This is a genomic window from Rhizobium sp. 01L410, from assembly GCF_056400165.1.
The window spans coordinates 63,311-118,781 of the sequence record NZ_JBFTST010000014.1; the positions used below are offsets into that span (position 1 = coordinate 63,311).

Sequence of the window (55,471 nt, forward strand, 5' to 3'; positions counted from 1 at the left end):
AGATCGGCGAGTTCCTCCAACTCCTTGAGCGAAGCGGGGCTGACTTCGAAGCCGCGCTGGCCTTCGGCGAGCACCAGGTTTTCGGTGGTCAGGCGGCTCAGGATCTCGCGCAGCGACGACACACTGATCGAATAGTGCTCCTTGGCCTGCTCCAGCTTGATCTTCGCACCCGGCGCCAATGTCCCGGAGATGATATCCTGACGAATTTGCCGGGAGACGACGTCGCTGACAGTCTCGGAATGTTCACCGGTCACTTTGAGCATTGATTCCTCTACGTCCCGCACCATCGTGCGTGGAATACATTATCCTGCCGATAGGCGAATGGTCGCCAGTGAACCCTTGCTCAGCGCATGCTCGACGCCCTGCTGAATATGCCGCTGCAATATTCTCTTCGCCGTCGTGATGTCGCGCTGAAGAGCGGCCTCCAGCAGTTGCTTGTGCTCTTCTTCCGCAACGCCGCCGCGATAGGACAATGCCACCATCTGATATCGCAGATATTTGTCGAACACCGCCGAATGTGTTTCCATCAGCAGGCGCGATCCGCAGGCCGAGATCAGAGCCTGGTGAAACTCCCAGTCGTAGCGCTTCCAGTCTTCCGCCCTACTGGTATCGCCCGAGGCCATCACCTCTTCCATGCGCGCCAGCTTGTAATGGGCCGAGACCAGCCGCGCTTCCCATTCGACATCGCCCTGTTCGAAGGCCTGCTCCAGCGCGTGCTCCTCGAGAAGCAGACGCAGCGCTGCGGTCTCTCTCAGGTCGGCGACCGAAACACGCGCGACTTCGAAGCCGCGCTGCCCCTCGGCAACGACGAGGCCTTCCGATGTCAGGCGGTTGAGAATCTCTCTCAGTGTGCTGACGCTGGTTTGGTAGGCGATTCTCAGATTTTCAAGCTTGAGCTTCTGCCCCGGAGAAAGCCGCCCGAAAATGATATCCGCCCTTATTTGCCGATAGCCGCTCTCTGCGACGGTCTCGTTTGAGATTTCGTTCAACGGCCATTACCTCTGATATTCCCATTTTCTTCATATATAACGGAATAAGTATGCCGTATTCAACAAGCGAAAACGCGATTGGCGGCCGTTCTGCGGGTACTGAACCCTGATTGCCGAACCAGGGTGGCGCGCTGCGCGTCTTGACGGCCGGGATATTAGCGTCGTAACTGCATCCGACGGTTCCCGGAGGAAGTCTCCGACGGGATTAATAGGGAACACGGTGCGGACGACCCAAAAGGGACCAAGACCGTGGCTGCCCCCGCAACTGTAAGCGGATTGCCGATCATCACGGGAGACCAGCCTGCTGGATGTCTCCCTTGGGCCGCAAGGCCATGCCACTGCGATGTTATCGCGGGAAGGCAGATGAGAGGCGAATATTCGCGAGCCAGGAGACCTGCCGTCAAACACGATCCAATCAGCCGGGCGGGGATGCCTGGAAAGGAACAGACATGTTTGACCTGACCCTTCGCCGATACATGGCCTCCATCCGCCTCGATTGGGCTTTCCGCGTCCGCGCTGCGTGAGCAGTCACGCCGTGTTCCGCGGCGTCGTGCTGCCCGCTTCTCCTAAATCGAGGTCCCATGCGCCAGATTATCGCCACGCTCACATTTGCCCTCGGCCTGACCGGCTTCGCCGGTACAAGCCTTGCCGCCACGCAGTATCCTCTGACCCTCAACAACTGCGGGCAGCAGGTCACGTTCAAGAAGGCGCCTGAGAAGATCGTCTCGATCGGCCAGGGGATGACCGAAGTCCTGTTCTCGCTTGGTCTTGCCGGCAAGGTCGCCGGTACCGCCGTCTGGGTCGGGCCGGTCCTGCCGCAATATGCCGATGCAAATAGCAAGATCAAAAGGCTCGCCGACAACGATCCAAGCTTCGAGGCCGTCGTCGGTCAGGAACCCGATCTGGTCGCCGCCGAATTCGAATGGCATGTCGGTGCGCAAGGCTCTGTCGGCAAGCGCGAGCAATTCGCCGATCTCGGCATCAATACCTACATCGCGCCTGCCGACTGCGTCGCCAAGATCAATGCCGATGGCGGTGATGGCGTTCGCAAGGAGCTGTTCACGATGGACCTGATCTATCAGGAGATCGCGGAGCTCTCCGAAATTTTCGACGTCAAGGATCGCGGCGATGCCCTGATCGCCGATCTGAAGAAGCGTGAGGCTGCAGCCGTTGCCTCGATCTCGGGTGCCTCGGGCAAGAACCTGCCCGTTGTCTTCTGGTTCTCCAGCAAAGAGGTCAAGGGCGACGCCTTCATCGCCGGCAAGAACAGCGCTCCGGCCTATATTCTCAAGACGGTCGGCGCGAAGAATGTCGTCACGACCGAAGAGGAATGGCCGTTGGTCGGCTGGGAAACGATTGCCCAGGCAAATCCTGCCGTCATCGTCCTCGCGACCATGGACCGCCGCCGCTATGCCGCCGATGATCCGAAGGTAAAGATCGATTTCCTGGAGAGTGATCCGGTTACCAAGGAACTCGAGGCCGTCAAGAACAAGCATTTCGTGATGATGGACGCCCAGTCGATGAACCCGACGATCCGCACGATCGACGGCATCGAAACGCTGGCAAACGGCATCAAGACCTTCGGCCTTACGCAGTGAAAGTTGCCGCTTCCTGGCAACGCCGGTGGTGGGCGCTCGTTGCGCTCACCGCCGCCGCCGTTCTCCTCCTTGGCGTCATGATCAGCCTTGCCGTCTCGATCGGCGAGATTGCGATCCCAGTTGCGACAACCGCCAAGGCGGTTTCGAACCGGCTGTTTGGAACGGCGTTCGAACTCAGCCGCATCCACGAAGGCGTCATCTGGGACTACCGGCTCAGCCGCGCTTTGGCGGCGGCCAGTGCGGGCGCTTCTCTCGCCCTCTGCGGTGCCATCCTCCAGGCGCTTCTTCGCAACCCGCTCGCCGAACCTTACGTGCTCGGCATTTCCGCCGGCGCCTCGACCGGGGCCGTCTGTGTCATGATCCTCGGACTCGGCTATGGCGTTCTTTCGTTGTCGGGTGGTGCCTTTATCGGTGCGGTGGTGGCCTTCCTGCTTGTCGGCATTCTTGCGACAGGCACCGGGGGCTCCAGCGAACGGATCATTCTCTGCGGGGTTGCCGGCTCGCAGCTCTTCAATGCGCTCACCTCCTATATCGTCACGACATCCGCAAATGCGGAACAGGCGCGCGGCGTGCTGTTCTGGCTCCTGGGGTCGATGAGCGGCGTCCGCTGGCCCGATGTCTATCTGTCGGTGCCGATCGCGATCGCCGGCTTCGCCGCCTGCCAGTTCCACGCCCGCGCGCTCGATGCATTTGCCTTCGGTTCGGATGCCGCCGCATCGCTCGGCGTTGCCGTGCGGCGGGTGCAGATCGTTCTTTTCGGCATCACCGCGATCATGACTGCGGCCGTCGTCAGCATGGTCGGTTCTATCGGGTTTGTCGGCCTCGTCATCCCGCATGCCGCCCGCTTCATCGTTGGCCCGTCCCACAGCCGTCTCCTACCGGCCACGGCGCTCGGCGGTGCGATCTTCATGGTCGGGGCCGATATCGTTTCCCGGATCATCATCACGCAACAGATCTTGCCGATCGGTGTGGTCACCGCGCTTTTCGGCGCCCCAGCTTTCGCGATCATCCTCTATCGCGTCGGGAGAAGTGCATGAGCATCTCCATCGATACCGTGTCCTATTCGGCCGGCGACACCTTAATCATCGATGGCATCACGCTATCGGTGACCCCAGGTAAGGTGCTTGGTCTGCTGGGCCCGAACGGCTCGGGAAAGTCCAGCCTGCTGCGGCTAATCTGCCGCCTGCGCCGCGTCGATAGCGGCGTTATCCGTCTCGGCGAGGACGACGTCGCCATCCTCTCTAGAGCCAGTCTCGCCCGGCGCGTTGCTCTCGTCGAGCAGCAATCGGCAACCGATACGCCGCTGACCGTGCGTGACGTCGTCCAGCTCGGGCGCACGCCGCATCGCGGCCTGCTTTCTGCCTGGGATGCGGGAGATGATGCGGCCGTCGACATGGCCCTGGAGCGGGTCGACATGAAACACCGCGCCGGACAGATATGGCAGACACTTTCCGGCGGGGAGCGTCAGCGCGTCCATATCGCGAGAGCTCTGGCTCAGACGCCGACCGAGCTCCTGCTCGACGAACCGACAAACCACCTCGATATCCAGCACCAGCTCGAAATTCTATCCCTCGTGTCGAAACTCGGGACGACCTGCATCATTGCCATGCATGATCTCAATCTCGCAGCGATGTTCTGCGACAGCCTCGCCGTGCTGCAGAAGGGTAAAGTGGTTGCATTAGGAACCACATGGGAGGTTTTGAACGAAGATCTGATTGCCCGCGTCTTTGGCGTCCGGGCGTATGTCGAGCAATCGGCGGTGCACGGCCGCTACAACATTCAATATGCGATAGACTGAAGATGGCCTTGAGCCGCTGCCTGAGGTTCATGGAGAATTGCCGGCGCGCGCAATTGGGAGTGTTGCGCCAGTTTGCCGGGATGGCATTTCACTGGAAGTTCGCTACAGTAGATCCCGATGAACTGGAGCATGGTCATGACCGAACGTCGTCAGCTTCCTCTGCATCCCGTCTCAACGGGTGCCGCGGCAGCCTGGATTGCCATGACAGCGGGCTCCAGCGTCGTCCTTAGTCTCTATTTCGCATGCGTCACGCCCTTCGTTGCGCTGTCGGCGGTTTCCGCCATGGCGCTTCCGCGGCAAATGGCGATCTATGCGGTTCTGCTCGCATGGCTGGGCAACCAGGTGGTGGGTTATCTCATTCTCGGCTACCCGCAGGCCTGGGACAGCTATGCCTGGGGTCTCGCCATCGGCGTGGCTGCTGCTACCTCTCTCCTGGCGGCATTTGTTGTTATCAGGCTTCAGACCGGCATCTTTGCTATGGCTGCCGGCACGTTTCTGGCTGCCTTCGTGGTGTATGAAGGCGTCCTCTTCGCAGCGACGTCCGTCCTGCCATCGGGCCAAGGCGCGTTTTCTATTGCCGTCATTTCGCAGGTGCTGGTGATCAACGCTGCCGCTGCTGCCGCTCTTGCGCTCGCCCATTTTCTCGCCGCGGCCTTGCGGCTGCTGTTTGTCACGGCAGACGCACCGATGCTGCGATAGAGCGCTTTCACCGGCAACGGGCATATGTGGTGTCGGCGTGTCTCTTCCGGTGATTTGTTCTTCCGTCCGGCCGTGGCGGGCAACGGTTTTTCAATCTGAACCGCGACCTTGAACGGATCTGTGTTTCAGTCCGTTCGATCGTCTCTATGCTGGGCTCTTCGACGCGCCCCAGAATACGAGGACTTTCATGACGGCCCTGAACGACGCCAACCCATCCGGCAGTGCGCTGCCTGTGCTTGATATCTCGCGGTTTCACGGCCGGGAACGCGAGGCTTTCGTCGCAGAGCTTCGCCATGTGCTTCATGATCACGGCTTCTTCTATCTCACCGGGCACGGGGTCGAGCAGGCTTTCATCGACGATGTCATTGCCGCGTCCAAAAGGTTCTTTGCGCTTCCGATGGACGAGAAGCTGAAGATCGAGATGATCAAGTCACCGCATTTTAGAGGATACAATCGCGCCGGGCAGGAACGCACGCGCGGCGAACAGGATTGGCGCGAGCAGCTCGACATCAACACCGAAGGTACGGCTGCGAAGATCGGTCCCGCCACGCCGCCATGGAAATGGCTTCAGGGCCCGAACCAGTGGCCGGAAGCCCTTCCTGAACTGAAACCGCTTCTTCTCGCCTATCAAGCGGAAGTGACAAGGATCGGCATCGATATTTTGAAGGCCATCGCTGTTGCGCTCGACCAGCCGGAAGATGTCTTCGCCGGTATCTACGATCCGCAGCCGTCGCAGCTTCTGAAGATCATCCGGTATCCGGGCCGGGATGTCGCCGAGACCGATCAGGGCGTCGGGGCACACAAGGATGGCGGCTTCGTCACCGTTCTTCTCCAGGACAAGACGCCCGGCCTGCGCGTCCGCACAGAGGCCGGTGATTGGATCAGCGCCCCGCCGGTTCCCGGCACCTTCGTCATCAACACGGGCGAACTCCTTGAACTGGCGACAAACGGTTTCGTCCGTGCAGACGTTCACGACGTCGTCGCACCACCCCGTGGCGTCGAGCGGTTCTCCGTGGCGTTCTTCCTGGGCTCGCGTCCCGATGCGACGATACCGGTGATCGAGCTTCCCGAAGCGCTTCGCAGCAATGAGCGTGGCGTGACCGCGGATCCGCTGAACCCGATCTTTCGCGAAGTCGGGATCAATCAGCTGAAGAGCCGCCTGCGATCTCATCCTGATGTCGCTCAGACCCACCATGCCGATCTGGCGAAATCAATTCTCGGATCGTAGCCCGCCCGAATCCGGGCTGGCAACACTTCCAGTTTCCTAGATGCCGGAACCATCGAGGTTCTGATGGTCGTCGCCCGCCCAGGGCGCCGGCATCGAGCTGCGTCCGAGATTTGCGGAAGGCATCGGCATCCAGCACTTCAATTCCGGTTCGGCATATTCGATGATCTGCCCGGGCGAGGAATCCGACGCGCGCCAGCCTTCGCCGCCAAACTGATCGCCATTCGACCAATAGGCGAGATCGACTTCCGCCGATCCCTGTTCGGACGGACGGATCGTCACCAGAATCCGGCTGCCGTCTCTCGGCGCACTTGCCATCTGGCGCCAGCGGTCCAACTCTTCCACCGTTTTCTCCTCCTGCCTTGATACGCTTGTAAATGTCGTCCTGACATCGGGAACGGTCAACTTAAACTTTCAGCAAAACCGGCGAACCGATGCCAACTTCCAGGGATAGGCCGCGCGCCCCAGAAGATGCTGGCCTTTTCGTATTTCAGGCGCTAGCGCTGTGGCTCAGACGAGATCGAGCATGAAAGGGCATTTGAATGGTCGAGAGAATTGGCTTGGCGGCGCGCTGGAGCGACGCAGTGGTCGTCGGAAACCTGATCTTCCTCGCCGGCCATACGGCTGAAACCACCCGTGGCCAGCCGGTGCGGCTGCAGACCGAAGATGTTCTGGCCAGCCTCGACGATACGCTGGCGCAGGCGGGCGTCAGCAAGAAAAATCTCGTCAGCGTCACCATCTACCTCTCCGACATTTCGGGGTTTGACGAGATGAATGCGGCTTGGGATGCGTGGGTGCCGGTGGGACATGCGCCGGCTCGTGCAACGGTCGAGGCCAGGCTGGCTTCGCCTGACCTCTTCGTTGAAATGACGGCGATCGCGGCGAAGTAATCGCCCCGTCAGTCTTGCAAATCAGATGCGCGATCAGCGGGCACTGAAGGCGACCTTGGCGATCTCATTGGCCAGCTGGTCCTGTGTGTAGGGCTTTCCAAGCCTTGCGACGTCCAGATCGACCCCTGGGGGAAGTTCCGCGTAGCCGGACGCGATGAGGATCGGCAGGGCCGGCGCGATGGCGCGCACAGCTCTCGCCAGATCGCCGCCGGTCATGCCGGGCATGGAATAGTCGGTGATGACAAGATCGAAGGCCGATCCGTCACCGAAAAATTCCAGCGCCTCCGTTCCGGAATGGGCTTCGACGACGTCATGTCCGAGATCCATCAGCATGTCGGCAGAGCTCATCGCGATGAGAAGGTCGTCATCGACAAGCAATATCCGCTTCGGCCCTGACGCATTGCTGGCGGCCTGTGGCGGGATGACGATCAATTCGGGCTGTGCAGCGCTGGAGATCGATACAGGTATCCACAACTCGGCCGTCGTGCCCTTGCGAACTTCGCTGGTCAGTTTGAGGTCGCCCTTCAGCTGGGATGCAAGGCCATGGATCATCGACAGGCCGAGACCGGTTCCCTTGCCGAGCTCCTTGGTAGAGAAGAACGGCTCGATTGCCTTTTTCAGGGTCTCCTCGTCCATTCCGTGGCCCTGGTCGGCGACGGAAAGGATGACATAGCTGCCAGCCGCGAGCTCTGCCGTCCCGGATATCTGCTCGGATTGTCTAAGTTCGATACGAATGGTGCCGCCGTCCGGCATAGCGTCACGGGCATTGACGGCGAGATTGAGCAGCGCCAGTTCGACCTGGTTTGCGTCTGCGGAGACGAGGGGAAGATCATCCGGCACCACGGTTTCGACAACGATAGTCGAGCCGACGGAGCGCTTGAGAAGGTCTTCCATGCCAAACACCAGCGCCCGCATATCGACCGGGTCGATGCGAAGATCCTGCCGCCTGGAAAAGGCCAGCAGACGCTGAGTCAGCGACGCGCCTCTCCTGGCGCCCTGCTGGGCGCCGTCGATCAGGCGCAGCGCCCTGGCGTCGTCTCCCGCATGTTTGCGCAGAAGTTCAAGATTGCCGAGAACTGCCATGAGAAGATTGTTGAAATCATGCGCGACCCCGCCGGTCAGCTGGCCGATCGCCTCCATCTTTTGAGCCTGCCGCAACTGTTCTTCGGCGCGCTCGCGCTGGCTCACCTCTGCCATGACGACCGCGTGCGCCTGTTCCAGCTCGCGGGTGCGCTCGGCGACACGCTCTTCTAGCAGCTCGTTCAGCTGCCGCTGGTGTTCCTCCGCCTTGAGGCGGTCGGTAATGTCAGCCGAAACGCCGACAAGTTTGATCGCCTTGCCCCACCGGTCCTTGTAGAGCTGCGCCCGGATTTCGGCCCAATGCACCGAGCCGTCTTTCCAGATTGTCCGGTACTCGATCGAATAATCCGCTCCGCTTTCGATCGTCGCCCGGACGGCGGTCTGCATCCGGCCGACATCCTCTGGGTGAATGATAGCGAGCAGATCGGTATACGAAAACGCATCGTCCGGGCTGCGTCCGAAAATCGCTTTGCAGGTCGCCGATGTGGTCAGCTCGTTGGTGGTGAGATCGAGCTCCCAGGCGCCGAGCCGGCCGGCGCCAAGAGCGGTCTGCAGTCGGCGTTCACCCTCATCAAGAGCCTCGATCCGCGATCGTGCCTCATATTGCCGCCGGCGCCCGCGCATGGCGGAACGCGCCACGCTGATGAAAGTGGTCGCATGGAACGGGCGCTCAACGAAGCTGACATTTCCGAGCACTTCCGAGAGCCGGGCGGCAGCCGGATTGCGTTCGGGGCCGCCACCGCGATTGGTGAGGATGATGAAGGGAAGGTCGGACCAGCTCGGCTGCACTTCGATCCAGGCGGAAACGGCGCGCAGATCGGCGGAACGAAATGCTTCCTCGGTGATAACGGCAAAGGCGACAGCGTCGCCAAGGTTGGCGGCAAAGGACGGCAGATCGGACACGATCCTTGCCTTGATGCCTGCCTCCTGCAGGAGCGACGCTGCAATTTTCGAATCCCGGCCGACTGGAGCGTAGATCAGGCCGATGGTATCGCTGTTAGGAATCGGTGCCGTCCTCATCTGACAATGGAAGGAGCGGCTGTCTTTCTCCAACAAAATTCGGGACGCCGCGTAGTACGCCCTGGAACCCCGAAAGTGGTTCGCCAAGCGACAGTCCGGCATTGGAAATTCGAAATTCGCGGATGGTATCCTCGTGCGGTCCGGTTCGCTTCTTGATCACGGAGACCGCGCGGCGCACCTTGCCCAAGGCCTCGAAATACCGGAGCAGGATGACGCTGTCGGCGAGATAGGTGACATCGACGGGCGACTTCATGTCGCCGACAAGACCATGCTGGGCGACGGTCAGGAACGTATTGGCGCCTTGCCGGTTCAGATATTGAAGCAGCTCATGCATGTGCAGAATGAGGGCGTTTTCCTCCGGCATCGCGGCCTGATAGCCGTTGATGCTGTCGATAATGACCGTTTTTGCGTCATAGCTCGCAACCCTGTCTCTGACACGCTGCGTAAACTCTCCCGGTGAAAGTTCGGCCGCATCCAGCTGCTCGATATGGATAGACCCATCGTCGCGCATCTTTTCAAGATCGATGCCCATCGACTTTGTACGTGCGAAGAGGAGTCCCAGCTCTTCATCGAAAATGAAGATCGCGGCCCTCTCGCCCCGCTGCACCGCCGCATTGACGAATTGCAGGGTAAACAGGCTTTTGCCGGTACCAGCCGGGCCGATCAGCAAGGTGCTGGATCCTCGCTCGATGCCGCCGCCCAGAAGACGATCGAATTCGCGCAGCCCGCTGGAGAGAGTGGTCCGCTCGAACCCGGTCTTGTGCTCGACAGCGCGCAGGCGCGGGAAGACTGCGACCCCACCGGTTTTGATGACGAAGTCGTGGTAGCCGCCGCGGAACGACTGGCCGCGGTACTTGATGACCCTGAGGCGGCGGCGCTCCGACCCATAGTTGGGCGCCAGCTGCTCAAGATGGATGACGCCGTGGACGACGCTGTGCACGGTCTTGTCGAGGCTATCGGACGTCATGTCGTCGAGCAGCAGGACGGTCGCATCCGATCGCGAGAAAAAGTGCTTCAGCGCCAGAATCTGCCGGCGGTAGCGGAGCGAACTCTGCGCCAGCAGGCGGATTTCCGACAGGCTGTCGATGACGACACGCTGAGGCTTGATCCGCTCGAAGGCCTCGAAGATCAGCTTGGTCGTTTCTCCAAGTTCCAGGTCCGACGAATAGAGCAGGCTTTGCTGCTGGTCGGCGTCGAGCAGACTTTCCGGCGGCACGAGTTCGAAAATCTCGACCCGCGAGTCGATCTCCATACCGTGCGACCTGGCGCAATCACGAAGCTCCTCATCGGTTTCGGAGAGGCTGATGTAGAGACAACGCTCGCCGAGTGCGGCACCCTCGAGAAGGAACTGCAGCGCGATCGTCGTTTTCCCCGTGCCGGGAGATCCTTCGAGCAGAAATACATGTTTGCGGGTAAACCCGCCGGCAAGCACATCGTCGAGGCCCTGGACGCCAGTCTCTGCCTTGCTCATCAATACCTTATCCATGCTTCCTCCGAATTCGCTAAAATAGTTAGGGCGGATAGCACATGGAAACAAGGCGGTAGCCGCGCACGAAACCGGGTGTCATCGAGGCGCAGGCGCTACTGATTTCGGGCAGCACTAGCGGGTGCCGCGAGCGTCGAGACGTTTGGCCGGCCGCCGCATGCCCGTTTCAGGGCTGCGGCGGCTAGCGTCCGTTTACTTGGCGATCTTGTCCTGGGTCTTGGTCTCGAAGTCCGAGGCATCGTGCCGCTCGTGCAGCTGTTCGGACGGGTCGCCATGGACGCGGTTGACCATCCGGCCGCGCTTGACGGCGGGGCGTTCGGCGATCTCCTGCGTCCAGCGCTGCAGATGCTTGTAGCTTGCGACGTCGAGGAACTCGCCGGCCTCGCCATAGGCCTTGCCCTGCGCAAGATTGCCGTACCACGGCCAGATCGCGATGTCGGCGATCGAATATTCGTCGCCAGCCATGTATTTGTTTTCGGCGAGCTGGCGGTCGAGCACATCAAGCTGGCGTTTGACCTCCATCGAGAAGCGGTCGATGGCATATTTGATGTGGATCGGTGCATAGGCATAGAAGTGACCGAAGCCGCCGCCGAGATAGGGCGCGGAGGCCATCTGCCAGAAGAGCCAGTTCATGGTCTCCGTCTGGGCCTTGTGATCTGCCGGAAGGAAGGCGCCGAACTTCTTCGCCAGATAGAGCAGGATCGATCCGCTTTCGAATACCCGGGTCGGCTCGGGGGTCGAATGGTCGAAAAGAGCAGGGATTTTCGAGTTCGGATTGACGTCGACAAAGCCGGAGCCGAACTGGTCGCCGTCACCGATCCTGATCAGCCAGGCATCGTATTCCGCGCCTTGGTGGCCGAGCGCCAGCAATTCCTCAAGCATGATGGTGACTTTGACGCCGTTCGGCGTGGCGAGCGAATAGAGCTGCAGCGGATGCTTGCCGACCGGTAGAACCTTGTCATGGGTTGGCCCGGCAATCGGCCGGTTGATATTGGCGAACTGGCCTCCATTGCCCTTGTCCCAGGTCCACACCTTGGGGACTTCGTATCCTGCCGGAAAATTGTCGGCGGGGTTCTTCTCTGCCATTTTATCGGTCCTTTTCAATCGGCGCATTCTGGTTCGGCTTGAGAACCTAACGACAAATGTCACGCTTTCAACTGCTTAACGACGGATATTGCTGCAAAGCGGCAAATGGGCGCTGGCGAAGAGAACAGGAGAGGGAAGGGCGTCCGTGCAGCCCTGCCTGGGAGACCATGCAGCGGCACCATTCGCGCGACGGAAGATGTGCCCGCAGGGCGGGCACATCGGTTTTCATCTGAAACTCAGGCCTTGAAGAAAGCCAGGAGGTCGGCGTTGATAACGTCGGCATGGGTGGTTGCCATGCCGTGCGGCAATCCCTTGTAGACCTTCAGCTCGCCCTTCTTCAGAAGCTTCGCCGAAAGCAAGGCGGAATCGGCGATCGGTACGATCTGATCGTCGTCGCCATGCATGACAAGGACGGGTACGTCGATCGTCTTGAGGTCGTCGGTGAAGTCGGTCTCGGAGAATGCCTTAATGCAATCGTAATGGGCCTTGGCGCCGCCCATCATGCCCTGGCGCCACCAATTGTCGATGACCCCTTCGGAAACCTTCGCGCCCGGCCGGTTGAAGCCATAGAAGGGACCGGCAGGAATATCGTGGAAGAACTGCGCGCGGTTGGCGACCAGCGCGGCGCGGAAGCCGTCGAACACCTCGATCGGCAGGCCGCCCGGGTTCTTGTCCGATTTCAGCATGATCGGAGGAACGGCGCCGAGCAGCGCCGCCTTGGCAACGCGGCCGCCACCGCCATGCTTGGCGACATAGCGCGCAACCTCACCGCCACCCGTCGAATGGCCGACATGGATGGCATCCTTCAGATCGAGATGCTTGGCGAGTTCGGCGACGTCGGATGCATAGGTGTCCATATCGTTGCCGGTTGCCGTCTGGCTGGAGCGGCCGTGACCCCGGCGGTCATGGGCGATGACACGGTAGCCCTTGTCGAGGAAGAACAGCATCTGGGCATCCCAGTCGTCTGCACTCAGCGGCCATCCATGGTGGAAGACGACCGGCTGGCCCTTGCCCCAGTCCTTGTAGAAGATCTGCGTGCCGTCCTTGGTGATGAAGGTATTGCTGCTCATCGTACTGTTCTCCTTTGGCGATTGCTTGGTCTTGGCTTCTGCGTTTTGGGCAAGCGGAATGGCGGCCGCGGCGGCGAGGCCCAGTCCGGCGGCCATCACGCCGCGGCGGGTTGCTTGAATGTCAAACTGGCTCATCTCGGATCTCCGTATTATATGTTTCGCAATATTTATTATCGCGATAAACAAAAGCTAACGCCTCACTCCGCGCTTGTCCAGAGAAATAATTATCGCGATAATATTTTTTGCGGTATATGGAGCGAGGACGACTGGAGATTGCCTATGCCACTGCCTCTCGATAACCAGCTTTGCTTTTCGCTCTATGCCACCAGCATCGCCATCAACCGCACCTACAAGCCGATGCTCGACGCGATGGGCATCACCTATCCCCAGTACCTGGTGCTGAATGCACTGGGCGAGGATGACGGCATGACGATCGGCGCCATCGCCGAGCGGCTGTCGCTGGAATCGAGCACCGTCACGCCACCGGTCAAGCGGATGGAGCAGGCTGGCCTTGTCGCGCGGCGGCGCAGCAAGGAAGACGAACGGCAAGTCCATGTCTGGTTGACGGATGCCGGAAAGGCTCTGCTGCAGCAGAGCAATTGTCTCGGCGAGACGCTGCTGGCCCGTTCAGGCCTATCGATGGAAGGCATTGGAGCGCTGAACGAGGACGTCAAGCGGCTTCGCGCCGCGCTGACGAGCGAAGAATAGCGGCATCGAGAACAGCTGGGGCTTGAGCCGCCTACGCAATGCGAGGCAGCCCAAGCGAGTCTCGACAATTGTTTGTCGTCACGGTAGCCGGCGCTACTCCGCCGCCAGCCGCGCGCCGGTCCCCCGGTAGGTTGCGCCCGGATGCGGGGCCACGAGCGTCGGCCCCTGGCCCCCCAGCTTTTCGCGAAGCGTGCCCTTGCGGTAATCGGTCTTGTAGACGCCGCGCCGCTGAAGCTCGGGGACGAGAAGATCGACGGCATCCTCGAAGCTCTCGGGGGTCACCGCGTAGGCGAGGTTGAAACCGTCGACGTCGGTATCCTCGACCCATTCCTGCATCAGGTCGGCGACCGTCGATGGCGAGCCGACGAAGACCGGACCGAACCCGCCGATGCCGACCCAGTCGGCCATCTCGCGCACTGTCCACTCCTTGTTCGGATCGATGGTGGTGAAGGTCTCGACTGCTGACTGCACCGCGTTCGTATGGCGATGGCGCAGAACTTCGTCCGGGCCGAACTGGCCGAAATCGATGCCGGTCCATCCCGAGATCAGGGTAAGGGCGCCTTCGAGCGAGGCATACTTCCGGTATTCGTTGAACTTGCGTTGTGCCTCCGCGTCTGTCTCGCCGAGGATCACGGTCTGCAGGTTGAAGGCGAGAATCTCGCGCGGATTGCGTCCGGCGCGTTCGGCCGCCTCGCGGACATTCGCGACATAACGCTTCAGGACAGGCTTGGAGGGGGCAGCAACGAAGATGCATTCCGCGTGTGCACCGGCAAAGTCCTTGCCGCGGCTGGAGGCACCCGCCTGGTAGAGAACCGGCGTGCGCTGCGGCGATGGTTCGCTAAGATGGATTCCGGGCACCGTGAAATGCTTGCCGGCATGATTGATCGGATGGACCTTTTCAGGATGGGTGAAAATGCCGGCATCCCGGTCGCGCACCACGGCGTCATCTTCCCAGCTCCCCTCCCAAAGCTTGTAGCAGACGTCGAGATATTCATCGGCGAGATCATAACGGTCGTCGTGGTTCGTCTGCGCCGGCTGGCCGATATTCAGCGCGCCGCTGTTAAGATAGGAGGTGACGATGTTCCATCCGACCCGGCCCTTCGTCAGGTGGTCCAGTGTCGAGATCCGGCGGGCGAACGTATAGGGGTGCTCGAACGACAGCGAGGCCGTCAGGCCGAAACCCAGATGCTCGGTGGCGTAGGCCATGGTTGGAATGATCTGCAGCGGATCGTTGACCGGAACCTGTGCGGAATGGCGAAGGGCTGCATCGACATTGCCGTTCAGCACGTCGTAGACGCCGAGCACATCAGCAATGAACAACCCGTCGAATTTGCCGCGCTCCAGGGTCTTTGCCAGATGCACCCAGTAATCGAGATCCTTGTAGTTGGCGGATTTGTCGCGTGGATGCCGCCAGAGACCTGGCGACTGATGTCCGACGCAATTCATATCGAAGGCGTTCAGCCTGATTTCACGTGTCATACGATTGTTCCTGAAGCGGCGGCCGATCGATGTCAGGCCGCGGCGGTTTTCCGGTTGATGAAGCTGAAGGCCAGCACCGCAAAGATCAGCGTTCCTGTCGCGACCTGCTGCCAGTAGAAATTGAGGCCGGTCAGGAGCAGGCCGTTGGCGACGACGCTGAGAAGCAAGACGCCAAGGACGGTGCCGGGAATGTTGGGGCGGCCGAGCGGCGAAAGTGTCGTGCCGATGAAGGTTGCGCCGATGGCATTCAGAAGAAAGGCATTGCCCGAGGAGGGGATGTAGACGGTGACCGTCGCCGTCAGCACAAGGCCGGCGATCGCGGCGATCACGCCTGCCAGGATGAAGGTCGCACCGACGGGTATGCCAAGGTTGATCCCGGAATAGCGAACCACGCTTGGCTGGATGCCGATCGACAGCACTACGCGTCCGAAACGCGTCCAGGCCAGGATCGCGGCCGATGCGGCGATGACAGCTGCGGCGATCACCAGCGGCACCGGTACGCTGGCGATCGTCCCGTGCCCGAGAAACCGGAACGCATCAGGGATCCCTGATGGCGGAAGATAGACCGGATTGCCGCCGTTGGTCAGCAGCTGCTGGATGCTGCGGCCGATGAACAGAGTGCCGAGTGTGGCGAGGAAAGGTGCCACGCCGATGACGGAAACCAGTACCGCATTCACAGCGCCGACGAGTGCGCCCGCGGCGAGCCCGGCAAGGGCGGCCAGCGACACAGGCTCGCCAGCGAGCACGAGGGAGACGAAGGCGAAGCTTGCGAAATCGACCGCCGTGCCGACCGAAAGATCTATACCTCCGGCCGTGACGGCGAATGTCATGGCGATCGAGACGATCGCCAGCAGCGTGAAGTTATTGACCAGGATGCTCTGCAAGTTGCCGACGGTCAGAAATGCCGGCGCGAGGATCGAGAACAGCGCGAAGACCCCAACCAGAGCCGCGATCAGTCCATAGCGGGCAAGGTTAGCGATCGACCCTTCGGCGAGTTTCAAGCCGGACATATCAAGCCTCCCGTTTGCGCAGCAGGGTTGTGGCCGAGACCACGATGAGGATGAGAAGACCCTGGACGCCGCTGACCAGTGTGCTCGGGAGGTTGAGAAGCTGGAAGCCGTTAGTCAGGAAGCCAACGAACAGCGCCGAGATCAATGTGCCCGGAATTGTTGGAACCAGACGGCGCGAGAACACCGAGCCGAGAAGTGCGATGACGACGACGGGGAGCAGCGCTTCGCCGGAACCGGTAGTGCTGCCGCTGAGATAGGAGACCGAGAGAATGCCTGCCACCCCGCCGCACAACCCGCTGGCAATGAAAGCGCCTGCGAGCAGGCGCTTGACCGGCAAGCCGGCGGCCCGCGCAGCATCCGGAAACTCGCCGACTGCATAGAGCCGCAGGCCAGCCGGCGTGTATTGGATGATCGCCCCGGCAAGGGCGGCAAACCCGAGCAAGATATAGGCAAGGAACGGGATGCCGAAGCTGTCTGACGAGGAGATCGCCGTCAGGAAATCGGTCGATGCCGGAACGACGGTATTTTGCGTCAGCACGAGCTCCAGACCGGCGGCTATATTCATCACGGCGAGTGTCGCGAGCAGCGGCACGATGCCTGCGAGCACCACCGCGGCTGCGTTGACCGCACCAATCGAAAGGCCGGTCAACAGTGCTGCGCCGGCAGCAGCCGGGTCGCTGAAACCCAGCTGGATCAATGTCGCGTAGACTGCGGCGCTGAGGCCCATATTGGCGGCAAGAGAAAGGTCGATGCCGCCGGTGACGACATTGGAGCCGCCGGCGATCAGCACCACCGTCAGGCCGATTGCCAATATCCCCGAAATTGCCGATTGGCCGAGCACATTGCCAATATTGCCGACAGAGAGGAAATAAGGTGCGGTGAGTGCAAATGCGGCCAGTATGACTGCGAAGACGAGCAGCGAGCCGAAACGGAGGATCGCCGCCGCCGAGGTGCCGCCGGTGCGCGGTACATCGGCGAGATAATCCGGGGAGGGAGCGAGCTGGATATCAGCCGACATGATGCAATCCTTCCGAAGCGCCCGTCGAGATCGCGAGCACTTCATCGGTTGTGGTTTCTGCTGAGGCGAGTTCACGGATCAGCCGTCCGCGGAAGAACACCAGAATGCGATCGGTGATGCCGACGAGCTCGGGCAGGTCGGAAGACAGCACGATGACGCCCGCGCCGCGCGCCGCAAGCTCGCCGATCAGCGTGTAGATCTCGACCTTCGAGCCGATGTCCACACCGACTGTCGGCTCGTCGAGCAGATAGACTTCGGAATGGCGGCTCAGCCATTTTGCGATCGCTACCTTCTGTTGGTTTCCGCCCGACAGGGTGCGTACCAGCGCATTCCCGCCGACCGTCTTGATCTGCAGGCGCCGGATCAGGTCATCCGTGTCGCGCCGCTCGCCGGCCAGCTTGAGGAAACCGAAGCGGCTGTAGCGCGACAGGCTCGGAAGCGTGATGTTTTCTGTGACGCTGAGGTCGAGGCTGACGCCGTTTCCGCGCCGGTCCTCGGGAACGAGCGCGATATGGCTCTCGACCGCTGCCGAAGGGCTCTTCGGGTCGATGGTCCGTCTGCCCGTCTTGATCGTGCCGTCTGCGGCGCGCTGGAGGCCGAAGAGCGACCGGATGAGATCCTTGGCGCCGGAGCCGAGAAGCCCGGTGATGCCGAGCACCTCGCCGCGGCGCAGGGTGAAGCTGACATTGTCGAAGCGGCCGGGCGCCGACAGGCCTCGAACGTCCAGAATTGCGTCTCCGACTTCGACCTTGCGCTTGGGGAACATCTCGCCGATATCGCGTTCGATCATCAAGCCTGCGATCGTCGTGGCAGGTGCCTCACTAATCGGTAGGGAGGCGACGCTGAGCCCGTTGCGCAGCACCGTCACATGATCGCAGAGGTCTTCGATCTCGTTCAGATAGTGGGAGATGTAGATGACGGTCACACCTTCGTCGCGAAGGCGGCGGATCAGCCGGAAGAGGATATCAGCTTCGCGCCGGATGAGGGCAGCAGTCGGCTCATCGAAGACGAGAACCTTCGGTTTGTGGAGCAGCGCCCGCGTGATCTGCACGATCTGCCGTTCGGCCGTCGATAACTGGCTGATCAGCGCATTTCTTGGCAGATTGATGCCGAAATAATTCGCAAGCAGTTCCTCGGCGCGCTTCTGCATCGCCCGGCGATTGAGAAACGGAGTTCGCGCGATGCGCCTCTCGTGACCGAGAAACAACGCCTCGCCGACCGTGAAGGTTGGAACCAGCAGCCGGTCCTGGTGGATGAAATGGATGCCGAGTTCGTCGCAGAGATGCGGCGTCAGCCTCTCGTATGGCTTGCCATCGACCTCGATCGAACCGCCGTCCGGCACGTGGAAGCCGGCAAGGAGCTTGATCAGCGTCGATTTTCCGGCCCCGTTCTGGCCGACAAGGCCGTGTACCGTGCCGCGCCGGACGGCGAGCGATGTTCCGGCCAGCGCCTGCGCACCGCCGAAGCGTTTCACGACCCGGTCGAAGCGAATGATGATATCGCCGGTTTCAGCTGTGGGCGCCACTGCGGATGCACTCATGTTGGATTGTTCCAGAATTCGGAGCGCGGACCCTCCCGCAATCGAAAGGGTCCGCCTCAAGATCAGCCGATGCCGAGCTTCTTGATGATGTCGGAGACATTCTCCTTGTTGGCGAGCAGCGCCGGGACATAGCTTTCGCGCGGCAGCGTCTGGCCCGACAACAGCTTGGCGACGTTGCGAATGGCGACGCGGCCGATCTCGGCCGGTTGCTGCGCCGCGTCGGCGCCGGCGGGCGACTTCGGATCGGCAACGAGCTGCAGAACCTCGGGGCTGCCATCGACACCGTAGGTGCGGATTTCATTGCGTCCGGCGGCTGCGATCGCCTGGGTGGCGCCAAGCTGCGGGATATCCCAGGCAGACCAGACGGCCTTGATCGAGCCCTTCTCCGGATACTTGTTCAGGATCGCGGTGATCTGCGTGAAGGCGTCCTGCACGGTGTTGGGGATGACGTCCCGCAGTTCGGGCTGGATGATCTTTACCTTCGGGAAATACTTGACGACGTTGACGAGCTGGTCGTAGCGGATGGCGCAGGGCGTCACGCCGTAGAAGCCGTTGAAGACGACGATATTGCCTTCGCCGCCGATATCAGAAACCAGCTGCAGCGCCAGGTCTTTGCCGATACCCCAGTTATCCGAAGTCGTGTTGTTCAGCGAATTCGTCGAGCCGACATCGACGGTCAGGACGGGGATCCCGGCATCGCGCGCCTTCTTAAGCCACGGATCGATGACGCTCAACGTCCCCAGGATCTGCACGAGCGCGTCTGGCTTCTGAGCAACAAGCGTCTGCAGCTGGGCGATCAGCTTGCCGTCGTTGCGGCCGGCGTCGACGGCGATCGGCTCGCCGCCGAGACGCTTCACCTCTTCGATCTGGGCATTGTAGACCTGCAGATCGAAGTAGTGGTCGGTGCCCGTCGCGCTGATGGCGACCCGCTTGCCCTTCAGCGAGAGCGCTGCATCATCGGCGCGCGCTACCGGCGCCGTCAGCAGGCTGGTACCTGCAAAGGTCGCTCCTGCGACCGCTGCAAACTTCAAGATTTCACGGCGTCCAAGGCCGTCCCCAATTTCCTTAGTCATGCTCATATCCCTCAATTTCAATAGTCTACAAAATATATGGAAATAAACGACAAAGGAGGTACGTTATTCCAAAAGTTCAGAGTGTTGGCGAAAATTTGGCGGGCCGGGCAGGGCCGTTAGCGATCAGCATTGCGGCCCAAGCCGAAGGTCAAAGCCAGTGCGCCGACCAGCACGGCGCCCTTGACGAAGTCCTGCGTATAGTAGGGCGCATTGAGCATCGTCAGCCCGTTGAGCAGGACGCCGACGAAGACGGCACCCGCAATGGTTCCAAGCACATTCGGCCGGCGCAGGTTAAGAACGGCAAAGCCGATCAGCGACGCGGCAACGGCATCCATCAGCAATGAACCGCCTGATGAAACATCGCCGCGCCCGACACGTGCGGCAATGACGATGCCGCCCAATGCGGCGAGTGCTCCCGATATGACGTAGGCAAGCGTCTTCAGCCGTATCGTTGAAGCACCGGCAAGCCGCGTCGCCAGTTCATTGCCACCGGTGGCAAAAAGCAGGCGGCCTATGCGCGTGTGTTCGGTCAGCACGTATAATGTGACGGCTACGGCTGCCATCAGCACGACCGAGACAGGCAATGTGGCGAAAAGGCTGTATCGGCCGATCATCAGGAATGCCGGATCGAAGGCGCCCGATGCCTTCGATCCGTCGGGCAGGATGAGCCCGGGAGAAATCGAGCGGCCAGCAGTCGGAATAAGCTGCAGGCCAGACAGCAGAAACATCATGGCGAGCGTCGCCAGGAGATCAGGCACCCGCAATCTGACGATCAGCAAGGCGTTGATCAGCCCGACCGTTGCCCCAAATGCCAGCACCAGCGGCACGGTGATGAAGGCATCGAGCTGCCAGACGATCATCGCGTAGCTTGCCGCCATGACGCTGGAGGCGGCGATGGCGCCGATCGAGAGGTCGAAGCCGCCGACGGCCAGCGTCACCGTAACGCCCGCGCCGAGAATCGCGACGACCGAGACGGCTTGGAGGATGCTCATCAGATTGGCGACGTTCACAAAGGCCGGTTCGGCGATGCCGAAGCCGATCACCATCAGGCCAAGCAAGATGAAGACGGCACCGGCTCGCAGCGAGCGGCCAAGCGCCGTGGCACGGCCGGCAATACTTTGCCGCGCACGCTCCTTGCTCTGCGTTGCAAAGGCGTCATCGTCGATGCTGGTCATATCATTGGTCCATGCGTGGTGAGGGTTTCACTGACCGGAAGGAGTGTATGGCTGTCGATCGTCACAATGCGATCGGCCACCTCGAGAGCTTCTTCCGGATCCGATGTGGCAATCAAAGTGGCGCGGTCCCTGCGCGAGCGGATCGCCTTGATGATGTCGTGCCGTGCGCCGACATCGACGCCCTGGAAGGGCTCGTCGAGCAGCAGCAGCCGGCTCGGCTCGGCCTCCCAGCGGGCAAGAACCGCCTTTTGCTGGTTGCCGCCGGAAAGGGTCCAGACCGAGGCAAAGGGACCGGCAGCCTTGATGCCGATCCGGGAAATGGCGAGCGTCGCTTCCCGCGCTTCGCGCCCGCCCGCGATCAGGCCGAACGGATACCATTTCTTCAGATGGGGAAGACTGATGGTGGCGGCCAGCGAGTTTCCCGGCCAGGCGGCAGGCATGAGAGACGCGCGATGCCGGTCTTCACCCGCCATCGCAACGCCTGCCGCAATCCCATCCGCCGGTGACCTCGGGTGATAGGCTTTGCCATCGAGCTCCATTGTGCCGCCTGCAAAGGAGGCCGCGCCGAAGATCGCCGACAGAAGCCGGCTCTTGCCGGCGCCGAGCACGCCGGTAAGAGCCACGACCTCGCCTTCGGCGATCTCGAGATCGAACGGTACGCTCGACGGCAGCAGCCTGATATCGCGCATCGCCAGAACGGCTGGGCCAACAGCGTCTCGCGCCGCGGGCCGTGCCAGTTCGAGCTTGCGGCCGATCATGGTCTCAAGCGCACGGGAGAAGTCGATCGGCTGCGAGAAACCCTCGACGACCCGCCCGCCGCGCATGATGACGGCGCGGTCGGCAATCGCCCTCAGGTCGGCGGTTCTATGAGAGATATAGAGGATCGCCAGACCCTTTGCGCGCAAGCCGCGCAGGACATCGAACAGGCGCTGGCTTTCGTCTCCCGAAAGACTTGCGGTCGGCTCGTCGAGGATCAGCAGTTCGGCATTGTTTGCAAGCGCGCGTGCGATAGCGGCAAGCTGACGGTCGGCGGTGCTGAGATCGGCGAAGTCCCGGTCGAGCGGGAGGTCGAAGCCGGCAGTATCGAGAATGGCGCGCGCCTGCCTGCGCACGCTCCGCCGCGAGATGAAGAACGGCGCCGAGCCCTCGGCGAAACGGTTCAGAAGCAGGGTATCTGCGACCGTCAGCCCGGCCGCTCCGGCGAGATCGGTCGATTGATGCACGGTCACCACCCCGGCTCGCGCCGCTTCCGATGGCGTCTTCGGGGCGAACGGCCGGCCGTTCAGTTCAATCAGGCCGCTGTCTGCAGGAAATACGCCGGAGAGGATTTTCACCAGGGTCGATTTGCCCGCGCCATTGGCGCCCATCAGCGCAATGATCTCGCCGCGCTCGATCGACAGGCTCGCGTCGGCGAGCGCGACTGTGGATCCAAATCTGTGGGTGATGTTTTCGACGTGAAGAAGCGGCATCAATCATATCCGGGCTTTCGGGCCGGCATATTGGACCGCCGGGGGCGTCCCGTTCCAGGCAAGCGATTGCCCGTGCGGGCTGTGTTGCGAAACAAAGAATCTCCCGGGGCTCCGAAAATCGGATGATTTAATCTACTAAAAACATAGAGTTTATATCTAATAATTTCATGCGCCGCCGGGATCGTTCTGCCCGTCAGACGGTGCCTGCCATCGATCACAAGGACCGCGACGATGAAATCTCTTGCACGGCTTGCTTTTTCTGCAGCCGCCCTCTCCGCATCTCTCTCCTCCGCAGCCTTTGCCGGTGGCCTGAGCGGCGCCCCGGCTCCCTTCGACAAGGGCGGGGTCAAGGTGGCGCTGATCAGCTACATCTCCGCTGGCGATTTCTTCCAGGCCTATCAGGCCGGTGCCGAGGCGCAGGCGAAGGCACTCGATATCGATCTTCGCGTCTTCCCGGGCAGGCAGGACGCAGCCCAGCAGCGCGAGCAGATTCTGCAGGCGATCAATCTCGGCGTGGCCGGTATCGTCGTCGATCACGGCTTGCCGGAATCGCTGAGCGACGTCGTCCAGCAGGCAGTGGACAAGGGCATCAAGGTCGTTGCCTTCGACGTCAATCTCAACAACCCAAAGATCCCGCAGGTCGAACAAAGCGACCATGAGCTTGCCCAACTTGCCCTGAAACAGGCAGTCAAGGACAACGGCACCAGCTTCAAGGCGGGCTATGTCTACGTCGCGGGCTTCGCGCCGCTCGACCGCCGCAACGAGGTTTGGGACAAGTTCAAGGCCGAGAATTCAGGCGTCACCGAGAAGGCCCGGTTCGGCAATGTCAGCGACACAACGGCGACCTCGACGGCCGACCAGGCAAAGGCGGCGCTGACCGCCAATCCCGACATCAATGTCGTCTTCGCACCCTATGATGAGTTCGCCCGCGGCGTGAAGCTTGCGGCCGGTGACCTCGGCATCTCCGGCAAGCTGAAGATCTATTCGGCCGACGTTTCGACCGCCGACATCCAGGAAATCACCGAAGAGGGCAGCCCGTGGGTCGCAACGGTTGCGACCAATCCGGCCGTCGTCGGTGCCGTATCGGTTCGCGCTGCAGCCCTGCAGATCGCCGGGCAGGACGTTCCCCACCAGATCACCGTCAAGCCTGTGCTCCTGACGCAGGAGGGCCTGCGCGCCGCCGGTGTCAAGACGATCGAGGACCTCGCCCAGAAGATCCCGGAATTCAGCGCCAGCGATGCGGTGACCGCGAACTGGATCCCGGCCAAGCTTTTCTAGGCTGACATTCTCGATCTCCCGGCGGGGACTACGAGGCCCCGCCGGCTCCAATTTCATAGAACCGGAGTTTTCATCATGAGCCAGTCCAATGTCGTCTTTGCGGCCAACCGCAGCACGACGCGCGAGGACCTTTTTACCCGTGCGGAGGAGATCTCGGCCGATCTTTCCGCCCGCGCAGGCGAACTTGACCGCGACGGCCGTCCGCCGATCGGCGAGATCGTCAAGCTGAAGAACGCCGGCCTCCTGAACGCACTCCACGATGTCAAGACCGGCGGAGGCGGGCTCGATTGGGTGGACGGTTTGCGGCTGGTGCGTATTCTTGCACGCGGCGAAAGCTCCGTCGGCCAGCTGCTCGGCTATCACTACGTCAATAGCCAATATATCAACTGGGCATTCGATGAGGCCCGGGCGCAGGCACTGAGTTCCGAGACAGTGGCAAAGAGCCTCTATTGGGGTGCAGCGGTCAATCCGCGCGACCCAGGCCTCGTGCTGACGCGGCGCGGCAACGGCTATGTGCTGAACGGTCGCAAGTCCTTCTCCACGGCAGCGCACGTGTCCGACTATATCAATGCCAATGCCGCGCTTGACGACAAGATCGCCGGTTTTGCGGTGCCGACGAACCGGCCGGGATACAAGGCGAATGACGACTGGGACAATTTCGGCCAGCGTCTTTCCGACAGCGGCAGCGTCGAGTTTCATGATTTCCCCGTCTATGAAGACGATTTCGTCGCCGCACCCGCGCCGGCAGATGAGGCTCCGCCGGTGCTCTCGACCTTCAACACGCCGCTGATCCAGCTGGTCTTCGTCAATTTCTATCTGGGAACGGCAGAGGGCGCGCTGAACGCTGCCGTCGACTATGTCCGCACGACGACCCGCCCCTGGGTGACGTCGAATGCGGCCCGCGCTGCCGACGATCCCTATATTCTTGAAAGGGTCGGCGAGCTCACAGCGGCGGTCAAGGCATCGGCAGCACTTGCCGATGTCGCAGCCGCGGTGGTGCAGGAGGGGCTGGCGAAGGGGCATGCGGTGACGGCGCGCGAGCGCGGCGAGGCTGCCGCCGAAGCCTATGCCGCCAAGGTGCATGCGACCCATGTGTCGCTGGATGTCACCTCGCGGGTCTTCGAGCTGATGGGCGCCCGCGCGACGGCGGAAAAATACCGTTTCGACCGCTTCTGGCGCAATGTGCGAACGCACACGTTGCACGACCCGGTGTTCTATAAGGCCAAGGAAGTCGGAGAGTTCGTGCTGAACGGCCGAATACCCGACGTCAGCCTCTATAGCTGAGGTCATTGTTGTGAAAACAAGAAACCCCTTCGCGGCCGCGCGGAGGGGTTTCGTTTTATTCGTCAGAGCGCGCCGTTCTTCGGTGGAATGACGCCGTTCAGATGGTAATTGCCGACGACGTGATATTTCCAGCGGACGGGGTCATGAAGCGTGTGGGTGCGGGCGTTGCGCCAGTGCCGGTCGAGATTCAGCCCGGTCTTCACCGAACCCGTTCCTGCCAGTTCGAATAGCGTCGTGCTTGCTTCAAGCGCGATCTCCGTGGTCAGCACTTTTGCCGCTGCGACAGCGAGGCTCGCCTCGACGACCTTCTCTTCGCTTGTGTCGGCCTGCGCGGCATCGACCTTGCGCCCGGCACGTTCGAGAAGCGCGCTGGCGGCTTCCAGCCTGATAGCGATCTGGCCGGCCTTGGCGATCGTCAGCGGATCGTCGCTGGCGCGCTCGGCGCCGCTGTTCATCCAGGGCCGCGCCTTGTGCGTGACGAAATCGACCATCTCCCTGAACGCCGCCCGGGCGATGCCGAGATCGACGCCGGCGTGAATGATCTGCCCGACGGAGCCGATGGTCGAGGGCCGCTCGAAGCCCCGGTGATGCGATACGACCGCGCCGCGCTCGACGAAGACGTTGTTCAGGATTGTGGTGCCGCTGCCCGTGGTGCGCTGGCCGAACCCATCCCAGTCATCGACGATTTCGATACCCTCGGTTCCCTTGGGCAGAAAGGCCATCACCAGATGATCCTCCTCATCCAGTGCGAACACGGTGATCCAGTCCGCAAAGATCACGCCGGTCGAATAGTATTTCGTGCCATTGATCCGGTAGCCGCTGCCATCACCGGTTATGCGGGTCTCATAATGTCCAACCGTCTTGGTGCCGCGTTCGGACAGCGCGTTGCCGAACCGGCGCCCGGCCAGGGCTTCGGCGAAGAAGGTTTTCTTCTGGTCTTCGCTGCCGTCGGTCCGCAGCGCCTCCAGAATGTAGAAATGGTTCTGGGGGATCTGGCCGAGCGAACCGTCTGCTTCCGAAATGATGGCGGTGATCTCGGCAAGCGCCGCGTTGGAAATGCCAAGACCGCCGAAGTCTTTCGGCACGGTAATTGTCAAAAGACCGGAAGAAGAAAGCCGGTCGAGCTCTTCGAAGGGCAATATCCTTTCGGCATCCCGCTGCGACGCAGTTTGCGCGAAGCGCTCTGCAAGCTCACGGGCGGTCCGGATGGCCTCGTCTTCCGTCGCAATGCGGTGCGCGGCAGGTCTGGCTGCGGGAGGTGAAAAGGGCGCGTTCATGGTCGCTTCCTGTGGAATAAGCCGTAGCACCGAGCGTGGTGGCCGGGGTAGATTGTCCCGCGCATCTAGGCACCAAAGCACACGGCCTCACAACAATATAAATTCCATAAAAATTATGGAGAATAGAACTCCATTTCTCCACGCCAGCTTGGTTGCAGCATAGTCTCTATCGATTGCAGGCTGGCGCCGGTCGAGACAAGACGGGACCGGTGGTGTTCTAGCCGGGCGCTTTGGAGGCCATGACGGATATGATGGGCGCAAAGACGGAAAAGACGATCGTCCTGCTGCTCTGCGCCGGAACCGTGGCCTCGCTGTTTCTGGCCTTTGGCTAGCGAAGCGCCGTCAGATCACGTAATCCGGTTCGGAAAGGCTCTGGTCCATCGTGACGCCGGGCAGGCCGGAATGGGGCTTGCCGACCACCCGGGCCGGGACACCGGCAACGGATGTGTAGGGAGCCACCGATGCGATGACGACGCTGCCTGCGCCGACCTTTGCACCCATCCCGATCTCGATATTGCCGAGAATCTTGGCACCCGCGCCGATCAAGGCACCCCTTCGGACTTTCGGATGCCGATCGCCATCCTGCTTGCCGGTTCCGCCGAGCGTGACGTTCTGGAGAATGGAAACCTCATCTTCCACCACGGCGGTCTCGCCGATAACCAGCCCACTGCCGTGGTCGAGCATGATGCTCTTGCCCATCTGTGCTGCCGGGTGGATATCGACGCCGAAAATTTCCGAAACCCGGCTCTGCAGATGCCTTGCCATATGCAACCGCTTCTCGTGCCAAAGCCAGTGGGCGACGCGATGCGCCTGCAGGGCGGCGAAACCCTTGAAATACAGAAATGGTGTCAGGATCTCGGCATTTGATGGATCGCGCTCGCGCACGGCGATCAGGTCGGCAACAGCTTGCTCGATGATATCCGGCTTCGAGACGAAGGCTTGCGCGACCGCGGCCAGAAGTTCGTGCTGATCCAGATCGTGATCGGCAAGTTTGTGAGCGATGCGGTTTGCAAGCGCCTCGGCAAAACTGGAATGATAGAGGATCGCCGCATTCATCGGGCGTACGAGCGCCCGGTCCTTCGCCGCCGCGTCGGTTGCCTCCCGGCACAGCGCGCTCCAGATCTCGGCTCTTGCGAGCGACAAGGGCGCAAAATTCGAAAGCTCGTTCAACATGGCATGCGGACTTGCCATGCCTTTTCCTCCAGCCGGCCACTCAGGACTTCAGATTAGGGCCGCCGCGCCGGGGACAGAACGCATAGAGTTCGCTCATTGCAGACCAGAGGATAATTTTCCTCCCGGATTGGTGCGAAGCGCGCAAAAAACAATCCCGATATCGCCGCCTTGTCGACAGCGGGCGGTAGCGTCTTCACGCTTAACGCGGTGAACGGCACTCCGCCTGCCCACCCTTGCCAGTGGCGTAGGTGTTGTCGGTCGGATTGTAGGACGGGAATTTCTTGGCGCACCACTTGATGTGGGCAATCTCCGCGGGAGACAAAAGCCAGTTTTCAGCTGCCGCCGCCTTACCGGCTTCGGCGGAATAGGCGGCAACGGATGCGTTGGTTTCGGAATTGCCGGCGACGGCCGGGGGATCAATGCGGAAGGCAAAGGCGGATGATGCGCCGGACATCACAATCGCGGCGGTTACCGCGTATGCTGCCAGAGATTTCGCCACCGTAGACATTTGCCAACTCCAATCGTCGATCTGCATATCAACGGAGAGACAGCGTTTTTGTTCCGGAAGTGCTGCTGGGCAGGCAAACGGGGCCGGGCAGGGATGTTACTTTTCGACGACCGAGATCTTGCCGTCTTCGGAAATCAGCGGGAACACGCCGGTATAGTCCCCGATCGAGGGATGATCTGGAAACAGCGCCTTGTGGCCGGCGGCGGTGATCACCATGACTTCGGCTCCGGCAGCCTCTCCAGCCTTCACCCCGGCTTCGACATCTTCGAACACGAGGCAGCTTTCCGGCGGCACGCCGAGCTTCCTGGCGCCAAGAAGATAGCATTGCGGATCGGGTTTTCCGGAGGTCACGTCATCGCCGGTCACGATCTGCTGCGGGACAGGCAGCCCGGCGGCTTCCAGCCTGCGGATCGCCAGCGCCTTCGTGGACGAGGTAACGATCGCCCAGCGTTGCGGCGGCAGCGCCGCCAGAAATTCAGCAGCGCCCGGAATGGCGACGATACCATCGACATCCTCGATTTCGGCCTGAGTGATCTTTGCGGCCTCAACCTCGGGATCGACCCCCGGAAGATTCAATTGCCGGATCGTGTCGACGCCCCGCTTGCCGTGCATGGTCGGCAAGAATTCGACGGGATCCAGCCCGTGACGTTCGGCCCAGGCACCCCAGACCCTTTCGGCGGCAGCCGTCGAGCTGAGGATGGTTCCGTCCATATCGAAGAGAAAACCGGAAAAGCATCTTTTGCTGTCGAGAGGCACGTGCAGACCCTCCAGGATCGGTTTCGGGCGTTCCACCTTATCGCCCGCCGAAGGTGTATTGAACAGCGCAGGATCGGAGAATCTTCCGCTGCACCAGAGTGAACCAGCCGCGTTGCGTATTTACGGCTGGTTCACCATGACCGCCGCATCTGCCTTCGCAGACCCCGAATGCCGGTTAAGTGTTTCCTGAAACTCGATCCCGAGTCGCCTCAAGAATAGGAACGTGATGAGCTATCTGACATTCGACGTTCAATCGCTTCTGCGCGAGCTCGACCAGTTCGCGTCGGAGCTTTCCGGCCTTGCGAAATCGGTCGAAGTGACGGCCCTCGAACTCCGGTTCGCCATGCTGCGCGCGATGATCGAAGACTGCATGGGCATCAGTTCGTCAAACGACAATCTCGCCCGCGAAAGCCTGGATGGAGCCGGACATGCGAGCTGACGCCGCGGTGCTCCGCACCTCGCTTGCGCGCATTCGGGCCGAAGCGCAGCAGATACAAGCAGCCGAACTGCCGGCGAAGACCACGGCTTTCATTACCCAGCTGGAGCGCCTTGCCGTGTCATTGCCTGAGATGACCGATATCGCCAAGCGCAACGAGCTGGTCAGGATCGGGGAATTGGCGACGGTGCTTTCCAGCTGGATAGACGATCGCGATCCGGGCGCCTCTGCCGCCTTCGAAGAGGCGGCCCTTTCGCTGGGCATGATCCAGTCGAGCGAAAGCGAGTTGCTGGAAGCCATCGTGGGCGTGGCGCGATCGGCGCTCGCGCTTCTTCGCAGATAAGGGATCCACCGCTACGGCAGCGGGCTCAATGCCCGCCGCGGGATTCAGGATTGATGGTCAGGACGGTCGCTGCCAGTGCATCCCTGACATTGTAGCCGATATCACCTTCGGCCTTGATGAGAACGTAAAACACCCGCACCGCCTTCAATTTGGCATCGACGGCATCCGTTTCGGCATCGCTGACGAGCGTGACGATATGGGCCCCGTCGGTCTCGGCTGTGCCGAGGGCCTTGAGCTGGGGCAACACTTTCACCCAGTCCTGAAGTTCGGGAAGATAGACTAAAAAGCGATTCACAGTGTGCTCCTTCAATAAGGAGCAACGTCCTATCACTATGGCCCGTGACGCCAGCGTGACACCACCAAAGGTCTTCGCTGAGCGGCCGGACGGAGCCTGGCGGCTACCGGGGATATGCAAGCCGGGATGCAGGGGCGATCAGCGCTGCCGTTCGGGCGAATAGATCAGCTATGTCCGTCCGTCTTCCCGATACGCTGGCGTTAGGCGGCCAGCGCATCCTCATCATCTGCCAGATGGTCCAGCAGATCGTAGAGTACCTCCATCTCGTCCTCGGTCTCAGGACGTTTCGTCGGCGGAACGTTCTTGACGGGCGCCTTGGCCCGTTGCCGGAAGGTCGTCCGGGGAACCCGGACTGTATTTGCGCGTCTGTTTGCCATCTGCTGCCTCACGCGTAACAAGGAGGATCAAAAGCTTGAGGGCTAACTTAATCACCAAACGCTTGAATAGTCGCGTGACGCCGGCGTGACATGGTGGCGGGAGCCTGAGGGCCTCCCCCCACCGTCAGTTCACGTTGCCTTCGCACATCGGCACCGGCCGCGCCGGCTGAGGGGGATGGTCCGCCTTGTACTGGGCGATGACCGGCTCGAGTTTTTCCTTTGGCCAGAACGCCGGCGTGCCGATCGCCTTGAGGCAGGAGGCGTTCCAGTAGGGGCCATTCGGCGCCAGCGCGCGTCCACCGGCGACGGACTGCGCGACCGCTTTGATATCCTTGGATTCCGGGTAGATATAGAGCGTCGTCGGATTGCCATCGATCATCGAAAGCACCTTCGGCGCGTCCGATGGCGACCAGCTGGTGCATCCGTCGCTCCGCCCGCCTGCATAGGTGACGAGCTTTCCGAGCGGAACATAGCCGGTGCTGTTCGCATAGGTGCTCTCAGGCTTCTTCTGCATGCAGATCCCCGAGACGAGGGCCGCCGCATGGCCGCCGATGGCGCGTTGCCTTGCATTGGCCGTCTCTCCGATGCCGTCGAACTGCACGAAGGAGCGGATGAAGGCGGCTTCGCGATCGGCACTCGTGCGGTAATAGCCCTTAAAGGAAGTCTTGATCTCGCTGGTCAGATAGGCGCCGCCGGCGGTCAGATTGGAATCGAGGGCGTTGCCAAAGTTTTTGGCGCATTCCCGGCCGTTGGAAAAGTTTGCCACGCCCTGGAGGTTGCGGCCACCGCCATGTCCTGCGGAAATGACGCGAAACGATCTGTCGGCCTCGCAGATCACATAAAACCGGCCATCCGACAGGTCACCCGGGTCATTCGGCCGGGTCGCGTCCATGGCGAAATAGCACTCGTTTCGAACCTTGCCTTCGGCGACTTTTGAGAGATAGAGGCGGCGTGCCCGTTCCAGCACCGGCAGGGCGATCTGGCCATTGGCCTCGCCGACATAGGTCATGAGCCAGTCCGGGATCGGCAGACGCCCGTCGGCCCCGGATGCCTGTACTGCCGTCGTGGCCGACATGAGCAGGCTCGCAAAGCCAAGGAGCAGGGATCTTTTAGGCACGGCGCATTCTCCCGGATAGTCTCTCGGCGCATTCGGCCGCCGAACGGTTTGATAGATCTGACCCACGCTCATCCATCAGCGTTGAAGAAGTCTTAACACCGCACTTCCAGTCTTGTCGCGACGATCTGAGAGTAGTCGCTGCCCATCGGATCGTTGAAGAACAGCGTGGTCAGCATTGCCTGGTTTTCGGCCAGAATCTGCTTTGAATCCGGCCGGACGACCTTTCGCGTACAGCGGTTGAAACCGTCGCCGGATGTTTTCAGATCCGCATCGCTTCCGAAATCGAGCGCCGTGTAGAGCGACGGATCGTAAACGCCGAATACCATCAGTCCCTTCAGCGGTGTCCGCTCCACGGGCTTCTGCGTGAACGACAGGATCAGCGATCCGTCCTCATAGGCCGCGTGCATCACATCGGGCTCGGCAAGCTTGATGGCTTTGCCGTTGATGGTAATCTTGGTGTAATAGTCGTATTGCGCCAGTGACTTGCGCACCGTCTTTGCGACAGCCGTCAGTTCGGCAGGTTCAAGCTTCGAATTGCCGTTCTTGTCGAAATCCAGCAACACCGAGGACGAGAAGACCTCGTCGAAGCGCCAGGTATCGCGCAATTCGCCGAGGCTGCCATCGGCGCCCGCTACTGCTTCGAACTTGGCATCGACGAAGATGTGTGGATGGGCAAGCGCGCCCGTCGGCACCCCGCCCATGAAAAGCAGGGTTGCAGCAGCAATTCGGCGTCGAAACGATCGGGAGCTCATAGGACGTGACTGCGCGGAGATTGTGCCCGATTTAAGTTGAACCGATCCCGATAACGGTCCGTTTTTTCTCGCCACGCTAACGGATGGCGGACGCGCTTCAGGAAACACTGTTCCATTGCCATGAGTCTTGGTAATGAGGCGCCCTATATCATTCAGCCGGCTCAATCAGGTGCTATCATGGACGAAAACAAATTCCTTTCACTGTGCAAGGGCGGAAAGTTCAAGGAAGCGCTGGCGCTGGCGATCGAAGGCGGCGAGAAGCAGAAATACACCCCCAGCCGCTTTTCCATGGACAAGAAGACCGGGAGGCCGATTTTCTATCGCGGCAACAAGCGCGTCGAGATGGATGAAAACGGCGAGTGGCTGATCTCCAAGAACACGCAGGTTTGATGAGGGCGGCTGTACGGCCGGTCACATCGCAAAGACGACTGCCCCGCCAGCCAGACCCGCGCCTGCCGCGGTCATCAGAAGGTTCTCTCCTGGCGCGAACGGCCGTCTGCTGTTCTCGACCGAGAGTGAAAGCGGTATGGTTGCAGCGGAAGAATTGCCATATTCGGCGATCGTGCTGACGGCCTTGCTTTCCTCGATCGCCAGATTGCGGCGGATGGCATCGGAAAGACGTGCATTCGCCTGATGCGGAATGAAACGGTCTATGGCCGAAATGGTCCCGGTGGACTGGGCGACGGCCTGAAGCGACGTCCTTGTCATCAGTTCGACGGCACGGGAGAAGACCTCGCGCCCGTCGCGCATCGACATCAGCATTTCATCGCCCGGCGTCTGCCGCGTGAACGGTTTGGAGCTCCCGCCCGCCGGAATGCCGATCAGATCATAGCCGCTACCATCGGACGCCAGCGCGGCGGCCCTGAGGCCGCTTCTCCCATCGCTGCAGGGCGCGAGCACGACGGCTCCCGCGCCGTCGGCGAAAAGCACGGCGCTGGCGCGTTCGGCAGGATTGATCCGGCGGCTGAGAATGTTGGCAGCGACGACCAGCACCGGCCGCCCCTGGGCGCGCACGAAACCATCCGCCAGCGTCAGCGCATAGAGAAAGCCGGAACAGGCCCCGGCAAGGTCGATCGCGCCGGAATTCCTGAGCCCGAGCTTGTGGGCCAGAAGCGGCGCAGACGGCGGCAACAGATGATCGGGCGTCGAGGTCGCAAGAAGGGTGAGGGCCACATCGTCAGCTGCAAGACCGGAATTACTGATCGCCATCCGGCCGGCTGCCGTGGCAAGGCCAGTCAGCGTGTCACCCTCGCTTGCCCAGTAGCGCGATCGGATGCCGGTGCGCCGTTCGATCCAGCCATCCTCCAGGCACAGCCGGTTTTCAATCTCCGCATTGTGGACAATACGCGACGGGACGGCGTGGCCGAAGCCTGCGAGCCTGGAGGAAAGAAGCGCCGTCACGACCCCACCTTTGCCAGGGCGAGCGAAGCCACCTCGTCGATGGCGTCATAGGCGGCGGCAAGGTCCGCCCCAGTCGTGCAATAGGGCGGCATCAGGTAGATGACATTGCCAAGCGGTCGCACGAGCAACCCGCGCTCGCGGAACAGCCGCCGCAGATGCGGGCCGGCCTCGGCGAGATAGCCGCCCGCAGGGACCACGAGATCCAGGGCAGCGATCGTTCCGCATTGCCTGACGCCCGTAAATCGCGGGTCGTTTTCGAAGCGTTTCAGGTGGGCCGAATGCTGCGCGGCCAGCGCATCGATCCTTGCGTCGACAGGCTCGTCGCGCCAGATCTTCAGGTTGGCCACAGCCGCGGCACAGGCGATGGGGTTCGCCGTGTAGGAGCTCGAGTGAAAAAAGGTCTTGCGCCGATCTGAGGACAGATGCGCCTCGAAAATATCCGGCGTGCAGAGCGTTGCCGCCAGCGGCAGGGCGCCACCGGTCAGGCCCTTCGAGGTGCAGAGGATATCGGGGTTGACGCCCGCCTGCTCGCAGGCGAAGCGGGTTCCAGTCCGGCCCCAGCCGGTCATCACCTCGTCGGCGATAAACAGCACGCCATACCGCCCGGCGATTTCCTTCAGAGAGGCGAGAACGCCGCTTGCATAGAATTTCATGCCGCCTGCGCCAAGCACCAGCGGCTCGATGAGAATGGCGGCGGTCCTTTCGGCGCGGCAGAAGCGTTCGAAAGCATCAAGCGTTTCCTGCTCGCGGCCGGCTTCGGGAAAAGGCAGGCGATCGACGCCGAAGAGCAGGGGTTCGAACGGCGCGTTGAAGACGCCGCGTTCTCCCGCCGACATCGTGCCGATCGTGTCGCCGTGATAGGCGTGTTCCATCACCACGATGCGGTCGCGCGCGATACCGCGATTGTGAAAGGTGCCGAGCACCATCTTGATCGCGACTTCCACGGCGGTCGAGCCGCTGTCGGAATAGAAGACGTGCTGCAAACCGGGTGGAGCGAAGGCGAGCAAGCCTTCCGCCAGCGCTTCGGCTGGCTCATGCGTGAATTCAGCAAAGATCACCTGGTCGTAGACCTCTGTCGCCTCGCGGATCGCGGCCATGATGGCCGGGTGGCGATGGCCATGGGTGATGACCCACCAGGAAGAGATCGCATCCAGAATACGATTGCCATCCTCGTCGAAAAGAGAACTGCCTTCTGTCTTTACGATGCGCCTCATCGCCGGTTCGAGGGCGTGCTGGGTGAACGGGTGCCAGACGGGAGAGCGGCTCATGCGCAGTTCTCCAGCATCAGCCGCGTATCGAAATTCTCGCGAAATGCCTGGGCGAGGCTTTCACGCGTCAGATTGTCCAGCATCGGCAGTCGCCCCAGAATATCGACCTGTCCGATGGTGGCGATCGTCGCCTGTGTGTCCGCGTTCTCGGGCCCGATGAAGGCAACGCCGCAAATCGGGATGGCGCGATGGCGCAGCGCCTCGAGGGAGAGCAGCGTGTGATTGATCGTGCCAAGTGCCGTTCGTGCGCAGAGAATGACGGGAATGCGCCACGGCGCGAAGACATCGGCAAAGACGGTGGTAGCCGTCAGCGGCACCAGCAGACCGCCCGCGCCCTCGATGACCAGCGGCCCTTTGCATTCGGGTGGCAGAAGCTTGCCTATATCGATCTCGATCCCATCAATCCGCGCGGAAAGATGCGGCGATAAGGGCGCTGTGAGACGATAGGCTTCAGGCACGATATGGCCTGATGGCAATCCGCTGAGCCGGGCGACGGTCTGGCTATCAGTCTCATCCTCGAGGCCGGATTGCACCGGCTTCCAGTAATGGGCGCCGAGCGCACCGGCTAGGCCCGCCGCAAAGACGGTCTTGCCGATGCCGGTATCCGTGCCGGAGACCACGAAACGCGGTGTCATCTATTGTTTTCCTCCATGACGGCGGCGAGGCAATCGATCATGCTGGCGATCCGGTCGCGGTCTGTATTGAGTGTGATCGACAGGCGCAGCCGCGCGGTGCCATCGGGTACCGTGGGCGGGCGAATGGCGCGGATGTCGAAACCATGATCCTGCAGACGGTCCGCAATTCGGACCGCCTGCGCATTGCCACCGATGATCACCGGCTGGATCTGCGATCCGCTCGGCTGGACGCCAAGCCGACTCTTCAGTTCGTCGCCGGCGAACGAAACCAGTTGCTGAAGGCTGATGCGCCGCTCCGGTTCATCCTCGACCATCCGCAGCGCCTCGCGCACGCCGGCCGCCATGAGCGGCGAGGGCGCCGTCGAATAAATGAAGGCGCGGGCGCGGTTGACGAGGTAGTCGGCAAGCGCCCGGGGAGCGGCAAGCAAAGCGCCGGAAACGCCGAGCGCCTTGCCGCAAGTATGAAGCGCCAGCACATTCTCCCGGCCCTCAAGCCCGGCCGCCAGCCCCCGTCCGCCTGGGCCGAGCACGCCGGTCGCGTGCGCCTCGTCGATGACAAGAAAGCCGTCGTGACGTTCGGCAATGTCAGCAAATGCCGCGAGCGGTGCGCGGTCGCCATCCATGGAGTAGAGGCTTTCGACGGCAACCCAGGGATGGCCCCGGCCACCCTGCTTGCGCCATTTCCCGATCGCGTCGTCGAAAGCATCGGCATCGTTGTGAGCGACGGCGGTCGAGGCCGCCTTGCTGGCTTCGATGCCTTCATGCGCGCTCGCATGGATCAGCGCATCATGGACGATCAGATCCTCACGCTTCGGAAGCGTCGAGAAAAGCGCGGAATTGGCGGCATAGCCGCTGCCAAAATAGAGCACGCGCTCCGCCCCGAAGAAGGCTGCTGCTTCGGTCTCCAGCGCCTCGTGTTCGGGATGATTGCCGCGTAGCAGCCGAGATCCCCCTGCGCCAACGGGAATGCCCCGCTCCATGGCCGCAGCGATCGCCGCCTTGAGACGTGGCGCACCGGCCAGAGCGAGAAAGTCGTTGGAGGTGAAATCGGCGCCGCGCTGCGGGGCCAGATGGCGCAGGCGTGTCTTTCGCTGCAGGCCATCCAGTGTCACAATATAGCCGGCGAGTATCGCTGCGGTCACAGCGCCGGCTCCAGTTGCATTGGCGACAGGCCGAGGCGTCGGAAGAGCGACGTGTCGTGGTCTTCGCCGGGATTATCCGTCGTCAGCAGCGTATCGCCGACGAAGATCGAATTGGCGCCGGCGAAGAAACAGAGTGCCTGCATTTCGTCGCTCATCTCCGTCCGTCCGGCCGAGAGCCGCAGGTGGGATGTCGGCATCAGAATGCGCGCGAGTGCTATCGTGCGGATGAAATCGATCGGGTCGACAGGGGCGGCATGTTCCAGCTTCGAGCCGGGGATCGCGATCAGCTGATTGATCGGAACGCTCTCCGGCGCCACCGGCAGGTTTGCGAGCGTCAGCAGCATGGAGATCCGGTCATCGACCGTTTCGCCCATCCCCAGGATGCCTCCAGCACAGACCTTGATGCCGGCAGCCCGCACAGTCTCCAGCGTATCGAGCCGGTCTTCGAAGCTCCGTGTGGTGATGATTTCGGAGTAGAAGCGCTCGGACGTATCGATGTTGTGATTGTAGTAGTCGAGGCCCGCTTCTGCGAGCCTGTCTGCCTGCGTGGCCGAGAGCATGCCGAGCGTCATGCAGCTTTCCATGCCAAGCGCCTTCACGCCCTCGACCATGGCGGTCAGCGTGTCCAGATCGCGATCCTTCGGGCTGCGCCAGGCGGCCCCCATGCAATAGCGAGTCGCCCCGGCATCCCTTGCCTTGCGCGCCTCCGCGAGAACGCGCTCGACCTCCATCAGCTTCGACGCCTTTAGCCCGGTCGGATTGTGCGCCGACTGGCTGCAGTATCCGCAATCTTCCGCACATCCCCCCGTCTTGATCGAGAGGAGCCGGCTCATCTGCACGGCATTGGGATCGAAATTGGCGCGATGAACGGTTTGCGCCCGGAAGAGTAGATCATTAAACGGTAAATTATAGATAAGTTTTGCGTTGTCTAACGTTTTGGTCGGTTTGTGCGGAGCGTGACGTGCTTCAAACTCGGTATTCCGAACGATTTCTGGCATTCTTGTCGCCTCAAGATTAAAATTATGGATAGAAAATATATTTTATCGATAATTTGGCAAGCCGTAATTCCGGAGTGCGATTTCTGGCCGGTTGAGGCGGAAGCTCGCCCGCTGGCTTTACTGTCTTTAGTGCGGCTGCAGCCCGCGGAACCCGAGTTGCGGCGGCCGGTGGCACGCGTTAGTGATGTCGTCATGCTGGATAAAATCGATGAGCGCCTCGGCGCGCGGGTGCGTATTGAACGGGAAATTCGCGGCTGGTCGCTGACCGAGCTCGCGAAACGCTCAGGTGTTTCCCGCGCGATGATCCACAAGGTCGAGCGCGGCGAGGCAAGCCCGACGGCAATGCTTTTGGCCCGTTTGTCAGGCGCTTTCGAGATCAGCATGTCGACACTGATGGTGCGTGCCGAGATGCAGGAAGGGATGTTGCTGCGCAAGGACGACCAGCCGGTCTGGATCGATCCCGTTACCGGTTATGCGCGCCGCCATGTCTCGCCGCGATCGGTGACGCCGATCGATGTGATCGATGTCGATTTCCCGCCGGGCAAGGAATCGGGCTTTCCCGCCTCGTCCTATGCCAATCGCAAGCACCTCGTCTGGGTGCTGGCGGGCGAACTTGTCTTCATCGAAGGCGGCGTCCGCCATGAGATGCGGGAAGGGGATTGCCTCGAACTCGGCCCTCCCAACGATTGCATCTTCCGGAATGAAACGGCCGAACCCTGCCGTTATGCGGTGATCGTTCTTCGTGAGGCCTGACGGAGTCGATCATGCTACTATAGTGGTATGATCAGCATGGCGGAAACTGAAGCCTGCTGCGCTGGACCGCTTGCCGCGCCGGCTTCCTGCAGTCCCGTATGGACGGAAATGCCGCCTTGACACAGATCGAATGTCCATCATATTGGCATAGATAATCCACGATGGTGGACGACTGTGAGCCTTGGCCAAGATAGGGGAATCGATGATGCCTCGCCAGATCCATCTGAATGCCTTCGATATGGTCTGCCCGGGCCACATCCAGCAGGGCATGTGGACGCATCCGCGGGACCAGTCTGACCGCGTCAACGATCTGCAATATTGGATGGAATACGCGAAGAAGCTCGAATCCGGTCTGTTCGACGGCATCTTCTTTGCCGATGTCCTTGGTGTGTATGACGTCTATGGCGGCAGTCCGGATGCGGCGGTGCGCGGCGGGGTGCAGATCCCCGCCAATGATCCGACGATCGTCATCCCAGCGATGGCGGCGGTCACCAAGCATCTCGGTTTCGGCGTTACCTGCAATCTCACCTATGAGCAGCCGTTTCTGTTTGCCCGGCGGATGTCGACGCTCGATCACATTACCGGCGGCCGCATCGGCTGGAATATCGTCACCGGTTATCTCGACAGCGCCGCCCGCGCCATCGGCCTCAAGGGTCAGACCGCGCATGACGACCGTTACGATCTCGCCGACGAATATATGTCGCTGGTCTACAAGCTTTGGGAAGGATCCTGGGACGACGACGCCGTTATTGCCGATCGCCGGAATGCGATGTTTGCCGATCCGTCAAAGGTTCGCGTGATCCACCACGAAGGACCGCAATACAAGGTCGATGCGATGCATCTCTGCTCGCCGTCGCCACAGCGCACGCCGGTGCTTTATCAGGCGGGTTCTTCGCCGCGCGGGCGCGAATTTGCAGCGACCCATGCGGAATGCGTCTTCGTCAACGGCCAGAAGAAGGAGGATGTCCGCAGTATCACCGCCGACATCAAGGCGCGGGCGCAAGCGAAAGGCCGCTCGGCTGAGGACGTCAAGGTGTTCCTTGGCGCCAGCCTCGTTCTCGGCAAAACCAATGCCGAAGCGCAGGAAAAGTTCGAGGAATACAAGCGCTACGTCAGTTCCGAAGCGGCGCTGGTGCATGCGGCCGCATCGCTTGGTATCGATTTTTCGAAATACGATATCGATGAGCCGATTGAGACGGGCAAGAGCCAGGCGATCGTCTCCAATGTCGAGATCATCAATAAGGCGGCGGGTCCGCAATGGACGCGCCGCAAACTTCTCGAGCAGATGGTGCTGGGCAGCCGCCAGACCCCATGGGTGGGCTCGGCCGAAGAGATTGCCGATATGCTGATCGGCTGGAGCGGCGAGACCGGCGTGGCGGGCTTCAATCTGTCGCGTACCATTGCGCCTGAGAGCATCGAGGATGTCATCGATCTGCTGATCCCTGTTCTTCAGGAGAAGGGGGTCTACAAGACGTCATACGCAGAAGGAACCTACCGCGAGAAGCTGTTCGGCACGGCACGCCTGCCATCGACCCATTCGGCCGCGCAATATCGCGGCGGAGCCGGCTCCCGGTAGCAGCTCTCAGCATCATCAGGAAGGATTGAACGTGGTCGATAAAACTGCGTATCGCGATGCCATGGCCGGGCTTGCGGCTGCGGTGAATATCATCACCTCGGATGGAGCCGCAGGCCCTGCCGGCTGCACGGTTTCGGCGGTCTGTTCGGTGACAGACGAGCCGCCGACGCTGCTGGTCTGCATCAATCGCTCCAGCGCCAATAACGAGATCATCCGCCGGAACGGCAATCTCTGCGTCAATATTGTCTGCGCCGAGCAGAAAGAGATCGCGATGCAATTCGCGACGAAGGGATTATCGGTCAGCGAGCGCCTTGCCAGTGCCAACTGGAGCACACTTGAAACCGGAGCGCTGGTGCTTGATGGCGCAGTCTCCGCCATCGATTGCGAGGTCGATTCCGTGTCAGAGGTCGGCACGCATACGGTTTTCTATTGCCGTGTGAAGGCGGTCCGCAATCAGCCGGGCCGCGATGGATTGATCTATTTCGGACGCGATTTTCATCGGGTGGCGACCAGGCCGGTCAATGCGGCCGGACCTGCGGCCTGACACGATGCGCGGCCTAGCGACATCTGCCGCGGGCGATCCGCCGGCCAAGCCAGCCGGCCGAAAGGCCGTTTCGCTGGCGATCATCCTCGCGGCGCAGGTGGCGGCGATGAGCGTGTGGTTCTCGTCGAGCGCGGCAATCGCCAGCATCAAGCAGCAATATGCAATCGGCGCTTCGCAGGAGGCGATGCTGACCACGGCCGTGCAGATCGGCTTCGTGGCCGGAGCGGTCGTCTCGGCGCATCTGTCGCTGGCGGACCGTTTCGATCCGCGGCGGCTGTTTGCGCTGTGCGCCGCGATTGCCGCCATTGCCACGGGATGTCTCGTCTTCATGGCGCCTGTCGGCCCCGGTGCGATCGCGCTGCGTTTCCTGACCGGCATCTGCATGGCGGGCGTCTATCCGGTCGGCATGCGCATGGCCGCGACCTGGGCAAGCCGCGATCTCGGCCTTCTGATCGGTCTTCTGGTCGGCGCCCTGACGCTCGGCTCGGCCAGCCCGCATCTTCTGGCGGCGGTCGGCGATGTCGAATGGCGTGCAATCTACGGCGTGGCTTCGGGATCGGCGGCGGCCGCTACCGTGCTCATCACCTTCGCCAAGCTTGGCCCCAACATCCGCCGTGCGCCATCGGTCGATCTATCGAAGATTGCCGAAAGCTGGCGCCGGACGTCGTTGCGGCGCGTGAATCTCGGCTATCTCGGACATATGTGGGAGCTCTACGCCATGTGGGCCTGGCTGCCGGTCTTCCTGCATCAGTCGTTTGCGGCGCGCGGTCTTCAGAACGCCGACACCAAGGCGGCCTGGCTGACCTTTGCCACCATCGCTGCCGGGGCGGCCGGCTCCTGGCTCGGCGGGATCGTCGCCGACAGGCGAGGCCGGACCTTTGTGACCACAACTGCGATGAGTGCCAGCGGCATATGCGCGCTGCTGATCGGCTGGCTCTATTCCGCGCCGCTGTCCTTGCTGGTGCCCGTGGCCATCATCTGGGGCATCACCGTGATTGCCGACTCCGCCCAGTTTTCGGCCTCGGTCGCGGAGCTTGCGGAGCCCGGCTCAGTCGGGACATTGCTGACGGCGCAGACATGCGCGGGCTTTCTGCTCACGATGGTCAGCATTCACCTCGTTCCCGAGGTCCGGGCGCTGCTCGGCTGGCCGGGCGCCTTCACGATGCTTGCGCTGGGTCCCTTCGCGGGATGTGCCGCGATGTTGAGGTTGCGGCGCGACCCGGAAGCACGGCTTCTGGCCGGCGGCAGGCGTTAGCCGGGCTGCAAGCCGCAGCCGTTTTCGATTGGAAACATCCGCAGAGACGATCCGCCCGGTTGCCAAAAAGCCATAATTGTTCCACCTACATCGGTCATTGATACGCGGCACCAAGAATTGGAACAGAGCTGAATGCGCATACAATACGGTTTATTCGGATTATTCCTTGCAATCGCGCCGTCCGCATATGCCCTGGAAGCTGCATCGCCGCCTGTATTGGAGCCGCTGAAGCAGCAGGCCCAGGCTGCGCAAATGAGCGCGCAATTTCTGACCCGTTACAGCTACAGGCCCGTCGCACTCGATGATGCGCTGTCGGCCAAGATCATGGATCACTTCATCAAGTCGCTGGATCCGGACCGGATGATCTTCCTGAAGGCAGACATCGACAAGTTCATGGCCGACAAGAGCAAGATCGACGACGCCATCGAGAAGCAGAACCTGCAGATCCCGTTCACGATCTTCAACGTCTATGAGCAGCGCGTCGTCGATCGCATGAATTATTCGCGCGGCCTGCTGAAGCAGGGATTCGATTTCAGCGTAAAGGAAGACTATTCCGTGCTGCGCGACAACGCCCCGTGGCCGCAGTCCGAAGCCGAGTCCGACGATCTCTGGCGCAAGCGCGTCAAGAGCGACTGGCTGCGGCTGAAGCTTGGCGGCAAGGCGGACGATGCCATTCGCGATACGCTCGACAAGCGCTACGAAAACGCTCTGGAGCGCGCCTACAAGTACAAGAGCGACGACGTCTTCCAGTCGTTCATGGACGCCTATACCAATTCCGTCGATCCGCACACGGACTATTTCGGCGCCTCGGCCTCTGCCGATTTCGACATTTCGATGAAGCTGTCGCTGGTCGGCATCGGCGCGGTCCTGCAGGAACGCGACGACTACACGACGATCCGCGAACTCGTGCCCGGTGGCCCGGCGCAGCTCTCCGGCAAGCTTGCCGTCGGCGACCGCATCATCGGCGTCGGCCAGGGCGAGAATGGCGCGATCAAGGAAGTGCTCGGCACCCGTCTCGACGAAGTCGTGCAGATGATCCGCGGTGAGAAGGACTCCGTCGTGCGTCTCGACATTCTGCCCGCAGAAGCCAGTGCCGACGGCAGCCATCACATCATCAGCCTGGTGCGCGACAAGATCAGCCTCGAAAAACAGGCCGCCCGCAAGGATATCCTGTCGGTCAAGGACGGCGATGCCACGCGCAAGATCGGCGTGATTACGCTGCCGGCATTCTACGAGGATTTCGAGGCGCGTCGGAAGGGCGACCAGGACTACAAGAGCGCCAGCCGCGATGTCGCCAAGCTGCTCGAGGAACTGAAGCAGGACAATGTCGACAGCGTTCTGATCGATATCCGCAACAATGGCGGCGGCTCGCTCTCCGAGGCGATCGACCTGACCGGCCTGTTCATCGGCAATGGTCCGGTCGTTCAGCAGCGCGGCACGGATGGCAAGGTCGTGGTCCAGAGCGCTGACTTCCAGGAGCCCCTGTGGACTGGTCCGGTGGGTGTGCTCATCAACCGCGGCTCGGCTTCGGCATCGGAGATTTTCGCTGCGGCGATCCAGGATTACGGACGTGGCGTGATCATCGGAGAGCCGAGCTTCGGCAAGGGCACCGTGCAGACCGTCGTCGATCTCGACGAGATGGCGCATAACAGCAAGCCCAAATTCGGCGAGCTCAAGGTGACGATCGCCCAGTTCTTCCGCGTCAACGGCGGGACGACGCAGCTGCGCGGCGTGACCCCGGATATCGCCTTCCCGGGTCTTTCCGACCCGAAAACCTTCGGCGAGACGAGCTATGATAACGCCCTGCCATGGACGGAAATCAAGCCTGCAAAATATAAGCCTTTCGGCGACATCAAGAGCGTGCTGCCACAGTTGCAGAGCCGCCATGATGCGCGCGTCAAGACCGATCCGGGCTATCAGAGCCTGATTGAGGACATTGCCGACCTGAAGGCGCAGCGCGACAAGGGGCTTATCTCCCTCAATGAGGCCGAGCGCCGCAAGGAACAGGCCGCCCGCGAGGCGCGCCTGAAGGCGCGCGCCGATGTCAGCGGCGAAGACACGGGTCCGGATGACGGCCTGCAGTCAAACGAGCGCAGCCTCAGTGCGGATATTGCGATCGAGAATGCCCGCAAGAAGGCGAAGGACGTGCTGCTCGACGAAGCCGGCGCTATTCTTGCCGACGAGACGACCCTGAAATAGGCCTTTCAGGAGCAGAAGAAACAATCGCGGGCGCGGTGAAAGCCGCTGCCCGCGTCTGTTATTTCCACTCCCACAGCTTCTTCGAAACGTGCGGGCGCGTCGAAACGATCGCGGCAGGATTGCCGACGGCCGTGACATAGCGGGCAGCGTCTTCGGCATCGTTGACGCCGGCAAAGATCATCTTCATCGATTTATTGGAGGCAGCACCTTTCGCCCGGTGCTCGAAGCTGATCACCGCATGCGGATATTCCTCGTTGAGGCTGATCATCGGATCGCCCGTCAGCGCGATGTGTTCCTGCATCGCCAGGAATGACAGGACACGATCCCTGGCCATGTCAGGCGCAATCGGCTTGTTGCCTGTCGGCGCTCGGGCATAGGCCATGGTGTCGATCTGGCCCTTGCGCTTGCGCGTCTCGTAAACCAGAAGGTTCGCCCCCATCGCCAGTTCGGCGTGGAGATCGAAGGTCTGGTACCGGTCGCTATTGCCGTGCAGATCGTCCAGGGCTGCCTTCAGATCCTGGATGTAATCGGTGTATCGCGATGCTGTCATGGGTCGTCCGCCTTCGATATCTGACCGCGCAATCGCATAGCGCCATCAGGCATGCAATAGGCGATGTCGATCAGGCAGGTGACAGACCGCTTCTCCCGACGCCAGCCTATTGCGGGAACAGGAACGTTATCCCGGCGCGGAAGCCCCAGCCGTTCGGTCCGTTCTCGGGCGCTTCGGCCCAGTAGCGGGCACCGACCTGGAAGCTCACCGGTTGTTCGCCGAACTTCAGGAGCTTTGCCACCGAAAAATTGATCGGCACGGCCCACTGGTCGTTCTTCCAGTCATAGGTGCTTTCGGTGTTAAGCGAGAAAGTCCAGGCATCAGGGGTGGTGTAGGATATGAAGGGTTGCAGGAAGGTGGAGCTGATATCAGGCCGATCGCTGTTGCCTGTGACGGACCAGATGTGATTGGCGAGCGCGCCGTAGGTCCAGGGGCCATCCTGCTTCAGGACGACGGCGGTCGGGCCGAGCCCCCACTTGCCGCTGCCGAGCATCTTGTCCGTTGCGGTCGGCAGCAGGAAGACCGGGCCGGCGCCCCAGACGATGCCGCCCGGTCCCGGTTCCTTCGGCGAAAAGAAGAAGCTTTGGGTGATGTCGCCAAGGCCGAACTGGCTACCGGAATTGCCGGCGATGTCGTTCTGCCAGATGAACGGCAGGATGGTTCGGGAAATGACGTTCCAGTCGTCGTTGATCGAAATGGGAATGACCGGCTGGATGTTCAGCACGGCCCTGTCGCCGTCGAGCGGGCCGTAACCGCTGTCATAGTTGAATTGAAACGGCACGCTGATCAGCGAGGCGACCGGATTGGAAAGCTTCTTGGCGAGATCGGCATCCTGCGCCACAGCCGGTAGCGGGAGGGCCGCCGCAGCGGCCGCTGCGGCAAAGAGAATTCCTGGCTTCATGCGTTGGTCTCCGATTGGGATCTGCACTTCGCCGCAAGTTTCAGAACCGGATCGTCATGCCGATGATCGGGCCGTGCTGGATCATGTCGTAGGTGAAGCCGTCACTGCTGTAATCGACGCCCTGGGCACGGTATCCGAGCACGGCTGACATGGTGTCGTTGAACTTGTAGCCGAGGCCGGCCAGCACATCCCAGTCGAGGTCGGCGCCGCCCGCACCAATCATCGCCCAGCCGGTCATGTAGACATTGTCGGTGAAGGAATAGCTGCCCTTGAAACCAACAAGACCATCGACCCAGTTGGCGCTGTCGGTTCCCTCGAGATTACCGATCAGGCCGCCACTCAGGCGGATAGTGGTTTCGGCATGCCAGAAACGGGCACCCGCGAGAATGTCGAGGCGCGCCTGCGGGTCCTCGTAGATCGTGTAGGCGGCACCCAACAGCGCCGTGAAGGTCACAGTCTTCAGGTCAACGTCGTCGGCAATGATGCCGCGCGGCGTGGCGGAGTCGGTGGTTACCCTCGCATAGCTGATATCGGTGAAGATGCTGAAACGGTCGTAGCGGGCATCGCCCGCTCCCATGAACGCGAAATCCAGGGTCGAGATGATGGCGCCGAAATCCTGGCTGACATCCACGGTCGGCAAGCCGAACACTTGGCTCTCGCCATCGAGACCGGCAATCCAGAAATAGGGAGAGAACGAGAAACTCCAGCCGTCGGGCCGCTCGGGTGATGGTTGCGGCGCTGTTACCGGCAGCAGATCGGCAGCACCCGCAGGCGCGGCGAAGGCGGCCAGTGCCGCAACACCAATGACAAATCGAATCTTGCTGTGCATGTGTCGTCCCCTCGGCCTTGGCCCTTGTCACACTTCTGCTGCCGCAGCTGCTTTCGCCTGCTGCGCCTTGATGGTGGCGGCGGCTGCGGCCGCTCCACCCTCCCGCTCGTCGCCACCGACATTGACGGTCGGCTGCGCGAATTCGATGCCATTTGCCCTGAAGGCTTCCCGGATCCGCAGCTGTGCCTTGCGGCGTATGTAGGTCTGCATGCCGGGTACCGTGGTCATGCCGAAGCCCAGCACGATGCCGTAGTCGCCGAATTCCTCGACGCCCTTCATCTTCAGGGGTTCGATGAAGAGAGGCCCGAGTTCGGGATCTTCGAGCAGTTCGGCGCCGATCTTCTTGGTCAGCTTGCGGGCCTTTTCGACATCGGTGTCGAAGCCGACGGAAATCCGGAACTTGTCGATCACCCAGTCCCGGCTCATGTTTTCGACCGCGCCGAGCTCGCCGAACGGGACGGTGAACACGGGGCCACGATGGTGCCTGAGCCGGACCGATCGCAGGCTGAAGCCCTCGACCGTTCCCTTGTAATTCTTGGCCTGGATATACTCGCCGACACGGAAGGCATCGTCGAGCATGTAGAAGACGCCGCTGATGATGTCCTTGACCAGCGTCTGCGATCCGAAGCCGAGTGCCACGCCGAAGATGCCGGCACCGGCGATCAGCGGCCCGATCTCCACGCCAAGCTGGGCGAGGATGATCAACGCCGCCATGACGGCAATCATGACGGCAAGCGCATTGCGCAGGATCGGCAGCAGCGTCCGGAAGCGGGCGCGCCGCGCTGTGTCGGCTGGCGTGGATGTAGCGGGCGCGGATGCCACAAGGTTTCCGTCGATCCAGCTCTTGGCCAGATGCCAGATCAGATCGGCGGCAAGCAGAACGACGACGCTGCGCAGCAGGCCATAGAAGATCGCCGATACGATCGGATCGCGGTGGCCAATGGTTTCCGGGTTCATCTGCCAGACGATTGCCAGCCAGCCGGCGGCGATTGCGATGACGATCGCCCGGGCTCCGCGGACGACCAGCACATTTCGCAGACCAGCCCCGGCCGAGGTGAAGTGTTCGGCGACATTTCCTGCACCCCGCAGGATGCCGGGCAGGATGAGAGCGTAGAGGCCGAGCCAGAACAGGCCTTTCAGATCGAGGCACCAGAGGATCCACATCGCCACCATCACACCGGTGACGATCGCCTTTGCGGGTTTCGGCCGGCTCCATGTGGACCAGACGGCCTCAATTCCGAGCGCGAGAACGATGATCGAAAACACATAGGAGATCGCGTCCGTGACGGCGGGATCCGTGCCGAGCGGCGGGCCGAGCGCTGCCGTGGCGATGGCGAGCACGGTGATGCCGAGAAGGATCCTGGCGCGCTGCCGCAGCCCTTCCGGCGCCGCGAGCGTGATCAGCACCGATCCGGTGCGATAGACGACGAACGCGCTGAGATAGACAAGCAGGGTGATGCGGGCAAGCGGCGGCCACTCGATTGCAAAGAAGATCACGGCCATGGCGCCGGCAAAGACTGCGATCGGGATCAGCGCGGCAGCCGCTCCCTCCCGCTGTCCGCGCATCCTGCGATAGAGCCATTCGGCGGCAAGGCCAATGGCGATGAGACCACCGAAAATAACGAAGACGGGGGCGTATCCGTGCGAGATCGCATCGGCACGCGTCCTGGCAGCCGTTGCGGCAATTTCAGACGGAATACGCGGGACGGCGGCGATGACCGTATCGATCCGCGCCCGCGTCTCGGATTCCCAGCTTGTGATGGGGGAGGCTGCAGTTGCGGATGGCGCCGGCGGGGCTGCGGCCGTCTTGCGGCTTTCGAGCCAGGCCTGGATATCGGGATCCTGGAGAAGTGCGACCAGATCGTTGATCTTCTTTTCGCTCGCCGGAATGGGCGTTTGTGCCTGCGTGTCGAGCGGCCTGCCGTGCAGCTGTTTTCGGCATAGTAGTCCGTGAACATTATGCCCGCTTTCGCGATGCTGTCGATATTCGGCGTCTTATATCCGACGACGCCGAAGGAGTATGCGCTGATATTGGTTTGGCCGATGTCGTCGCCAAAGATGACGAGGATATTGGGCTTGGCCGCAGCCGTGCTGGCGGCAGGCGCTGCCCTGCTGAGCGTTTGCTGGCGAAAGGAAGGTCGTCGATGTCAGCGTCATGGCGGCGGCAACCGCCGCCGAGAACAGCTTCTTCTGAAGAGATACCGTCATGACGCTCTCCTCGCTGATGGATCGTTCAACATTGCAGTCTCCCTTGTGCCGGGCGGCCGCGCCTCCGGCTTCTGATCGTCGTCAGGCGACGCCGCAGGAGACTTGTTCCTTTCAGTAGCGGGCGGAAGTACGTAACAGTAAATCCCGGCGTAACTGAGCGTAAATGCTGGACTAAACCGGCCGGCTCATTGCGTCAGCGGCTTGGATTGCTGGTCTTCCCGCAAGGTCGCTCCGACGTCCGAGTCCGCGGGCCTGTGCGCCGGTTGTTCAACGATCGTCAGTGGCGCCGCCACCGCCGTGCCCGCCACCGTTCCGACCGTGCGCACCGTGCCGCCGACGACCGCCGCCACGCCTTGGCCGAGAGTGATGTTGGAGTCCGTCAGGGTCTGCCCGGTCATCAGCCGCTGACCGATCAGCTGGACGATCTCCGGGCTCTCGGCGAATTTGCCATGATTGAGCCGGTCACCGGATTTGACCTGGGTGAGGTCGATGGCAGTGATGGAGGCCTCAGCGAGCTTCGATCTATACGGCTCCTTGGACGGGTCGATGGCGCCGAGGCGTGAAACACGCCCGGTAATGAAGCTCGACAGCGCCAGCGCCCGGTCGTCCTGCGACACGAAGATGGTGAACTTCGGCCGCGGTTCGTCCATCTCGACGAATTGCTTGGCGAAGACCTGAATATCGATATCAGGCGATGCCAGAATGACATTATGGATCTTGCGGTTCACGTGGCCGTCGCGAATGCCCATCTGCCGAAGAGACTCCATCGCCAGCCATGTTCCCATGGAGTGGGCAAGCACCGTGATGTCCTTCACCTCGGGGTCCTGCGCCAGCACGCGAAGCGTCTGTTCGAGCGCGGTCCGCGAATAATTGGTGCTTTCCTTGTCGTATTCATAGCCCGTCACTTCGGCGCGCGACGGCCAGGTGAAGAGGATCGGCGTGGCATGCATGCCGCTGTCATGGACGATCTGTGCCAGCCGGAAGACGGAATCCTCGTATTTGTTGTTGAAGCCGTGGATGAAGACCAGCGCATGGCCGCCTTGGATATGCTGCTTGAACCAGACGCGCCCTTCGGGCACCGTCGCGATCGGCTGGACGTGGGTCACCGCGAAGTCGGTCGCAGGATTCGGCGGCAGGCGTTTCGGCCATTGCACCTCGCCGGATTTCCTGCCAGGCGGAAGCGATACGGAAATGTCGGTGAGATAGGGCTTCGGGCTGCGCTCACCGTTGAAAAGTGTGGCAGGGTCGCCGGATGGCTGGCGCGTCGTGGCAACGAGCATATCGACCTGCGCGGTCTTCGGCGTCGCCGCCGTCAGCACCACAGGGGTCATGACGCCGCTCGGATGTCCGCAGGATGCGAGCAGCAGCACAATGGCGAAAACAGCTGATATCTTCATTCCGGCTCCATCGATCCCCAACGTCGGCACAATAGGCATCGCGCCCGCACGCGTAAGTACGCAACGGTAAACCGCTGTAAATTTACGGTCCGGTCAGAGGCGTTTACCGTTGCGTACTTATGTTCCCTCTTCGCAGCGCTATCGTTGGTGCAAAGTGGAGGGCAATCCGATGAAGCTGCTACCGGCACTATGCCTGCTATTGTTGACGAGCCTGCCAGCGATGGCGGCAGACAAGGCGAGAAGCGAGATTACCGATCGCGAGATCGAGCGAAAGGCGGTCCAGGCCGTCGTCTGGGGCATGCCTGCCGTCAACTACGATCTGATGCGGCAGGAGATGCTGAACAAGACACCGGGCAAGGTCGGCCAGGTCATCTATTGGGGCGAACCGCTCGACTGGAAGAACCAGACGCTGACGCCAAATCCCGATGCGCTTTACTTCATGGCGTTCTTCGACACGAAGGACGGGCCTTTCGTTCTCGATCTTCCTGCAGCAGAGGCGAAGGGTTCCTTCAACGGCAATATTGTTACGGTTTGGCAGCAGCCGCTTGAAGATGCCGGTCTGCTCGGCGCGGACAAGGGAAAGGGCGGAAAATTCCTCATCCTACCGCCTGATTACAAGGAAACACCGCCTGACGGATACATCCCGCTGAAATCCAATGTCTACGGCGGCTATATACTGTTCCGCTCCAATATGGCGAGCCATGACACCGCCGATGTTGAGGCCTCCATCGAATATGGAAAAAAGATGAAGGTCTATCCGCTCTCGGCAGCGGCCAATCCCCCTCAGACCGTGTTCAGCGATGTGAAGGACATCGTTTTCGATTCGACGATCCAATGGGACGCGCGCTTCTTCGACAATCTCAATCGTGTCGTCCAGGAGGAGCCGTGGATCGCGCGTGACCGGGTCATGATCGATCAGCTGAAGTCGCTCGGCATCGAGAAAGGCAAGCCCTTCAAACCGGATAGTCACATCAAATCGTTGCTGGCAAAGGCCATGAAGGAAGCGCAAGCCCTGCTTCAAGCAAAGTACGATGACGGTTTTGCGCCGTTTTTCAGCGAGACCAGCCGTTGGACCTTTCCAGGCTATGCCGACGTCGTCACGGCCGCCCAAAGGGATTTCGACGAGGCGGATTCCTATCCTGTCGATCATCGCGGGGTGATCTACACGATGGCCTATATCGGCATCAAAAGACTGGGCGCCGGTCAGTTCTACTCGATCTCCATCCGCGACAAGGACGGCCGCGCCTTCGACGGGCGCCACACCTACAAACTGAACGCGCCGGCAAATGTGCCTGTTCAGCAATATTGGTCGGTGACCGCCTATGACCGCAAAACCCATGCGCTGATCAAGAACGTTTCGCGCGCCAGCCGATCCTCGCAGATTCCGGATCTCGCAAAGAATGCCGATGGTTCCATCGATCTGTATTTCGGGCCAAGGCCGCCGAAGGGCAAGGATGCCAATTGGGTACCCATCGATCCGAAAAGGCACTTTGAATTGATGTTCCGCGCCTATGGGCCAACCAAGGATTTCTTCGACAAGAAATGGGTACTGTCCGATGCCGTCAGACTTCAGTAGGCCGCCGCCCGACCTTCTTGCCGTAGCGGGCCCGTTCACATCGCGCCTAGCGTCTGCTCCAATGCGTCCAGAAACTGATCGGCGTGATCACGGGCAAAGACCAGCGGCGGGCGGATCTTCAGAACGTTGGCGTCAGGGCCGCTGGCGCTAATCAGAACCTGTCTCTCCCGGAGACCGTTGACGATGCGCGCTGCAAGCGATGCCGACGGCCTGCCGTTCTCGACGATATCGGCCCCGATGAAGAGCCCTGCACCGCGGATATCGCCGATCCCCGGAAAGCGGGTCTTCAGCGCTTCGAGTCCGCGCAGGAAATGGGTGCCGACGTCGCGGGTATGGGCAATGAGATCCTGCTCCTCAATGAAGCGTAACACGGCCATGCCTGCGGCGGCGGCGACAGGATTTCCGCCGAACGTGTTGAAGTAGCGCGAGTTCTTGCCGAATTCGGCGATCACCTCGGGTCTGGCGATCAGTCCGGCGACGGGATAGCCGTTACCCATCGGCTTGCCCGTCGTGACCAGATCGGGCACGAAGCCGTGGCGCTGGAATCCCCACATCGCCTCGCCTGTTCGCCCGAAGCCAGGTTGCACTTCATCGGCAACGAAAATGCCGCCTGCCGTCCGGATCGCCTCGACGGCCGGCTTGAGGAAGCCGGCATGGCCGGGGATGACGCCGTCGCTGGAAAAGATCGTATCGACGATCAGCATCGCCGGCTTGATGCCGTGGCGTGTGAGATCGGCAATTGCGGCCTTCACGCCGTCGGCAAAGGCGGCTTCCATCTGTTCAGGCGGAAGCGAAGGATCGGGTGCGGCGACGGTGCGCACATGCGCTCCGAGATCGACATTGGGGCCGAGCGAGGGTGAGAAGGCGGCAACTGTTGCCGTGACGCCGTGATAGGCATGCGCCGTTACGATGATGCCGGTTCCGCCGGTATAGCTGCGGGCGATCCGCACGGCCAGATCGTTGGCCTCGCTGCCGGTGCAGGTGAACATGACCTGGCTGAGTTCATCCGGGCATGTCGCGGTGAGAGCCTCGGCGTAGTCGAGGATGTTTTCGTGCAGGTAGCGCGTATGCGTGTTCAGCGTTTCGGCCTGGCGGGCGATCGCCTCCAGCACCGCCGGATTGCCGTGGCCGATGGAGGCAACGTTGTTATAGGCGTCGAGATAGGCGCGTCCTTCTGCGTCGTAGAGCCAGACGCCTTCGCCGCGTACGAAATGCAGGGGCCGCTCATAGAACAGCCGGTAGGCCGGTCCGAGTACGCGTTCGCGCCGCTTGATCATCGATTGCTCGGCAGCGCTCAGGCGCTCGAAATCGCCGGCTCCGAATGCGTTGGCCATGGTCATGCTGAGTCTCCGATAGTCTGCCGGAAGAAGGCGGCAAGCGCTTCGTCGCTATGATCCGCCAGGCGAATGAGCCCGGCAAGGGCTGCCGGGTGGTTGCGCAGGATGTAGTCGCGGTTTTCAGGGTAGAGGCTGGCACGCCATTCCGGGATGAGAACGGTCATCGCCAGCCGCGTCCGCAGAAGACAGGGCAGTGCCGAAAGCTCGTCTGCGGAGAGCGGGCGGACCGCATGATAGGCCTGAAGCATCGCAACGATAGCCTCCATTCCGTCGTCACCGCCCGCCTGATAGGACAGCGCCACGGCGAGATCGTTGACCAGCGGCGCCTCGACGAGATCGCCGAAGTCGATGACCCCGGTGATCTCCGCAGGGTCGTCTGCCGCTACGAGAATGTTGTGCGGATTGAAATCGTTGTGGATCACTTGCCGTGGGAGCCCGGAAAATCCATTGGAAGCGAGACGCTCGAAGCCGTCGAGCGCTGAAACGACGAGGCTGCGCCGCTCTTCGCCAACGTGAGAGGTGAGGGGCCGCAAAGCGGCGGCGTTGCAGATGTCCCAAAGCAGGTTCTGCAGCAGCGGCTCAGGTCTGAAATCCGCCAGAGCCTGAGCGAGTCGCGCCAGGCTGCGCCCCAGCGCTTGTATCTGCGGCACGGAGCGCGGTGCCTTGTAGAGCTGAACGCCATCCAGAAATGTCAGCATGCGTACGAAGCGCTGGTCGCTTCCGAAACCCAGCTTGAGGAGAAAATTGCCGTTATAGGCCGGGATCGGCTTGGGAAGGGGAAGCGCCAGCGGTTTGCGCTCGAGGTGGCGCAAGGCATCGGTCTGGAAGGTCAGCACATCGGCGCGCTCGGCCGTATTGGCGATCTTCAGGATCGCGCGCTGGCCATGCGTGGCCTGGATCAGGAAGGTCTCGTCGCGTTCGCTTGAGAGTACCGAAGCGCGGCCGGCGATGCAGAAATACTGGGCAGCAATGGCTTCGACGCGCGCAAGCGGCGTCCTCTCCAGTTTTGCCGTCAGGGCGTCGTTGGTATCGGGCTCGGAGGTTTGGGTCATCAAGCTGGCCTTTATTGACACCGGGTCACGGACGATGTTTGAAATTCGATGCTGCGCGATTTGAACGATGCGTTGCACGCAACCGGCCAATGCCGGATGAAAGAGAAGCAATGCCGCCAGCCACCATTCCGCCGCTTACCGAAAGCTCCCGCTCCGTTCTGCGCGTCGTTGCGTCTTCCGGCCCGATCACCCGGCCGCGGCTCGGCGCGATGCTCAATCTGTCCAAGCCGACAATGACCGCAGTGATGAACGAGCTCGGCGCATTGGGACTGGTGGCCCCGATCGGTTCGCAGCAGGGGGCAATGGGCCGTTCGGCCACGGTTTATGCCCTGGGGCCGGAAGCCGGATATGTGCTCGGGATCGATGTCGGTGTCGCGCAGGTGCGCGCTGTCGCGCAGGGGCTCGACGGAACGCCGCTCGCAACCGCCGAACTGAAAATCGCCAAGCAGCAGCGCGCCACGACGGAAGAGGTGGCGGAGATCGTCGATGAGGCGGCGCGAACTGCGATCCTGGCGGTCGGCAAGCGCAGCAAGAACCTGCGCAGCATCGCTGTCGCCGTTCCACGCATCGTCTCGCGCAACCGGCTGGGGCTGAGCCGCCGCAAGGGGCCGGAAGCCGTCTTGCAGCGGTTGCGGCAATCCGTCGAAGCGCCGATCCTGCTGGAGAACAACGTCAACTGCGCGGCCTTCGGCGAGCTTCGCGACGGCGCGGCGCAGGGCCGCGAGATCTTTCTGTTTCTGCAGATCGGCGTGCGCATCGGCCTCGGCATCGTCATCGGCGGCAAGCTCTTCCGCGGCTTCAATGGCGCCGCGGGTGAGGCTGGCCGCCTGCCGTTTCCGTGGTCGGCCGGACATGTGCCGGAGCGCGAGGGCCTGGAACATCATTTGGGCTCCGATGCGCTGATGGAACGTTGCATCGCCGGATGGCCCGCCACCGCCGGGGAACCCCCGGCGACGGCACGCGAACTCTTCGACCGGGCGCATGCAGGCGAAAAGGAAGCGGTCCTCTGGGTCAACAGACATGGGGCCGATATCGGGAGAATGGTCGCTGGCTGCATCGGCTTCTTTGATCCGGGTCTCGTTGTTCTGGGCGGCGGCGTCGGTCAGAATCCGCTGATGCTCGATGAGGTCCGTCATGTTGCCCGCGACCTGACCTGGGCGACGGAGATTGCGGTGAGCAGCCTCGGCGTCAATGGCACCGTGCTCGGGGCTACCCGGCTTGCCGCCGACTATGCGCTGGCCGATATTCTCGGCGAAGCGCCGGATGCGACGCTGGTGCTGCCCGCCGGCCCGGCCTCGGACGAGGGGCCGGAAGCGTCTTTCGGCTGATCCTACACTTCCGTCGGCGACCACGGTTTCAGCTTGGTATCGGTTTGGCGATAGCGGAAGGTGATGTTCGTCAGCCCGGCGGCGTCCTGCATGTCGCCTGTTATCATCTGCAGGGCGACGATCTCGATGATCGCATCGGCGATCGGGTGGTTGAGGCCGGGCACGGCGATCACCACCAGATTGTCACGCTGGGCAATGTCGTGGCGGTTGGTGATCAGAACAGAGGGGCAGCCGAAGCCCGCCATGTCCTCGGCGATCTTCGTCTCCCGGCCGTTGCCGAAGGCGATGACACCGGTTCTCCGATCCTGCGATTCCATCGGCCCATGCAGATAGTTCATTGTGTCCCATCCGGCGGCGGGAATACGCACCGCCTCGCGGATCAACATCGCACCTTCGCCGGCATTGGCATAGCCGGTCCCTCCGCCGACGAGATCGATCGAACTGCAGGCACCGAGCATCTTTGCGGCTTCGGACGCTTGCCCCGCGGCGGATTGCAATGTCTTCGAAACAGCG

54 protein-coding genes, 1 pseudogene and 1 riboswitch (2 of these 56 cut by a window edge) are annotated in these 55,471 nt (G+C 61.6%); of the genes and pseudogenes, 19 read left to right on the forward strand and 36 right to left on the reverse strand.

Going from position 1 to position 55,471, the window contains the following annotated elements; genetic code table 11:
• Positions 1-263 carry the start of a GntR family transcriptional regulator gene (locus AC1DV9_RS24980; RefSeq protein WP_112390029.1) on the reverse strand. 412 nt of this gene lie to the left of the window's left edge, so 263 of the gene's 675 nt are visible here — the first part of the coding sequence; it begins with the start codon at positions 261-263; the stop codon falls past the left edge of the window.
• A 39-nt stretch (positions 264-302) separates the two neighbouring features.
• Complete coding sequence (locus tag AC1DV9_RS24985; protein ID WP_112390028.1) at positions 303-989, reverse strand: GntR family transcriptional regulator; 687 nt, start codon at positions 987-989, stop codon at positions 303-305.
• Between the two features lie 160 nt (positions 990-1,149).
• Positions 1,150-1,405, forward strand: a riboswitch (cobalamin riboswitch).
• Between the two features lie 165 nt (positions 1,406-1,570).
• Here AC1DV9_RS24985 and AC1DV9_RS24990 point away from each other — a divergent pair.
• The 5 genes from AC1DV9_RS24990 to AC1DV9_RS25010 all read left to right on the forward strand — a co-directional run bounded on the left by AC1DV9_RS24990 (position 1,571) and on the right by AC1DV9_RS25010 (position 6,312).
• Entirely contained in the window at positions 1,571-2,587 is a 1,017-nt protein-coding gene (locus AC1DV9_RS24990; RefSeq protein WP_112390027.1) for an ABC transporter substrate-binding protein, read from the forward strand.
• Positions 2,584-3,624: a FecCD family ABC transporter permease gene (locus AC1DV9_RS24995; protein ID WP_310301273.1), complete on the forward strand. Its 1,041-nt coding sequence runs from the start codon at positions 2,584-2,586 to the stop codon at positions 3,622-3,624. The genes AC1DV9_RS24990 and AC1DV9_RS24995 overlap by 4 nt, the downstream gene beginning before the upstream one ends.
• Positions 3,621-4,385: an ABC transporter ATP-binding protein gene (locus AC1DV9_RS25000; RefSeq protein WP_112390026.1), complete on the forward strand. Its 765-nt coding sequence runs from the start codon at positions 3,621-3,623 to the stop codon at positions 4,383-4,385. Before AC1DV9_RS24995 ends, AC1DV9_RS25000 begins: the two co-directional genes overlap by 4 nt.
• 135 nt (positions 4,386-4,520) lie before the next feature.
• The gene (locus AC1DV9_RS25005) at positions 4,521-5,084 is read left to right on the forward strand and encodes a hypothetical protein (protein ID WP_477950390.1); all 564 of its coding nucleotides are present in this window, start codon (positions 4,521-4,523) and stop codon (positions 5,082-5,084) included.
• A gap of 187 nt (positions 5,085-5,271) precedes the next feature.
• Positions 5,272-6,312: an isopenicillin N synthase family dioxygenase gene (locus tag AC1DV9_RS25010; RefSeq protein WP_112390023.1), complete on the forward strand. Its 1,041-nt coding sequence runs from the start codon at positions 5,272-5,274 to the stop codon at positions 6,310-6,312.
• Between the two features lie 36 nt (positions 6,313-6,348).
• Here AC1DV9_RS25010 and AC1DV9_RS25015 read toward each other — a convergent pair whose 3' ends face one another.
• Positions 6,349-6,654 (reverse strand): hypothetical protein, encoded by a 306-nt coding sequence (locus AC1DV9_RS25015; protein ID WP_112390022.1) that lies wholly within the window; start codon positions 6,652-6,654, stop codon positions 6,349-6,351.
• A 197-nt stretch (positions 6,655-6,851) separates the two neighbouring features.
• Between AC1DV9_RS25015 and AC1DV9_RS25020 the strand changes: the two genes are divergently transcribed.
• Positions 6,852-7,199: a RidA family protein gene (locus AC1DV9_RS25020; protein ID WP_477950391.1), complete on the forward strand. Its 348-nt coding sequence runs from the start codon at positions 6,852-6,854 to the stop codon at positions 7,197-7,199.
• Positions 7,200-7,232: 33 nt separating this feature from the next.
• Here AC1DV9_RS25020 and AC1DV9_RS25025 read toward each other — a convergent pair whose 3' ends face one another.
• The 4 genes from AC1DV9_RS25025 to AC1DV9_RS25040 all read right to left on the reverse strand — a co-directional run bounded on the left by AC1DV9_RS25025 (position 7,233) and on the right by AC1DV9_RS25040 (position 12,941).
• Positions 7,233-9,299: a hybrid sensor histidine kinase/response regulator gene (locus tag AC1DV9_RS25025; RefSeq protein ID WP_477950392.1), complete on the reverse strand. Its 2,067-nt coding sequence runs from the start codon at positions 9,297-9,299 to the stop codon at positions 7,233-7,235.
• Positions 9,277-10,785 (reverse strand): ATPase domain-containing protein, encoded by a 1,509-nt coding sequence (locus tag AC1DV9_RS25030; RefSeq protein WP_112390019.1) that lies wholly within the window; start codon positions 10,783-10,785, stop codon positions 9,277-9,279. The genes AC1DV9_RS25025 and AC1DV9_RS25030 overlap by 23 nt, the downstream gene beginning before the upstream one ends.
• A gap of 192 nt (positions 10,786-10,977) precedes the next feature.
• The gene (yghU, locus tag AC1DV9_RS25035; RefSeq protein ID WP_112390018.1) at positions 10,978-11,871 is read right to left on the reverse strand and encodes a glutathione-dependent disulfide-bond oxidoreductase; all 894 of its coding nucleotides are present in this window, start codon (positions 11,869-11,871) and stop codon (positions 10,978-10,980) included.
• Between the two features lie 236 nt (positions 11,872-12,107).
• A complete protein-coding gene (locus AC1DV9_RS25040) occupies positions 12,108-12,941 on the reverse strand; it encodes an alpha/beta fold hydrolase (RefSeq protein ID WP_310301395.1) in 834 nt (277 codons plus the stop codon).
• Positions 12,942-13,220: 279 nt separating this feature from the next.
• Here AC1DV9_RS25040 and AC1DV9_RS25045 point away from each other — a divergent pair, with 279 nt between their 5' ends.
• Positions 13,221-13,649 carry a MarR family winged helix-turn-helix transcriptional regulator gene (locus AC1DV9_RS25045; protein WP_112390017.1) on the forward strand — a complete coding sequence of 143 codons (429 nt, stop codon included), beginning with the start codon at positions 13,221-13,223 and terminating at the stop codon, positions 13,647-13,649.
• A 93-nt stretch (positions 13,650-13,742) separates the two neighbouring features.
• On the opposite strand, the gene AC1DV9_RS25050 is transcribed toward AC1DV9_RS25045, so the two are convergent.
• From AC1DV9_RS25050 to AC1DV9_RS25080, 7 genes are all read right to left on the reverse strand, one after another.
• Positions 13,743-15,128 (reverse strand): LLM class flavin-dependent oxidoreductase, encoded by a 1,386-nt coding sequence (locus AC1DV9_RS25050; RefSeq protein WP_477950393.1) that lies wholly within the window; start codon positions 15,126-15,128, stop codon positions 13,743-13,745.
• Between the two features lie 32 nt (positions 15,129-15,160).
• On the reverse strand, positions 15,161-16,138 hold the full coding sequence (locus AC1DV9_RS25055) for an ABC transporter permease (RefSeq protein ID WP_112390015.1): 978 nt from the start codon (positions 16,136-16,138) through the stop codon (positions 15,161-15,163).
• A gap of 1 nt (position 16,139) precedes the next feature.
• Positions 16,140-17,156 carry an ABC transporter permease gene (locus AC1DV9_RS25060; protein ID WP_112390014.1) on the reverse strand — a complete coding sequence of 339 codons (1,017 nt, stop codon included), beginning with the start codon at positions 17,154-17,156 and terminating at the stop codon, positions 16,140-16,142.
• On the reverse strand, positions 17,146-18,696 hold the full coding sequence (locus tag AC1DV9_RS25065) for a sugar ABC transporter ATP-binding protein (RefSeq protein WP_112390013.1): 1,551 nt from the start codon (positions 18,694-18,696) through the stop codon (positions 17,146-17,148). Before AC1DV9_RS25065 ends, AC1DV9_RS25060 begins: the two co-directional genes overlap by 11 nt.
• 62 nt (positions 18,697-18,758) lie before the next feature.
• A complete protein-coding gene (locus AC1DV9_RS25070) occupies positions 18,759-19,769 on the reverse strand; it encodes a sugar ABC transporter substrate-binding protein (RefSeq protein ID WP_477831555.1) in 1,011 nt (336 codons plus the stop codon).
• A 116-nt stretch (positions 19,770-19,885) separates the two neighbouring features.
• Positions 19,886-20,944, reverse strand: a complete 1,059-nt coding sequence (locus AC1DV9_RS25075; protein WP_112390011.1) for an ABC transporter permease — start codon at positions 20,942-20,944, stop codon at positions 19,886-19,888.
• The gene (locus AC1DV9_RS25080) at positions 20,941-22,413 is read right to left on the reverse strand and encodes a sugar ABC transporter ATP-binding protein (RefSeq protein ID WP_112390010.1); all 1,473 of its coding nucleotides are present in this window, start codon (positions 22,411-22,413) and stop codon (positions 20,941-20,943) included. Before AC1DV9_RS25080 ends, AC1DV9_RS25075 begins: the two co-directional genes overlap by 4 nt.
• A gap of 231 nt (positions 22,414-22,644) precedes the next feature.
• Between AC1DV9_RS25080 and AC1DV9_RS25085 the strand changes: the two genes are divergently transcribed.
• Entirely contained in the window at positions 22,645-23,691 is a 1,047-nt protein-coding gene (locus AC1DV9_RS25085; protein WP_112539101.1) for a substrate-binding domain-containing protein, read from the forward strand.
• Positions 23,692-23,766: 75 nt separating this feature from the next.
• Entirely contained in the window at positions 23,767-24,975 is a 1,209-nt protein-coding gene (locus AC1DV9_RS25090; protein WP_112390008.1) for an acyl-CoA dehydrogenase family protein, read from the forward strand.
• Positions 24,976-25,037: 62 nt separating this feature from the next.
• On the opposite strand, the gene AC1DV9_RS25095 is transcribed toward AC1DV9_RS25090, so the two are convergent.
• From AC1DV9_RS25095 to AC1DV9_RS25110, 4 genes are all read right to left on the reverse strand, one after another.
• Positions 25,038-26,252, reverse strand: a complete 1,215-nt coding sequence (locus tag AC1DV9_RS25095; RefSeq protein ID WP_112390007.1) for an SfnB family sulfur acquisition oxidoreductase — start codon at positions 26,250-26,252, stop codon at positions 25,038-25,040.
• Between the two features lie 342 nt (positions 26,253-26,594).
• Positions 26,595-27,443: a serine O-acetyltransferase gene (gene cysE, locus AC1DV9_RS25100; protein ID WP_477950394.1), complete on the reverse strand. Its 849-nt coding sequence runs from the start codon at positions 27,441-27,443 to the stop codon at positions 26,595-26,597.
• A gap of 181 nt (positions 27,444-27,624) precedes the next feature.
• Complete coding sequence (locus tag AC1DV9_RS25105; RefSeq protein ID WP_162698767.1) at positions 27,625-27,933, reverse strand: BA14K family protein; 309 nt, start codon at positions 27,931-27,933, stop codon at positions 27,625-27,627.
• A 96-nt stretch (positions 27,934-28,029) separates the two neighbouring features.
• Positions 28,030-28,644: an HAD-IA family hydrolase gene (locus AC1DV9_RS25110; RefSeq protein ID WP_112390087.1), complete on the reverse strand. Its 615-nt coding sequence runs from the start codon at positions 28,642-28,644 to the stop codon at positions 28,030-28,032.
• Positions 28,645-28,915: 271 nt separating this feature from the next.
• On the opposite strand from AC1DV9_RS25110, the gene AC1DV9_RS25115 reads away from it, so the two are divergent.
• Together AC1DV9_RS25115 and AC1DV9_RS25120 are read left to right on the forward strand one after the other, a co-directional pair.
• A complete protein-coding gene (locus tag AC1DV9_RS25115; protein ID WP_112390004.1) occupies positions 28,916-29,128 on the forward strand; it encodes a hypothetical protein in 213 nt (70 codons plus the stop codon).
• Positions 29,118-29,468 carry a hypothetical protein gene (locus AC1DV9_RS25120; protein ID WP_112539102.1) on the forward strand — a complete coding sequence of 117 codons (351 nt, stop codon included), beginning with the start codon at positions 29,118-29,120 and terminating at the stop codon, positions 29,466-29,468. The genes AC1DV9_RS25115 and AC1DV9_RS25120 overlap by 11 nt, the downstream gene beginning before the upstream one ends.
• Before the next feature lie 25 nt (positions 29,469-29,493).
• Here AC1DV9_RS25120 and AC1DV9_RS25125 read toward each other — a convergent pair whose 3' ends face one another.
• The 4 genes from AC1DV9_RS25125 to AC1DV9_RS25140 form a co-directional block, all read right to left on the reverse strand.
• Positions 29,494-29,763: a hypothetical protein gene (locus AC1DV9_RS25125; RefSeq protein WP_477950395.1), complete on the reverse strand. Its 270-nt coding sequence runs from the start codon at positions 29,761-29,763 to the stop codon at positions 29,494-29,496.
• Between the two features lie 200 nt (positions 29,764-29,963).
• Positions 29,964-30,140, reverse strand: coding sequence for a hypothetical protein (locus tag AC1DV9_RS25130; RefSeq protein WP_477950396.1), 177 nt, complete (start codon positions 30,138-30,140; stop codon positions 29,964-29,966).
• Positions 30,141-30,264: 124 nt separating this feature from the next.
• The gene (locus tag AC1DV9_RS25135; RefSeq protein ID WP_112390001.1) at positions 30,265-31,215 is read right to left on the reverse strand and encodes a hypothetical protein; all 951 of its coding nucleotides are present in this window, start codon (positions 31,213-31,215) and stop codon (positions 30,265-30,267) included.
• A 134-nt stretch (positions 31,216-31,349) separates the two neighbouring features.
• The gene (locus tag AC1DV9_RS25140; RefSeq protein WP_112390000.1) at positions 31,350-32,009 is read right to left on the reverse strand and encodes a DUF1007 family protein; all 660 of its coding nucleotides are present in this window, start codon (positions 32,007-32,009) and stop codon (positions 31,350-31,352) included.
• Positions 32,010-32,186: 177 nt separating this feature from the next.
• On the opposite strand from AC1DV9_RS25140, the gene AC1DV9_RS25145 reads away from it, so the two are divergent.
• Positions 32,187-32,399 carry a hypothetical protein gene (locus AC1DV9_RS25145; RefSeq protein ID WP_112389999.1) on the forward strand — a complete coding sequence of 71 codons (213 nt, stop codon included), beginning with the start codon at positions 32,187-32,189 and terminating at the stop codon, positions 32,397-32,399.
• A gap of 21 nt (positions 32,400-32,420) precedes the next feature.
• On the opposite strand, the gene AC1DV9_RS25150 is transcribed toward AC1DV9_RS25145, so the two are convergent.
• From AC1DV9_RS25150 to bioB, 5 genes are read right to left on the reverse strand one after another with little or no spacing between them, the layout of a single operon-like run.
• The gene (locus AC1DV9_RS25150; protein WP_477950397.1) at positions 32,421-33,410 is read right to left on the reverse strand and encodes a beta-ketoacyl-ACP synthase III; all 990 of its coding nucleotides are present in this window, start codon (positions 33,408-33,410) and stop codon (positions 32,421-32,423) included.
• Positions 33,407-34,678 carry an adenosylmethionine--8-amino-7-oxononanoate transaminase gene (locus tag AC1DV9_RS25155; RefSeq protein WP_477950398.1) on the reverse strand — a complete coding sequence of 424 codons (1,272 nt, stop codon included), beginning with the start codon at positions 34,676-34,678 and terminating at the stop codon, positions 33,407-33,409. Before AC1DV9_RS25155 ends, AC1DV9_RS25150 begins: the two co-directional genes overlap by 4 nt.
• Positions 34,675-35,313, reverse strand: a complete 639-nt coding sequence (bioD, locus tag AC1DV9_RS25160; protein ID WP_112389996.1) for a dethiobiotin synthase — start codon at positions 35,311-35,313, stop codon at positions 34,675-34,677. The genes AC1DV9_RS25155 and bioD overlap by 4 nt, the downstream gene beginning before the upstream one ends.
• The gene (locus AC1DV9_RS25165) at positions 35,310-36,455 is read right to left on the reverse strand and encodes an 8-amino-7-oxononanoate synthase (protein ID WP_112389995.1); all 1,146 of its coding nucleotides are present in this window, start codon (positions 36,453-36,455) and stop codon (positions 35,310-35,312) included. The genes bioD and AC1DV9_RS25165 overlap by 4 nt, the downstream gene beginning before the upstream one ends.
• Positions 36,452-37,453 (reverse strand): biotin synthase BioB, encoded by a 1,002-nt coding sequence (gene bioB / locus AC1DV9_RS25170; protein ID WP_112389994.1) that lies wholly within the window; start codon positions 37,451-37,453, stop codon positions 36,452-36,454. The genes AC1DV9_RS25165 and bioB overlap by 4 nt, the downstream gene beginning before the upstream one ends.
• On the opposite strand from bioB, the gene AC1DV9_RS25175 reads away from it, so the two are divergent.
• From AC1DV9_RS25175 to AC1DV9_RS25195, 5 genes are all read left to right on the forward strand, one after another.
• Complete coding sequence (locus AC1DV9_RS25175) at positions 37,403-38,206, forward strand: helix-turn-helix domain-containing protein (protein WP_310301306.1); 804 nt, start codon at positions 37,403-37,405, stop codon at positions 38,204-38,206. The genes bioB and AC1DV9_RS25175 overlap by 51 nt on opposite strands.
• Positions 38,207-38,411: 205 nt before the next feature.
• The gene (locus AC1DV9_RS25180; RefSeq protein ID WP_112389992.1) at positions 38,412-39,782 is read left to right on the forward strand and encodes an LLM class flavin-dependent oxidoreductase; all 1,371 of its coding nucleotides are present in this window, start codon (positions 38,412-38,414) and stop codon (positions 39,780-39,782) included.
• 31 nt (positions 39,783-39,813) lie between these two features.
• The gene (locus tag AC1DV9_RS25185; protein ID WP_112389991.1) at positions 39,814-40,326 is read left to right on the forward strand and encodes a flavin reductase; all 513 of its coding nucleotides are present in this window, start codon (positions 39,814-39,816) and stop codon (positions 40,324-40,326) included.
• Positions 40,304-41,581 (forward strand): MFS transporter, encoded by a 1,278-nt coding sequence (locus AC1DV9_RS25190; protein ID WP_477950399.1) that lies wholly within the window; start codon positions 40,304-40,306, stop codon positions 41,579-41,581. The genes AC1DV9_RS25185 and AC1DV9_RS25190 overlap by 23 nt, the downstream gene beginning before the upstream one ends.
• Positions 41,582-41,713: 132 nt before the next feature.
• A complete protein-coding gene (locus tag AC1DV9_RS25195) occupies positions 41,714-43,780 on the forward strand; it encodes a carboxy terminal-processing peptidase (RefSeq protein WP_477950400.1) in 2,067 nt (688 codons plus the stop codon).
• 58 nt (positions 43,781-43,838) lie between these two features.
• On the opposite strand, the gene AC1DV9_RS25200 is transcribed toward AC1DV9_RS25195, so the two are convergent.
• From AC1DV9_RS25200 to AC1DV9_RS25225, 6 genes and pseudogenes are all read right to left on the reverse strand, one after another.
• Positions 43,839-44,330, reverse strand: coding sequence for a hypothetical protein (locus AC1DV9_RS25200; protein WP_112389989.1), 492 nt, complete (start codon positions 44,328-44,330; stop codon positions 43,839-43,841).
• A gap of 106 nt (positions 44,331-44,436) precedes the next feature.
• On the reverse strand, positions 44,437-45,231 hold the full coding sequence (locus AC1DV9_RS25205) for a transporter (RefSeq protein WP_112389988.1): 795 nt from the start codon (positions 45,229-45,231) through the stop codon (positions 44,437-44,439).
• 40 nt (positions 45,232-45,271) lie between these two features.
• Positions 45,272-46,060, reverse strand: coding sequence for a hypothetical protein (locus AC1DV9_RS25210; protein ID WP_112389987.1), 789 nt, complete (start codon positions 46,058-46,060; stop codon positions 45,272-45,274).
• Between the two features lie 27 nt (positions 46,061-46,087).
• Positions 46,088-47,626: a mechanosensitive ion channel family protein gene (locus AC1DV9_RS25215; RefSeq protein ID WP_477950401.1), complete on the reverse strand. Its 1,539-nt coding sequence runs from the start codon at positions 47,624-47,626 to the stop codon at positions 46,088-46,090.
• 341 nt (positions 47,627-47,967) lie between these two features.
• Positions 47,968-48,268: pseudogene (locus tag AC1DV9_RS25220) on the reverse strand (sulfatase-like hydrolase/transferase); the annotation flags it as partial.
• A gap of 185 nt (positions 48,269-48,453) precedes the next feature.
• A complete protein-coding gene (locus AC1DV9_RS25225; protein WP_477950402.1) occupies positions 48,454-49,665 on the reverse strand; it encodes an alpha/beta hydrolase in 1,212 nt (403 codons plus the stop codon).
• A gap of 169 nt (positions 49,666-49,834) precedes the next feature.
• Here AC1DV9_RS25225 and AC1DV9_RS25230 point away from each other — a divergent pair, with 169 nt between their 5' ends.
• Positions 49,835-51,241 (forward strand): DUF1254 domain-containing protein, encoded by a 1,407-nt coding sequence (locus tag AC1DV9_RS25230; protein ID WP_477950403.1) that lies wholly within the window; start codon positions 49,835-49,837, stop codon positions 51,239-51,241.
• 35 nt (positions 51,242-51,276) lie between these two features.
• Here the strand turns inward: AC1DV9_RS25230 and AC1DV9_RS25235 are convergent, their stop codons facing one another.
• Together AC1DV9_RS25235 and AC1DV9_RS25240 are read right to left on the reverse strand one after the other, a co-directional pair.
• Positions 51,277-52,581: an aspartate aminotransferase family protein gene (locus AC1DV9_RS25235; RefSeq protein ID WP_477950404.1), complete on the reverse strand. Its 1,305-nt coding sequence runs from the start codon at positions 52,579-52,581 to the stop codon at positions 51,277-51,279.
• The gene (locus AC1DV9_RS25240; protein WP_310301339.1) at positions 52,578-53,630 is read right to left on the reverse strand and encodes a phosphotransferase; all 1,053 of its coding nucleotides are present in this window, start codon (positions 53,628-53,630) and stop codon (positions 52,578-52,580) included. Before AC1DV9_RS25240 ends, AC1DV9_RS25235 begins: the two co-directional genes overlap by 4 nt.
• A gap of 110 nt (positions 53,631-53,740) precedes the next feature.
• On the opposite strand from AC1DV9_RS25240, the gene AC1DV9_RS25245 reads away from it, so the two are divergent.
• The gene (locus tag AC1DV9_RS25245; protein ID WP_112389971.1) at positions 53,741-54,958 is read left to right on the forward strand and encodes an ROK family transcriptional regulator; all 1,218 of its coding nucleotides are present in this window, start codon (positions 53,741-53,743) and stop codon (positions 54,956-54,958) included.
• A 2-nt stretch (positions 54,959-54,960) separates the two neighbouring features.
• Here the strand turns inward: AC1DV9_RS25245 and AC1DV9_RS25250 are convergent, their stop codons facing one another.
• Positions 54,961-55,471, reverse strand: partial view of an SIS domain-containing protein gene (locus AC1DV9_RS25250; protein WP_112389970.1) — the final stretch only. Its footprint extends 515 nt past the window's final position; 511 of the gene's 1,026 nt are visible here — the last part of the coding sequence; its start codon lies beyond the right edge, outside the window; its stop codon occupies positions 54,961-54,963.

What these genes read in the sequence shown, in the direction of transcription:
- AC1DV9_RS24990 (WP_112390027.1), top strand. Translation starts at nt 1,571, where the DNA reads ATGCGCCAGATTATCGCCACGCTCACATTTGCCCTCGGCCTGACCGGC.
- AC1DV9_RS25000 (WP_112390026.1), top strand. Translation starts at nt 3,621, where the DNA reads ATGAGCATCTCCATCGATACCGTGTCCTATTCGGCCGGCGACACCTTA.
- AC1DV9_RS25005 (WP_477950390.1), top strand. Translation starts at nt 4,521, where the DNA reads ATGACCGAACGTCGTCAGCTTCCTCTGCATCCCGTCTCAACGGGTGCC.
- AC1DV9_RS25010 (WP_112390023.1), top strand. Translation starts at nt 5,272, where the DNA reads ATGACGGCCCTGAACGACGCCAACCCATCCGGCAGTGCGCTGCCTGTG.
- AC1DV9_RS25020 (WP_477950391.1), top strand. Translation starts at nt 6,852, where the DNA reads ATGGTCGAGAGAATTGGCTTGGCGGCGCGCTGGAGCGACGCAGTGGTC.
- AC1DV9_RS25025 (WP_477950392.1), bottom strand. Translation starts at nt 9,299, where the DNA reads ATGAGGACGGCACCGATTCCTAACAGCGATACCATCGGCCTGATCTAC.
- AC1DV9_RS25030 (WP_112390019.1), bottom strand. Translation starts at nt 10,785, where the DNA reads ATGGATAAGGTATTGATGAGCAAGGCAGAGACTGGCGTCCAGGGCCTC.
- yghU (WP_112390018.1), bottom strand. Translation starts at nt 11,871, where the DNA reads ATGGCAGAGAAGAACCCCGCCGACAATTTTCCGGCAGGATACGAAGTC.
- AC1DV9_RS25040 (WP_310301395.1), bottom strand. Translation starts at nt 12,941, where the DNA reads ATGAGCAGCAATACCTTCATCACCAAGGACGGCACGCAGATCTTCTAC.
- AC1DV9_RS25045 (WP_112390017.1), top strand. Translation starts at nt 13,221, where the DNA reads ATGCCACTGCCTCTCGATAACCAGCTTTGCTTTTCGCTCTATGCCACC.
- AC1DV9_RS25050 (WP_477950393.1), bottom strand. Translation starts at nt 15,128, where the DNA reads ATGACACGTGAAATCAGGCTGAACGCCTTCGATATGAATTGCGTCGGA.
- AC1DV9_RS25055 (WP_112390015.1), bottom strand. Translation starts at nt 16,138, where the DNA reads ATGTCCGGCTTGAAACTCGCCGAAGGGTCGATCGCTAACCTTGCCCGC.
- AC1DV9_RS25060 (WP_112390014.1), bottom strand. Translation starts at nt 17,156, where the DNA reads ATGTCGGCTGATATCCAGCTCGCTCCCTCCCCGGATTATCTCGCCGAT.
- AC1DV9_RS25065 (WP_112390013.1), bottom strand. Translation starts at nt 18,696, where the DNA reads ATGAGTGCATCCGCAGTGGCGCCCACAGCTGAAACCGGCGATATCATC.
- AC1DV9_RS25070 (WP_477831555.1), bottom strand. Translation starts at nt 19,769, where the DNA reads ATGACTAAGGAAATTGGGGACGGCCTTGGACGCCGTGAAATCTTGAAG.
- AC1DV9_RS25075 (WP_112390011.1), bottom strand. Translation starts at nt 20,944, where the DNA reads ATGACCAGCATCGACGATGACGCCTTTGCAACGCAGAGCAAGGAGCGT.
- AC1DV9_RS25080 (WP_112390010.1), bottom strand. Translation starts at nt 22,413, where the DNA reads ATGCCGCTTCTTCACGTCGAAAACATCACCCACAGATTTGGATCCACA.
- AC1DV9_RS25085 (WP_112539101.1), top strand. Translation starts at nt 22,645, where the DNA reads ATGAAATCTCTTGCACGGCTTGCTTTTTCTGCAGCCGCCCTCTCCGCA.
- AC1DV9_RS25090 (WP_112390008.1), top strand. Translation starts at nt 23,767, where the DNA reads ATGAGCCAGTCCAATGTCGTCTTTGCGGCCAACCGCAGCACGACGCGC.
- AC1DV9_RS25095 (WP_112390007.1), bottom strand. Translation starts at nt 26,252, where the DNA reads ATGAACGCGCCCTTTTCACCTCCCGCAGCCAGACCTGCCGCGCACCGC.
- cysE (WP_477950394.1), bottom strand. Translation starts at nt 27,443, where the DNA reads ATGGCAAGTCCGCATGCCATGTTGAACGAGCTTTCGAATTTTGCGCCC.
- AC1DV9_RS25105 (WP_162698767.1), bottom strand. Translation starts at nt 27,933, where the DNA reads ATGTCTACGGTGGCGAAATCTCTGGCAGCATACGCGGTAACCGCCGCG.
- AC1DV9_RS25110 (WP_112390087.1), bottom strand. Translation starts at nt 28,644, where the DNA reads ATGGACGGAACCATCCTCAGCTCGACGGCTGCCGCCGAAAGGGTCTGG.
- AC1DV9_RS25115 (WP_112390004.1), top strand. Translation starts at nt 28,916, where the DNA reads ATGAGCTATCTGACATTCGACGTTCAATCGCTTCTGCGCGAGCTCGAC.
- AC1DV9_RS25120 (WP_112539102.1), top strand. Translation starts at nt 29,118, where the DNA reads ATGCGAGCTGACGCCGCGGTGCTCCGCACCTCGCTTGCGCGCATTCGG.
- AC1DV9_RS25130 (WP_477950396.1), bottom strand. Translation starts at nt 30,140, where the DNA reads ATGGCAAACAGACGCGCAAATACAGTCCGGGTTCCCCGGACGACCTTC.
- AC1DV9_RS25135 (WP_112390001.1), bottom strand. Translation starts at nt 31,215, where the DNA reads ATGTCGGCCACGACGGCAGTACAGGCATCCGGGGCCGACGGGCGTCTG.
- AC1DV9_RS25140 (WP_112390000.1), bottom strand. Translation starts at nt 32,009, where the DNA reads ATGAGCTCCCGATCGTTTCGACGCCGAATTGCTGCTGCAACCCTGCTT.
- AC1DV9_RS25145 (WP_112389999.1), top strand. Translation starts at nt 32,187, where the DNA reads ATGGACGAAAACAAATTCCTTTCACTGTGCAAGGGCGGAAAGTTCAAG.
- AC1DV9_RS25155 (WP_477950398.1), bottom strand. Translation starts at nt 34,678, where the DNA reads ATGAGCCGCTCTCCCGTCTGGCACCCGTTCACCCAGCACGCCCTCGAA.
- bioD (WP_112389996.1), bottom strand. Translation starts at nt 35,313, where the DNA reads ATGACACCGCGTTTCGTGGTCTCCGGCACGGATACCGGCATCGGCAAG.
- bioB (WP_112389994.1), bottom strand. Translation starts at nt 37,453, where the DNA reads ATGCCAGAAATCGTTCGGAATACCGAGTTTGAAGCACGTCACGCTCCG.
- AC1DV9_RS25180 (WP_112389992.1), top strand. Translation starts at nt 38,412, where the DNA reads ATGCCTCGCCAGATCCATCTGAATGCCTTCGATATGGTCTGCCCGGGC.
- AC1DV9_RS25190 (WP_477950399.1), top strand. Translation starts at nt 40,304, where the DNA reads ATGCGGCCGGACCTGCGGCCTGACACGATGCGCGGCCTAGCGACATCT.
- AC1DV9_RS25195 (WP_477950400.1), top strand. Translation starts at nt 41,714, where the DNA reads ATGCGCATACAATACGGTTTATTCGGATTATTCCTTGCAATCGCGCCG.
- AC1DV9_RS25200 (WP_112389989.1), bottom strand. Translation starts at nt 44,330, where the DNA reads ATGACAGCATCGCGATACACCGATTACATCCAGGATCTGAAGGCAGCC.
- AC1DV9_RS25205 (WP_112389988.1), bottom strand. Translation starts at nt 45,231, where the DNA reads ATGAAGCCAGGAATTCTCTTTGCCGCAGCGGCCGCTGCGGCGGCCCTC.
- AC1DV9_RS25210 (WP_112389987.1), bottom strand. Translation starts at nt 46,060, where the DNA reads ATGCACAGCAAGATTCGATTTGTCATTGGTGTTGCGGCACTGGCCGCC.
- AC1DV9_RS25215 (WP_477950401.1), bottom strand. Translation starts at nt 47,626, where the DNA reads ATGCGCGGACAGCGGGAGGGAGCGGCTGCCGCGCTGATCCCGATCGCA.
- AC1DV9_RS25225 (WP_477950402.1), bottom strand. Translation starts at nt 49,665, where the DNA reads ATGAAGATATCAGCTGTTTTCGCCATTGTGCTGCTGCTCGCATCCTGC.
- AC1DV9_RS25230 (WP_477950403.1), top strand. Translation starts at nt 49,835, where the DNA reads ATGAAGCTGCTACCGGCACTATGCCTGCTATTGTTGACGAGCCTGCCA.
- AC1DV9_RS25235 (WP_477950404.1), bottom strand. Translation starts at nt 52,581, where the DNA reads ATGACCATGGCCAACGCATTCGGAGCCGGCGATTTCGAGCGCCTGAGC.
- AC1DV9_RS25240 (WP_310301339.1), bottom strand. Translation starts at nt 53,630, where the DNA reads ATGACCCAAACCTCCGAGCCCGATACCAACGACGCCCTGACGGCAAAA.
- AC1DV9_RS25245 (WP_112389971.1), top strand. Translation starts at nt 53,741, where the DNA reads ATGCCGCCAGCCACCATTCCGCCGCTTACCGAAAGCTCCCGCTCCGTT.